Origin of the sequence: Nocardia veterana NBRC 100344 (assembly GCF_000308855.1) — a bacterium.
Taxonomy (GTDB): Bacteria; Actinomycetota; Actinomycetes; order Mycobacteriales; family Mycobacteriaceae; genus Nocardia; species Nocardia veterana.
Genome location: NZ_BAGM01000116.1, coordinates 1 through 49,847, shown reverse-complemented (window position 1 = coordinate 49,847; position 49,847 = coordinate 1). Strand labels below are relative to the sequence as shown.

The window sequence follows — 49,847 nt, the reverse complement described above, 5'->3', positions numbered from 1 at the left end:
GCCGGTCCGTCGCCGAGGGCGTGGGTGAACACCAGCCGGCAGCCGTCACCGTCGGCGATCAGCTCGAAGCGCAGCACATCGCGGTTCCAGCGGAACATGAACACCCGCGGCGGGTCGACCTCGAGGACTTCGCCGTCCCAGCCGTCGTCGGCCGGGGCCTCGTCGTCGAAGACGAACCGCATGGGCGCTCCCGGGCGCGGTTCGGCCTGGACGGCGGCGGGGAACCAGGCCGTCATCTGCGCGGGGTCGCTGATCGCGCGCCAGACCCGTTCGCGCGGGTGCGGGAAGCGGCGTTCGAAGCGCAGCGTCGGCACACCGTCGATGTCGGTCAGTTCGGCGGATCGGTCAGTCATCGTCGCTCCTGTCGGGGGTCGGGGCAGCGGGGGCCGGGGCGGTGTCGGCGGCGGCCATGGCGTCGAGATGCTCGGCCAGGGCGTCCAGACTCGATGCCCACAGTCGCCGGTACGGCGCCAGCCAGGCGTCGATCTCCGACAGCGGTTGCGGCCGCAGCCGGTACCAGCGGCGTTGCGCGTCCTGGCGGACGTCGACCAGGCCCGCGCCGCGCAGCACCTTCAGGTGTTTCGACACCGTCGGCTGCGCCAGTCGCAGTTCGGTGACCAGTTCGCCGACCAGCCGCTCGCGCCCGCGCAGCAGGTCGAGAATTTCGCGACGCCGTGGTTCGGCCAGCGCCTCGAACGTAGATGCCATATGGGCAATATAGCCGAGACGGAATATAATCGGCAGGGTGTTTGCTGCGAGCGAGCGGGCGGATGTGCCCTCACATGCGCAGCGGCAGGCCCGCACGGAGACGCTGCATCCGGTCCTCGTGCACCAGATGCGCGCGGTCGAGCAGGTCGCCGAGATCGTCGGCGCGGAACCGCTCGACATATTTGTCCGGCAGCGCCCGCATCGACGACTCGGCGGCGAGCATCCGGGCGTAGGTCTTCTCCCGGACCGCTTGGTCGGCTTCGTAGCCCAGATCCAGGTAGCGCGTCGCATACCGGCGCGCCCCCGCCACCGCCGTCTGCGCCCGGCCGGCGGGGCTCCACAGCGAAACGGCCACGGTGACGACGACAATGGCGACGATCGCGACCAGCGACCACACCGTCGGGATCTCGGCCACCGGAACCGGATCGCCGTCGTTGACGAACGGCAGATTGTTGTGGTGCAGCGCGTGCAGGATCAGTTTCACGCCGATGAACCCCAGCACCACGGCCAGTCCGAAACTCAGATAGATCAGCCGGTCCAGCAGTCCCTCCAGCAGGAAGAACAGTTGCCGCAGGCCCAGCAGGGAGAACGCGGTAGCGGTGAAGACCAGGAAGACGTTCTGGGTGAGGCCGAAGATCGCCGGGATCGAATCCAGCGCGAACAGCACGTCGGTGCCGCCGATGGCGATCATCGCCGACACCATCGGGGTGAGCCGGCGCCGCCCGTCGACCACGGTCGTCATCGCATCGCCGTCGTAGGAGTCGCTGGTGCGCAACAGTTTCCGGGTCGCGCGCACCACGACACCGTCACCGGAGTGGCTGTCCTCGCCCTCCGGGCGCAGCATATTGCCCGCCGTGACCAGCAGCAGCCCGCCGAACAGGTAGAACACCCAGGCGAAGCGGTCGATCAGCGTCGCGCCCAGGAAGATGAACCCGGTCCGCACCAGCAGCGAGATCACGATCCCGACCAGCAGGACCTTCTGCTGCGCGGCCGCCGGCACCCGGAACGCGGTGAAGATCACCAGGAAGACGAACAGGTTGTCCACCGACAGCGCCTTCTCGGTGATGTAGCCGGCGAAGTACTCCACCCCCATCTCCGATCCGCCGAACCCCCACACCGCGAACCCGAACGCGACCGCGACCCCGATGTAGGCCGCCGACCACACCGCCGATTCGGGCAGGGTCGGCGAATGCGCGCCCCGCACATGGAAGACGAAGTCGACCGTCAGGAGTACGGCAATCAATGCCAGCGCACCCGCCCATGCCCACAGTGGAACGGTCACGGCGGCCTCCTGTGCGGCGATGGGCGACGGCGCCACGTGCGGCGCCGGGTCTCGCGGTGACTGTAGCGCCCGGCGCGGGCACCGGTCGGGCATCGACATGCGCCGATACCGACGGCGATGCCCCGCCGGCACGGACCGGCGGGGCATCGGTGACGGGACGATGATCAGGCGAGGTCGAACCGGTCGGCGTTCATCACCTTGGTCCACGCGGCGATGAAATCGTCGACGAACTTGCGTGCGGCGCCGTCGGCGGCATACACCTCCGACAGCGCCCGCAACTGCGAATTCGAACCGAACACCAGGTCCACCCGGCTGCCGGTCCAGCGCTGGGCGCCGGTGGCGCGGTCGGTGCCCACATAGGTGCCGTCGTCGGCGGGGGAGGGCCGCCACTCGGTGCTCATGTCGAGCAGGTTGACGAAGAAGTCGTTGCTGAGCACCCCGGGGTTGGCGGTGAGCACACCCAGCGGCGACTGTTTGTAGTTGGCGCCCAGCACGCGGAGCCCGCCGACCAGCACGGTCATCTCCGGCGCGGTCAGGGTCAGCAGGTTCGCCTTGTCGACCAGCAGGTACTCCGCGGGCAGCCGGGTGCCCTTGCCGAGGTAGTTGCGGAAACCGTCGGCCTTGGGTTCCAGAGCCGCGAACGACTCCACGTCGGTCTGCTCCTGGGTGGCGTCGGTGCGTCCGGGAGTGAACGGCACCGTGACGTCGAAGCCGCCGTCGCGGGCGGCCTTCTCGATCGCCGCGGCGCCGCCGAGGACGACCAGATCGGCGAACGACACCCGCACGGCCCCGGTCTGTTCGGCGTTGAACGCCGACTGGATGCCCTCCAGGGTGCGAATCACCTGGGCCAGCTCGTCGGGATCGTTGACCTCCCAGCCGCTTTGCGGTTGCAGCCGCAACCGGCCGCCGTTGGCGCCGCCGCGTTTGTCGCTGCCGCGGAACGACGAGGCCGCCGCCCACGCCGTCGACACCAGCTGCGGCACGGTCAGGCCGGAACCGAGAATCCGCGCCTTGAGGTCCGCGATCTCGGCGTCACCGATGAGCTCGTGGTCGACCGCGGGAATCGGGTCCTGCCACAGCAGCGTCTCCTCCGGCACCAGCGGGCCCAGATACCGCGCCTTCGGACCCATGTCGCGGTGGATCAGCTTGTACCAGGCCTTGGCGAATTCCTCGGCCAGCTCCTCCGGGTGATCGAGCCAACGCCGGGTGATCGGCCCGTAGATGGGGTCCAGCCGCAGCGCCAGGTCGGTGGTCAGCATCGCCGGGGCGTGCTTCTTCGACGGGTCGTGGGCGTCGGGGACGGTGCCCGCGCCGGCGCCGTCCTTGGGGATCCACTGCCAGGCGCCGGCGGGGCTCTTGGTCTGCTCCCATTCGTAGCCGTAGAGGGTTTCCAGGAAGCTGTTGTCCCAGGTGGTCGGGGTGGGCGTCCACGTCACCTCGATACCGCTGGTGATGGCGTCCTTGCCGACGCCGGTGCCGAACGAGCTCTTCCAACCCAGCCCCATCTGTTCCAGCGGTGCGCCCTCCGGTTCCGGGCCGACGTGGTCGGCCGGGCCGGCGCCGTGGGTTTTGCCGAAGGTGTGCCCGCCGACGATCAGCGCCGCGGTTTCCACATCGTTCATCGCCATCCGGTGGAACGTTTCGCGGATGTCGATCGCGGCGGCCAGCGGGTCCGGATTGCCGTTGGGCCCTTCGGGATTGACGTAGATCAGGCCCATCTGCACCGCGGCCAGCGGGTTCTCCAGGTCGCGCTGCCCGGAGTAGCGTTGGTCGCCGAGCCATTCCAGCTCCGGGCCCCAGTACACCTCCTCGGGTTCCCACTCGTCGACGCGGCCGCCGCCGAAGCCGAAGGTGCGAAAGCCCATCGACTCGAGTGCCACGTTGCCGGCGTAGACGATCAGGTCGGCCCACGACAGTTTGCGGCCGTACTTCTGTTTCACCGGCCACAGCAGCCGGCGCGCCTTGTCGAGGCTGGCGTTGTCGGGCCAGCTGTTGAGCGGGGCGAAGCGCTGCATGCCGGATCCGGCGCCGCCGCGGCCGTCCTCGATGCGGTAGGTGCCGGCGGCGTGCCAGGCCATCCGGATGAACAGCGGCCCGTAGTGGCCGAAGTCGGCCGGCCACCAGTCCTGGGAGGTGGTCATCACCGAGATGATGTCGGCCTTGACCGCGTCGAGGTCGAGGGTGGCGAATTCGGCGGCATAGTCGAAGTCGTCGCCGTAGGGATTGATCTCGGCCGGATTGTGCTGCAGGACTTTCAGATTCAGTTGTTCCGGCCACCAGTCGCGGTTACCGCCGCCCTCGACCGGGTGCTTCATGCGGCCGACGACCGGGCATCCGCTCTCGGGGGGTTCGGTATTGGCTTCGGCGATCGGGGGGTGTTCCTGAGGCACGGCAGTTCCTTTCCGGGTGCGTGAATCGGGCTGTGATCACGGACGTGATCGAGATGTCGGTGGGGAACAGGAGGGGCACAGGCCCCAGTAGATGACCTCGGCTTCGTCGAGCAGGAAGCCGTTGTCGTCGGCGGCGGTCAGGCACGGCGCCGCGCCGACGGCGCAGTCGACGTCGGCGATGTGCCCGCAGGACCGGCACACCAGGTGGTGGTGGTTGTCGCCGACGCGGGTCTCGTAGCGCGCCACCGATCCCATCGGCTGGATGCGGCGCAGCAGCCCGGCGTCGGTGAGGGCGCGCAGCACGTCGTAGACGGCTTGGTGCGACACCGTGCCGAGGGTGTCGCGGACCAGGCCGAGGATGGTGTCGGTATCGGAATGGGGGTGCTCGTGCACAACGGTCAGCACCGCGATCCGCGGGGCGGTGACCCGCAGCGCGGCCCGGCGCAACATGCGCTGGAAATCCGCCGTGGTGGACACGATCCGAAGTATGACTCATTCAAGTAACCCGCAGGGGCGGATTGACGAATCCCGATTTCCCCAGCTGCGGGCGGGATCCCGCGGCGGGGCGCCGCACGCGCGGAGGTCGGCGCCGGGGGTGAATTCCGGTGGGCACGGCCGACCCGGGCGATGCCGCCCGATTTGCCGGGACACGCCGGTGTGTGGTCACTGTGATTATTGATGTGCGTAACCGATTCGATACGAATTCACCCGGGAGAGCGCGATTTCGTAACGGCCTTCGGAAATCCCGCCGTCATGGCCTTGTTCGACCCGTTCGAAACCGAGATGGTCGGCTGATCGACCGTTCTTCGCGCCGAAACCGGCGCCGACACCGGAAAAATACTTTTATCCATGACCGGACGGCAGCCGAATCTACCTACGACACACTGCCGTGAGGTACATCACGTGCCAGAAGGTTGAACGCGATGAATTCCAACGATGTGGGTAATCCGGTCGCCGAATCCGGCCCGCATACGGGCCCGGGCGCTCCCACGCGCCCGGTGCGCGGTGCCGCCGCCGACCCGCTCGACCCCCGGGGTGGCATCGACGCCGCGGTGCGGCGACTGCGTGATCACCGGATACACCGCAAACGCCACGGCTGAACCCGGAGTTTCCTGTTCCTGAATATCCGCCCCGGCGACGGGGCGCAATTCGACGTGCCCGCACGCGATCGTTCACGACAATTCTCGGCATTTTCCACCGCGGTATCCGGCTCGCCATTCCGGCCGAACGGCCGACCCGAATCCCGCGTCGCGGCAATCACCTACCGATGGAGGTCCGGTGACGCAATTCAAGAGCAACTTCGGCAGCCATCAGCAGGAGCCGAGGTCACCGCACATCGGGCCCTCTCGACACACCGGTCATCCGCTCTTCACCGGTGATACCCGCCCGGCCGGGCCGGGAAACCTCACCCCGCCGAGCCCGGAACGGATATTCAAACTCACCGCGGCGCAGCGCGGCATCTGGTTCGCCCAGCACCTCGCGGGTTCCTCACCGATATCGGTCGCCCAATATGTCGACATCGTCGGCGAATTGGATACCGAATTGCTGGTCGAGGCCTGCCGGACCGCCAGCATCGAATTCGGGTCCGGACACCTGCATCTGATCGAGGTCGACGGGGAACCCTGCCAATTCGTCGACGACCTGCGCGGCGCCCCCATCCGGGTGCTCGACCTGCGCCGCCACAGCGACCCGGTCGCCACCGCGCACCGGATGATGACCGAGGACTACTCCGCCCCACTGGATCTGCGCAGCGACCACCTGATGGTCAGCATCATCTTCCAGGTCGGCGCCGACCACTACCTGTGGTATCAGCGCGCCCACCACATCGCCCTCGACGGATTCGCCGCGGTGACGATGCTGCAACGCATCACCGAGCTCTACAACGCCTGGATCCGCGGCGAACAGCCCGCACCGGCCGCGGCGAAGGACCTGCGCGAGATCACCGAGCAGGACCTGGCCTACCGCGGCTCGACCCGGTTCGACAACGACCGCGCCTACTGGACCGAGCATCTGGCCGGCGCCCCGCCCGTGGTCAGCCTCGCCGGACGGGTGAGCAAACCGACCATCCATCCCGCGCTGGTCAGCGCACCGTTGGATCCCGACACCGCGCGCCTGCTCGACGACACCGTCGCCGAACGCCACACCAGCGTCACCCCGATCGTCGTCGCGGCCTTCGCCGCCTACCTGGCCCGGATGACCGACAGCACCGAAGTGCTGCTGAGCCTGCCGGTCTCCGGACGCCACTCGGCGATGCTGCGCCGCTCCGGCGGCATGGTCGCCAACGTGGTCCCGCTGCGCATCCGCGTCGACAACCGCGACACCGGCGCCCTCGTCGACGCCGTGCAGAGCGAGCTGACCAGCGCGCTGCGCCGCCAGCGCTACCGGCAGGAAGACATCTTCGGCGATATGGGCATCGCCCGCGACGAGGCGGCGTCGTTCGGACCCGCGGTGAACCTGATGATGATCGACAACGACGTCGTCTTCGGTGACACCGTCGGCCGCCTACACGTGCTGACCTCCGGGCCGACCGCGGACCTGTTCGTCAACATCTACCCGGGCGCGGGCCGCGACAGCACCCACATCGACTTCCAGGGCAACCCGAACAGCTACAGCCCGGACGAACTCGCCACCCACCACGCCCGGTTCCTGCGGTTCCTGCACGAATTCCTCGCCCGCGGACCACAATTCCGGGTCGACCGGCTGCCCCTGCTGCAGCCGCGGGAACAGGCCGACCTGGTGCCCGTGCGCGGCGCCGAGACCGCCGGTACCCGGCTGCTGGCCGACATTCTCGCCGACACCGCCCGCCGGCACCGCGACGCCGACGCGATCGCCGCCCCCGGTGTGCGGCTCACCTACGGCGAACTCGACACCCGCTCCAACCGGCTCGCGCGGCATCTGATCGCGCTCGGGTGCGGACCGGACCACACCGTCGCGATCGTGCTGCGCCGCTCGGTCGAATCGATCGTCGCCGCCTGGGCGGTCGCCAAGACCGGCGCCGCGATCGTGCAGGTCGACCCCGACTATCCGGCCAAACGCATCGAACACATGCTCGGTGACAGCGGCGCCCACGTCGGCATCACCATCGGCGCCTACCGCGGTCGGCTCCCGCGGGCACTGCGGCAGGTGGTCGTCGACGACCCCGCCACCGCCGCCGCCTGCGCGGCGACCGCGACCACCCCGATCACCGCCGCCGACCGCATCCGCCCGCTGCGCCCCGCCGACCTCGCCTACATCACCTACACCTCCGGCTCCACCGGCGCCCCCAAAGGCGTTCAGGTCACCCACACCGGGCTGGCGAACCTGATCGCCGACCGCAGCCGGGCCTGCGATATCGACGCCACCGCCCGGGTGTCGTATGCGCTGTCGCCCAGTTTCGACGCCGCGCTCGAACAGTTCCTGCTCTGCTTCGCCCGCGGCGCGACCCTGCTGCTCGTGCCGCCCGACGTGATCGGCGGCGAACCGCTGACCCGGCTGCTGGCCGACGAACACGTCACCCACCTGACCCTGACCCCGGCGATGCTGGCGACCGTCGACCCCGAACACCTGCCCGACCTGCGGGTCGTGGTCGTCGGCGGCGACGTGTGCCCGCCGCACGTCATCGAGCGGTGGGCACCGCACGCGGTCATGGTCAACGAGTACGGGCCCACCGAAACCACCATCACCGCCGCGAGCGCGGCCATCACCGCCGACGGTGAGCTCACCGTCGGCGGACCCGTGCGCGGCATCTCGGCGCTGATCCTCGACCACGGGCTGCAACCCGTGCCGCCCGGCACCACGGGGGAGCTGTACCTGTCCGGGCCCGGACTGGCCCGCGGCTACAGTCATCGGTTCGGCGAAACCGCGGCCCGGTTCGTCGCCGACCCCTACGGTGAACCCGGTGCACGCATGTACCGGACGGGGGACCGGGCGCGTTGGATCGGCGACACCACGGCACCGCAGCTGCAGCTGGCGGGGCGCAGCGATTTCCAGGTCAAGATCCGCGGCTACCGCATCGAGCCCGGCGAGATCGACGCCGCCCTGACCGCCCATCCCGACGTCGACATCTCCGTCACGATCCCGGTGCGCAACAACGCCGACACCACGGTGCTGGCGTCGTACGTGGTGCCGGTGCACGGGCGCCGCCTCGACCCGCTGGAACTGCAGTCCTTCGCCCGCGACGCCCTGCCCCCGCACATGGTGCCGGCGGTCATCATGGCGTTGGACGCGTTGCCGGTCAACGCGTTCGGCAAACTCGACCGCGCCGCCCTGCCCGCGCCCGCGTTCGGGACGGCACCGGCCGGGCGGGCGCCGTCGACCCCGCGCGAGATCACGCTGGCGCAGCTGTTCACCGACATCCTCGACGTGCCCGACGTCGGCGCCGACGACAGCTTCTTCGCCCTCGGCGGCGACAGCATCCTGTCGATCCAGTTGGTGGCCCGCGCCAAGGCCGCCGGCTTGACCTTCTCCACACAGGACGTGTTCGAACACAAAACCGTCGCCGCGCTGGCCGCCGTCGCCACCGACGCCGGCGGCGGACCCCAGCTGACCGAGCTGCCCGGCGGCGCGGTCGGGCCGCTGCCGTCGACCCCGATCGTGTACGCGATGCTGGCCCGCGGCCACGTCGACCGGTTCGCGCAGGCCACCCTCGTGCAACTACCCGACGGTCTCGACGCCGACGACCTGGTCGCCGCGCTGGGCGCGGTCCTCGACCGGCACGACATGCTGCGGGCCGTGCTGCGCGGCGCGGGCTCGGCCGAGCCGCACATCGAGGTGGCCGCCCCGGGCGCGGTCGATCCCACGACGGTGCTGCGGCGGGTCCGGCTGCACCGCCGTGACGCCGCCGAGATCGACGCCCACCTGCAGGCGGCCGCCGACCGGCTGGACCCGGCCGCCGGTGTGCTGGTGCAGGCGGTGTGGATGACCGACGCGGCGGCCGGGGACCTGATGTGGGTGGTGATCCACCACCTCGCCGTGGACGCCGTGTCGTGGCGGATCGTGCTGGCCGACCTGGCCGCGGCCTGGCAGCAGATCGTGGCCGGCGCCGAACCGCATTTCGGTCCCGCCACCACATCGGTGCGGCGGTGGAGCCACGGCCTGGTCGAGCAGGCGCCCGGGCGCGCCGCGGCCGAACTCGCGCTGTGGACATCGATCCTCACACCGGGGGAGCAGCTGCTCGGCGCCCGGCCGCTGGATCCCGCCCGCGATACCGCCGCCACCGCCGACCGTGTCCGAGTCCGCGTCCCCGCCGATATCGCCGACACGGTCCTGACCACCGTCCCGGCCCGCTTCCACGGCACCCCCAACGATCCGCTGCTGGCGGCGCTGGCGCTGGCGCTGGGGCAGTGGCGGCAGCGGCGGGGCCGTGCCGCGGCGACCGAACTGATCGCGCTGGAAGGACACGGCCGCGAGGAACTCGCCGTGCCGGGCGCCGACCTCAGCGCCACCGTCGGCTGGTTCACCACCCGCTTCCCGGTCCGGCTCGACCTGACCGGTATCGACGCCGACGACGCCTTCGCCGGCGGCCCCGCCGCGGGCCGTGCCGTCGAACGGGTCAAAGAACAACTGCGCGCCGTCCCCGGCAACGGCATCGGCTACGGCATGCTGCGCCACCTCGACCCCGACGCGGCCGCCGCGCTCACACCGTGGCGCGAACCGCAGCTCGCGTTCAACTATCTCGGGCGGGTCGCCGCCCACGAGCACACCGGCCCGTGGACACCCACCACCGAATTCACCTCGCTGACCGCCACCGTCGACCCGCGCATGGCGCTGCCGGCCGTGCTCGATGTCAACGCGATCGCCGAACCGGGCCCCGACGGGCTCGAACTCGACGCCACCTGGGAATTCGCCACCGACGTGCTGACCGCCGACGAGGTCGAGGAACTGGCCGGACTGTGGGTGCACGCCCTGCGCGGGCTGGCCGGCCACGCCCGCACCGACACCGCCGGCGGCTACACGCCCTCGGATTTCCCGCTGGCCGCACCGACCCAGGACGAGATCGACCGGTGGCTGCTGCAATATCCGACCCTGACCGACGTGTGGCCGCTGACCGCCCTGCAATCCGGGCTGCTGTTCCACGCGATCTACGACCGTGACGGCGCCGACGGCTACACCGTGCAGGCGACGCTCGCCCTGGCCGGGCACCTCGACCCGGACCGGATGCACCGCGCCGCGCAGGCCCTGCTCGACCGGCACGACAGCCTGCGCACCGCATTCGTCGACAGCGCCGACGGGCCACGCCAGATCGTGGTCGGCGGGGTCCGCGCCGACTGGCGGCACGCCGACCTGACCGATATCGCCGACCCCGGCGAACGCGACCGGGAACGCCGCCGCCTCACCGCCGCGGCCGCGGCCCCGTTCGACACCGCCCACCCGCCGCTGCTGCGGTTCCATCTGATCCGCACCGGCCGCACCGAATTCGACCTGCTGCTCACCAACCACCACATCGTGCTCGACGGCTGGTCCATGCCGCTGCTGATCCACGAACTGCTCACCCTCTACACCGCCGACGCCGACCCCGCCGCCCTGCCCGCCGCCGGCTCGTATCGCGACTATCTGCAGTGGCTGCACGCCCAGGATCGCGACGCCGCCGTCGCCGCCTGGCAGCATCAGCTGGCCGGTCTGGAAACTCCCACGCTGGTCACCGGGCGGCCCGACCGGACCGCGCCCGCCGACAACGACGCGGTCGAGCGCAGCCTGTCCGCCGACACGACCGCCGCGATCGCCGAGTTGTCGCGCCGCTACGGCGTCACCGCCAACACCACCGTGCAGGCGGCGTGGGCGCTGCTGCTGACCGTGTTGACCGGCCGCGCCGACATCGTTTTCGGCAACACCGTCTCCGACCGGCCGCCGCAGCTGCCCGGCGTGGAACGCATGATCGGGTTGTTCATCAACACGCTGCCCGTGCGGATCACGCTCGACCCCGGCGAAACCGTCGCCGACCTGCTGACCAGGGTGCAGTCCGAACAGGCCGCCACCCTCGACCACCGCCACCTCGGACTGGCGGATCTGCAGCGCGCCACCGGCTTCGGTGACATGTTCGACACGGTCACCGTCCTCGAGTCCTACCCGCTGGACCGCGACCAGCTGGCCCGCAACCTCACCGACGCCGGGTTGCGGCTGGTCGACGTCGACGCCCACGACGCCACCCCGTATCCGCTGAGCCTGCAGGTCACCCCACCACGCCCGCACCGCGACACCGCGACCACCGCCGCGCCCACTCACACGGTGATGCTGCGCTACGCCTGCGACCGCTTCGATGCCGCCGCCGCGCACACCCTGCTGGACCGGTTCGATCTGATCCTGACCCGCCTGGCCACCGACCCCACCGCCACGGTCGCCGCCGTCACCGCCACCGCCGACACCGAACGCGCCGAACTGCGCTCGATCCGCCGCGCCGCCACCGCACCCGGTCGCACCCTGCGCGACATCCTCGCCGCCACCGCCCGCACCCACCCCGACGCGCCCGCGGTGCGCGCCGACGGACACACCCTCACCTACCGGGAACTCGCGCGGCGCGCCGACCGGGTGGCCGGGCAGCTGGCCGAGCGCGGCGCCCGCCCGGAAACGGTCGTCGCCGTGGTCGTGCCCCGATCGGCCGAACTGGTGATCGCGCTGTGGGCCGTCGCCCGGACCGGGGCGGCGTTCCTGCCGCTGGACCCGGCCAACCCCGCCGAACGCCTCGCCGACCTGCTCGCCGACTCCCACACCACCCTCGGCGTCACCACCGCCGCCGCGGCACACCAGCTTCCGGACACCATCGCCTGGGTGCGCGCCGACACCGACAACGCCGCCGCCGGGCCGGCCGCACACCCGGCGGCGCTGCGCCTGGACCACGCCGCCTACCTGATCTACACCTCCGGCTCCACCGGCACCCCCAAAGCCGTGCACCTGACCCACCGCGGCCTGGCCGCCCTCGCCGCCGAACAGGGCGACGCCTTCGCCGTCGACCCGGCCGCGACCGTGCTGCAGGTCGCGTCCCCCGGCTTCGACGCCTGCGTATCGGAGCTGCTGTTGGCCCACGCTCACGGCGCCTGCCTGGTCGTCGCGCCGCCACAGATCTACGGCGGACCCGCGCTGGAACAGCTGGTCCGCGATCACCGGGTCACCCATGCGATCATCACGCCGTCGGTGCTCAACACCATGGATCCCGGGCAGGTGCCGACCCTCACCACGGTCGCGGTCGTCGGGGAAGCCACCGGAGCCGACACCGTCACCCGGTGGGCGCCCGGCCGCCGCCTGCTGAACCACTACGGGCCCACCGAAACCACCATCTGGGCCACCGGATCACCCGCGCTGACCCCCGGCGAACCTGTCACCATCGGCACCCCGATCGGCGGCATGTCCGCCTCCGTGCTCGACATGTGGTTGCGGCCGGTGCCGATCGGGGTGGCCGGTGAACTGTATCTGCGCGGGCCCGCCCTCGCCCGCGGCTACGCCGGCCGTCCCGCCGTCACCGCGAGCCGTTTCGTCGCCGACCCGGAATCCGCACGCGGCGAACGGATCTACCGCACCGGCGACAGCGTGCGCTGGATCCGCACCGCCACCGGACCGGCACTGGAATATCTGGGCCGCAGCGACCAGCAGGTCAAAATCCACGGTCTGCGCATCGAACCGGGCGAAATCGACGCCCGCCTCGTCCGCCACCCCACGGTGGCCGCCGCCGCGACCGTCGCCCGCCCCGGGCCCGCCGGGGAACCGGTGCTCATCTCCTATGTCGTCGCCGCACCCGCAACCACGATCGACCCGGCCGCGCTGCACGCCGACCTCGACACCGCGCTGGCGCACTACATGAACCCGACCGCCATCGTCGAACTCGACGAGTTGCCGCGCACCGCCGTCGGCAAGATCGATCGAAAAGCGTTGCAGCAGCTGGAATTCCGGCCCGAGGACCAGACCGGCCGGGCGCCCGCCACACCCGCCGAAGAACTGATGGCGAAACTGTTCGCCGAAGTGCTGCACCTCGACACCGTCTCCGCCGACGGCAACTTCTTCGCCCTCGGCGGCGACAGCATCGTGTCCATGCGGCTGGTCGCCCTGGCCCGGGCCGCCGGGCTCACCCTCACCCCCCGCGACGTCTTCGAAGGCAAAACCGTCGCCGCGCTCGCCGCCCTCGTCCACGACACCGTCGACACCACCGTCGACACCCGCCTGCACCTCCCCGCCCACCACGCCGAACAGCGCCCCGCCCGGCCCGGCGACTTCCCGCTGGTCACCCTCACCCGACCCGATATCGAACGGCTCGAACGCCGATACCCCGGCCTGGCCGACATCTGGCCGCTGTCACCGCTGCAAGCGGGCATCCGCTTCCACGCCGGCTACGACCCCGACACCGCCGGCACCTACACCGTGCAGACCACCGTCGCCTTCACCGGCCCCGTCGACGGGCTGCGGCTGCGCTGCGCCGCCCAAGCCGTCATCGACCGCCACGACATCCTGCGCGCCGCCTTCGCCGACACCAGCGCCGGACCCTGCCAGATCGTGCTCGGCCACGCCGAGGTCCGGTTCCGGCAGATCGACCTCACCGACGAACCGCCCACGACCGCCGACCTCGACCGCATCGCCGCCGACGACGCCGCCGCCGGATTCGACCTCACCGCCCCGCCCCTGATCCGGTTCACCCTCGCCCGGATCCGCCCGGACAGCTACCGGCTGCTGGTCACCAACCATCACGTCATCCTCGACGGCTGGTCCATGCCGCTGCTGATGGCCGAACTGCTCGAGTACTACGCCACCCCCTCCCACATCGACGCCGCCGGACCCGCCCCCTCCTACCGCGACTACCTGGCCTGGCTGCACCGGCAAGACCTCGCCGCCGCGAAAACCGCCTGGGTGCGCGAACTCTCCGACGTCGACGCACCCACCCGCGTCGCCCGCGCCGACACCACCACCGTCGCCGCCACCGCCGGCGAAATCGGCGCCGTCCTCACCCCGCAGCGGGTCGAACGGCTGCGCCGCGTCGCCGCCGACACCGCCGTCACCGTCAACACCGCCATCGCCGCCGCCTGGGCGCTCACCCTGCACACCCTCACCGGCGACACCGACGTGCTCTTCGGATCCGCCGTCTCCGGCCGCCCACCCGAACTCGCCGACGTCGACAAAACCCTCGGCATGTTCCTCAACACCATCCCGGTGCGGGTCCCGCTCGACCCCGCGATCACCGTCACGGATCTGCTGGCCCGCATCCAGGACCAGCACGCCCGCATGCTCGACCACCACCACCTCGGCCTGCCCGACATCCACCGCAGCCTCGGCGTCACCGCCCTGTTCGACACCGCGATCGCATTCCAATCGTTCCCCGTCGACCGCCCCGCCCTGCAACGCCTCGTCGCCGCCGCCGGACTGCGCATCGACGACCTCACCGGCGTCGACGCCACCCCGTACCCGCTCAGCCTCGTCATCGCTCCCGAACACACCGAACCCGACGCGCCACACGGGCTGCGCATCACACTGCGCTACCTCGACCACGCCGTCGACCCCGCGCACGCGCGGCGCATCCTCGACCGCTTCACCGACCACCTCGACCACATCGCCGACCAGCCCGCCACACCGCTGTCGCGCCTGCACACCCCCGACACACCCGCCCCGGCCCGGCCGCCGCACCGACACACCACCCCCGTCACCCTCACCGCGCTGCTCACCGCCACCGCGGCCGAGTACCCCGACGCCGTCGCCGCCACCGACGACACCACCAGCCTCACCTACCGCGAACTCGACGCACAGGCCAACCGGCTGGCCCGGCTGCTGCTGCGCCGCGGCGTCACCCGCGACAGCATCCTGGCCGCGGTCCTGCCACGCTCCCTCGACGCCGTCGTCACCGTCTGGGCCGCCGCCGCCCTCGGCACCCCGTTCGTGCCGATCGACCCCAAACTCCCCGGCGACCGCATCACCCACCTGATCGACGACTCCGGCGCGACCCTCGCCGTCACCGCCGACGACACCCCACTGCCCGCCGTCGACCGGCTCGCCCTCGACGACCCCGCCACCCGGCTCGCCCTCGCCACCGAATCCGCCGCACCGATCAGCGACAGCGACCGCGGCGGACCCCTCACCACCGACCACACCGCCTACCTCGTCTACACCTCCGGCTCCACCGGCACCCCCAAAGGTGTCCGCGTCACCCACCGCGGCCTCGCCGACCTCGTCGCCGCCCAACGCCGCCTCCTCGACCTCGACCACACCGCCACCGTGCTGCAGGTCGCCTCACCCAGCTTCGACGCCTCCCTGTTCGAACTCCTCATGGCACACGGGTGCGGCGCCCGCCTCGTCATCGCCCCACCCGACGTGTACGGGGGACCGGAACTGGCGAAACTGCTTCGCCGCGAACACATCTCGCACACCGTGATCACCCCCTCGGCGTTGGCGACCATCCCCACCGGCGGACTCGACGCACTGCGCGTACTGGCCACCGCCGGCGAACCCGTCGGACCCGAACTGGTCGACCGATGGGCGGACAACCGCACCATGATCAACCTCTACGGACCCACCGAAGCCACCATCTGGGCCACCGCCAGCCGGCCCCTGACCCGCACCACCCCCATCACCATCGGCACCCCCGCCGGACCCGTCGCCACCACCGTCCTCGACACCTGGCTACGACCGGTCCCCGACGGAGTAGCAGGGGAGCTGTACCTGCTCGGCCCCGCCCTCGCCGACGGATACCACCGCCGAACCGCCCTCACCGCCACCCGCTTCCTCGCCTGCCCCTTCGCCGCACCCGGAACCCGCATGTACCGCACCGGCGACATCGTGCGCCGCACCGCCCGCGGCGACCTGGAATTCGTGGGCCGCAACGACTTCCAGGTCAAAATCCGCGGCAACCGCGTCGAACTCCACGAAATCGACGCGGTCCTCGCCGAACACCCCGACATCACCTACGCCGTCACCGTGCCCCGCACCACCGGCGGCCGACCCGCCGTCCTCGTCTCCTACATCACCACCGCACCCGGCGCCGACCTCGACGGCAACGACATCAAAAACCGGCTCGCCGACACCCTCCCGGCCTACATGGTGCCCGCCGCCGTCACCGTGCTCGACGAGATCCCGCTCACCCCGACCGGGAAACTCGACCGCGACCGGCTCCCGGACCCCGACCTGCCCGCCCGCGACTTCCGCGCACCCACCACCTGGCTCGAAGAGGTCATCGCCCGCGCCTACGAACAGATCCTCGACGTCGACCCCGTCGGCGCCGACGACGACTTCTTCGCCCTCGGCGGCGACTCCCTCAGCGCCGCACTGGTCGTCGCCCGCATCGGCGCCGACCTCGACCGCCGCATCCCGGTGCGCTCGGTCTTCGAAGAACCCACCGTCGCCGGACTCGCCCGCCTCGCCCGCACCCTCGGCACCACCGGCCGCCTCCCGCTCACCGCCGGCCCCCGACCCGACCCCGTCCCACTGTCGCTGGCCCAGCAACGCATGTGGTTCCTCAACCGCTTCGAACCCGACACCGCCGCCTACAACATCCCCGTCCTGCTCCACCTGACCGGACACCTCGACACCACCGCCCTGCGCGCCGCCCTCGACGACGTCGTCACCCGCCACGAAGTGCTGCGCACCATCTACCCCGAAACCGGGGGACAACCACACCAAACCATCCTCGACCGCGCGGCCGTACCACTGGAAACCGCGCACCTCAGCCCCGACACCCGCGCCACGACACTCACCGAATTCGTCCGCCGCGGCTTCGACGTCACCACCCGGCCACCGCTGCGCGTCGGCCTGTTCGACGTCACCGACGACCCCGCCGCCCACCCCGACGAACGCCACCACCTGCTCGTCCTGGTCGTCCACCACATCGCCGCCGACGGCCAATCCATGGGACCACTGGCCCGCGACGTCATGACCGCCTACGCCGCCCGCCGCGCCGGACAACCACCCCGGCAACAACCACTGCCACTGCAATACGCCGACTTCGCCGTCTGGCAACGCCGCATGCTCGGCGCACCCGACGACCCCACCTCCGCGCTGGCGACCCAACTCGACTTCTGGCGCACCACACTCGACCGCAGCCCCGACCGACTCGACCTACCCGCCGACCGGCCCCGCCCCGCCGTCGCCTCCCTCGCCGGCGGCCGCGTCCCCGTCCACATCGACCACCCCCTGCACACCCGACTGCAGGAACTGGCCCGCGCCCACGGCAGCTCCCTGTTCATGGTCGTCCACGCCGCCCTCGCCGTGCTGCTCGCCCGCCTCGCCGACACCGACGACATCGTCATCGGCACCCCCGTGGCCGGCCGCAGCGAACCCGGCCTCGACGACCTCGTCGGCATGTTCGTCAACACCCTCGCCCTGCGCACCCCCGTCGACACCGGCCAACCGTTCACCGACCTGCTCGCCCGCACCCGCGAAACCGACCTGCAAGCACTCGACCACGCCGACGTCCCCTTCGAACGCATCGTCGAAGAACTCAACCCGCACCGATCCACCGCCCACCACCCCCTGTTCCAGGTTGCCCTAGCCTTCCAGAACACCGCGAACATCGACCTCACCCTGCCCGACGTCACCATCACCCGCGGCGACGTCGACACCGGGATGTGCCAATTCGACCTGCAACTGGTCATCGCCGACACCTACACCGAAACCGGTGCCGCCCAAGGACTCTCGGGCATGATGATGTACGCGCGCGACCTGTTCGACGACACCACCGTCACCACCTTCGTCGACCGCCTGCACCGCATCCTGCGCGCCGTCGCCGACGACCCCACCACCCCCGTCGGCGACATCGACTGGCTGGCCCCACACGAACACCACACCCTCACCACCATCGTCGGACCCCACCCCACCGGCACCCCCGACACCCCACTGCTGCCCGACGCCCTCACCACCGCCGTCGACCACAACCCACACGGCATCGCCGTCGTCGCCGACGACACCCACCTCACCTACACCGACCTCGACCAGCGCTCCAACCAACTCGCCCGGCTGCTCATCGCCCACGGCGCCGGACCCGAAACACCCGTCCTCGTCGCCGCCGCCCGCTCCCTCGAATCCGTCCTCTGCTGGTGGGCCGTCACCAAAACCGGCGCCGCCTACGTGCCCGTCGACCCCGCCTACCCGGCCCGACGCATCCAGAACATGATCACCGACTCCGGCGCCACCCTGGGCCTCACCGTCACCGCCGCCCGCACCGCCCTACCCGACGGCATCGACTGGATCACCATCGACGACCCCGACACCCGCACCCGCATCGACACCCGACCCGTCACCGCCGTCCACGACCGGCACCGCACCCGCCCCCTGCACGCCACCGACACCGCCTACATCGTCTTCACCTCCGGCTCCACCGGCCGGCCCAAAGGCGTGGCCGTCACCCACACCGGCATCGCCGGCCTGCTCGCCGCCCAACGCACCCACTACGGCATCGACACCGGCTCGCGCATCCTGCACTTCGCCTCACCGTCGTTCGACGCCACCCTCATGGAAATCCTGTTCGCCGTCGCCAACGCCGCCACCCTCGTCATCGCACCCACCGGCACCTACGGCGGCGACGACCTCGCCCACCTGCTGCGCACCCGCCGCGTCACCCACGCCTTCATCACCCCCGCCGCCCTCGCCTCCGTCGACCCCACCGGACTCGACGACCTGCACTCGGTGTTCTCCGGCGGGGAAGAAGTACCCGCCGAACTCGTCACCCGCTGGGCCGGCACCGACACCCGCCACACCCGCCGATTCCGAATCTTCTACGGCCCCACCGAAACCACCGTCTACGCCACCGCCACCCGGCCCCTGCGCCCCGGCGACCGCACCAGCATCGGCACCCCACTGCCCGGCATCCGAGCACTCGTCCTCGACCCCCGCCTGCACCCCGTCCCCACCGGCGTGACCGGCGAACTCTACCTGGCCGGACCCGCCCTCGCCCGCGGCTACCTCAACCGCAGCGCCACCAACGCCGCCCGCTTCGTCGCCTGCCCGTACGCCACACCCGGCACCCGCATGTACCGCACCGGCGACCTCGTGCGCTGGAACCGCGACGGCGACATCGAATTCGTCGGACGCAACGACTTCCAAGTCAAAATCCGCGGCTACCGCATCGAACTCGGCGAAATCGACGCCGTCCTCAACGCCCGCACCGACATCGCCTTCGCCGCCACCATCGCCCGCCGCGACCCCGACACCCCCACCATGCTCGTCTCCTACGTCGTCCCCGTCCCCGGCGCCACCGTCACCAGCGCCGAACTCACCGACGCCCTCACCGCGGCCCTGCCCACCTACATGGTCCCCACCGCCGTGATGATCCTCGACAGCATCCCCCTGTCACCCAACGGAAAACTCGACCGCACCGCACTACCCGCACCCGTCCTGCAAGCCAAACACTTCCGCGCACCCGCCTCACCCGTCGAGGAAATCGTCGCCGGCGCCTTCGCCGACACCCTCGGCCTGCACACCCCCGTCGGCGCCGACGACAACTTCTTCGACCTCGGCGGCAACAGCCTCGTCGCCACCCGCGTCGCCGCCCGCATCGGCGCCGCCCTCGACACCCGCGTCCCCGTCGCCATGATCTTCGACGCGCCCACCGTCACCGCCCTCGCCGCCCGCGCCGAATCACACGCCGACACCCACCGCATCGCCCTCACCGCCCAACCCCGCCCCGACCACATCCCGCTGTCCTACGCCCAGCAACGCATGTGGTTCCTCAACCGCTTCGAACCCGACACCGCCGCCTACAGCATCCCCATCGTCATCCGCCTCACCGGACACCTCGACCTCGACGCCCTGCGCGCCGCCCTCACCGACGTCATCACCCGCCACGAAGTGCTGCGCACCATCTACCCGGCCGTCGCCGGCGAACCCACCCAACAGGTACTGCCACCCGCACACGCCGTCGAACCCCTCACCATCACCCCACTCGCCGAAACCGACCTCGCCGACGCCCTCACCGGCCTCGTCGCCACCGTCTTCGACGTCACCACCACCGTGCCGCTGCGCATCCGCCTGTTCGAACTCGCCCCCGACCAGTGGGTGCTGGCCCTCGTCGTCCACCACATCGCCGGCGACGGCTCCTCACTCACCCCGCTCGCCACCGACATGGCCACCGCCTACTCCGCCCGCCTCGCCGGCCGCGCACCCACCTGGGCGCCGCTGCCCGTCCAATACGCCGACTACGCCCTGTGGCAGCGTCGGATGCTCGGCAGCGACGACGACCCCCACTCGCTGCTGCGCTCCCAAATCGACTACTGGACAACCCAACTCGCCGACACCCCGACCCTGCTGTCGCTACCCACCGACCGGCCCCGCCCACCCGTGCAGAGCTACGCCGGCGCCACCGTCCCCCTCACCGTCGACCCCGACCTGCACGCCGCCCTGCAACACCTCGCCCGCAGCCACAACACCACCCTGTTCATGGTGTTCCACGCCGCCCTCGCCGCCGTCCTGGCCCGCCTCGCCGCCACCGACGACATCACCATCGGCACCCCCTACGCCGGCCGCGGCGAACCCGAACTCGACCACCTCGTCGGCATGTTCGTCAACACCCTCGTGCTGCGCACCCACCTCACCCCCGACATGACCTTCACCGACCTGCTCGACCAGGTCCGCACCACCGACCTGGCCGCCTTCGGCCACGCCGACGTCCCCTTCGAACGACTCGTCGAAGAACTCAACCCACCCCGCTCCCACGCCCACCACCCGCTGTTCCAGGTGATGCTCGCCTTCCAGAACCTCACCGACACCGAAATCGAACTACCCGAACTCACCCTCACCGCCGTCGACGCCGCCGTCGACACCTCCCTGTTCGACCTGCAGATCACCGTCGCAGACAACTACGACGACGATGGCGCCCCCGCCGGCCTCACCGGCGGCATCACCTACGCGCGGGACCTGTTCGACCCCGACACCGTCACCGCGATCGCCGCCCGCCTGCACCGGCTGCTGCGCGCCCTCGTCACCGACCCCACCCAGGTCGTCCACGAAGTCGACCTGCTCAGTACCGCCGAACACGACAACATCCGCACCCGCTGGAACAACACCGACCACCCCCTCGACCCGGCCGAAACCCTCGCCTCCCTGTTCGCCACCGCCGTCCCCGAACACCGCGACCGCACCGCCATCACCGCCGGCGACCGCACCCTCACCTACGGCGAGTTCGCCGCCCGCGTCAACCGCCTCGCCCGCTGGCTCATCGCCCGCGGCGTCGGCCCCGAAACACTGGTCGCCGTCCACATGCGCCGCTCCCTCGACCAGGTCACCGCCCTCTACGCCGTCCACGCCGCCGGCGGGGGATACGTCCCCGTCGACCCCGACCTACCCGCCGACCGCATCGACTACATGCTGGCCACCGCCGCACCCGTCGTCGTCCTCACCACCCTCGACGGCATCGACCTCACCCCCTACGCCGACACCCCCGTCACCGACGCCGAACGCCACGCCCCGCTGCGACCGCACAACATCGCCTACGTCCTGTTCACCTCCGGCTCCACCGGCCGGCCCAAAGGCGTCGCCGTCCCGCACGGCGCGGCGGTCAACCAGATCCGCTGGCTCAGCGACGAATACGCCCTCACCCGCGACGACGTGGTCCTGCAGAAAACCGCCGCCACCTTCGACGTCTCGGTCTGGGAACTGTTCGCCACCCTCGCCGCCGGCGCCCGCCTGGTCATCGCCCGCGCCGACGGCCACACCGACCCCGCCTACCTCGCCGAAACCATTGCCGCACAACAGGTTACGATCACCTCGTTCGTGCCGTCGATGCTCGCCGTCTTCGCCGAGGCCGCACCCGCGAACACACTCACCACCGTGCGCGCCCTGCTCGTCGGGGGAGAGGCCTTCGGCGCCGACGCCGTCGCCGCCGTCCGCCGCGTCCTGCCCGACGTCGAACTGCACAACCTCTACGGCCCCACCGAATTCACCGTCCACGTCACCGCCCACCACGTCACCGCCACAGACCAGGGCAGCGTGCCGATGGGCCGCCCGGTGTGGAACGCCCGCGCCCACATCCTCGACGCCCGGCTGCGCCCGGTGCCACCCGGGGTGGCGGGGGAGCTGTACCTGGCCGGCACCCAGATCGCCCGCGGCTACCACGCCCGCCCGGTCCTCACCGCCGAACGCTTCGTGGCCGACCCGTACACCGCCGGTATGCGCATGTACCGCACCGGCGATCTGGTGCGGTGGCGCCGCGACGGCGAGCTGGAATACCTGGGCCGCACCGACTTCCAGGTCAAACTGCGCGGCCTGCGCATCGAGCTCGGCGAAATCGAGACCGTCCTCGCCGAACACCCGAGCGTCGCCCGCGCCATCGCCGTCGTGCACTCCAGCGCCGCCGCCGCCCAACTGGTCGCCTACCTCGTACCCGCCGCCGGCGCCACCGTCGACACCGACGCGGTGCTCGCGCACGCCGCCGCCGAATTGCCCACCTACATGGTGCCCGGCACCGTCATGGTGCTCGACTCGGTGCCGCTCACCGCCTCCGGCAAACTCGACCGGGCCCGGCTGCCGCAACCGGCGGCGGCGACAGGGGAGTACCGCGCACCGACGTCGTGGCTCGAAACAGAGGTCGCCCGCGCCTTCGAACACGTCCTCGGCGTCCCACGCGTCGGCGCCGACGACGACTTCTACGCCCTGGGCGGCAATTCGTTGCGGTCGGTGCAGGTCGTCACCGAACTGAAGAAGGAACTCCACGTCGAGGTGCCGATCGCCTGGATGCTGTCCGACCCGTGCCCGGCGGACCTGGCCAAACGCATCGAATCCGGGATGCGCTCCGGCGATGGGCAGCCCGCGGCCGCCGCCTTCGGGTTCGACGTGCTGCTGCCGATCCGTATCGGCGGCGACCGGGCTCCACTGTTCTGCATCCATCCCGCCTCCGGACTGGCGTGGTGCTATCGCGCCTTCGGCGAGCATCTCGCCGCCGGCCGCCCGATCTACGGGCTGCAGGCCCCTCAGATCGGCGGCGACGTACCCGGGCCGCGCACGTTCGAGGAGATCGCGCACCGCTACGTCGAACAGATCCGCGCCGTCCAGCCGCAGGGCCCGTACTATCTGCTCGGCTGGTCGCTGGGCGGGCAACTGGCCCACGCCGTCGCGGCCGAACTCCGGTCCGCCGGAGCGGATGTCGCGTTGCTCGCGGTGCTGGACGCCGAGGCCGACGGCATCGACGCCGCCGAAGTCCCCGAGGCCACCGCGGGGGAGTTGATCAGCAATCTCGGACCCGTGATGGGTATCGAGGGCGTCGGCGAGGACGCCACGGCGGAGGAAGCCGCCGAACTCATCACCCGCCGGCTCGGCGACGGCTTCGCGGTCGACGCCGCCACCATCGAGCGCATGACCGACGCCTACAACCTGTCCATCCGGGCCGCGAGCGAGTGGCGGCCGCCAGTGCTGGATGCCGACATGCTGTACTTCACGGCCACCAGAGACCGGCGCTCCGACGCCGCCGGGCATCGCGGCTGGGCCGGCCTGGTCCGCGGCCGTATCGAGAACATCGATATCGACGCGGCCCACCTGGAGATGACGGAACCGGCGGTGGTCGCGCAGATCGCGCGCATCATCGACGAACGGCTCGATGGGTGAGGGGTGCGGGCATCACAGGTCAGGTTCGGAGGAGCCCGGGAAAGCCGTTACTTGACATAATGTAGATTATCGGCGAAATGAAACGGCTGTCGAAGTGGCGGTTTCGCCTTGTGCGGCAGCATGTTTCGTCAGGTCCCGCCCAGGGTCGGTCGGCCCTGAATCGGCTGGGTTCATCGGTATTCGCCGATGGACACCGTGGCTCACCCGAAGCCGGCGTACACACCCGAACACCCTCGGTTACCTTTCCGGCGAAATGCTGACTCCGCAGGAAAAATTACGAATCGATGCCGTGTGCGCCTTCTCGCCACCCCACCGGCCGTTTCCGCCCCAAGGCACCGAAACGTCACAGTGACGTAAATATGGGTAGGAATCCGGTCGCAGCTGTAGCACGATCCGTCGAACAATGTTCGCGAACCGAATCGCACCTGCCTGGCGTGGCTTTATCTCCGCTGCTGCAATAACTTTCGACCACTCATTGCGCAGCACGGTCAAGGCAATGGCTCGGAGTCGCTCTCGGCGCAGCTCGCTTATCTCCCGGTATCCGACCCCTCGCCCCTGCTTTCCAAGCTCCCGGTCCGGAGGCGCAAAATGTCACGTGACGTTTTGCTGGCTGTCGCACCGTTCCCTCATTCACCGAACTTCTTCCGGCCCACCCGCCCCCGTCGCGATGCCCTGCCGTTGTGAAACTGCCGTAGCGCCCGCCGCCGGAATTGGTAGTCGCCACGACATCGTCGCGTCCGCAGCGGCGGTGTTGTTAGCGTCCACAGCCAGGAGGTGTCATGGAGGCAGGGTGGCCGGATGACGTCGATGTCGTGATCGTGGGATCCGGCTTCGGTGGAAGTGTGACGGCGTTGCGGTTGGTGGAGAAGGGGTATTCGGTGGCGGTCCTCGAGGCCGGTCGGCGTTTCGCCGACGCGGACTTCGCGGCCACCAGCTGGGATCTGCGCCGCTATCTGTGGGCACCGGCGCTGGGCTGCTACGGCATTCAACGCATCCACCGGTTGCGCGACTGCTTCATCCTGGCCGGCGCGGGCGTCGGCGGGGGCTCCTTGAACTACGCGAACACGCTGTACAAGCCGGGCAGCGCGTTCTTCGGTGACCGGCAGTGGGCCGACATCACCGACTGGGACGCCGAATTGAGTCCGCACTACGAGCAGGCGCGGCGCATGCTCGGTGTCGTGGAGAATCCGCACACCACCCTGGCCGACGAGATCATCCGGTCGGTCGCCGAGGATATGGGCGTCGGCGACACCTACGTGCCGACGCCGGTGGGTGTGTACTTCGGTGAACCCGGTGTGGTGAGCGCGGACCCGTACTTCGGTGGTGTCGGCCCGGACCGCACCGGATGTATCGAGTGCGGCGAATGTATGACCGGGTGCCGGCACGGCGCCAAGAACACTCTGGTGAAGAACTACCTGGGGCTGGCCGAACGGGCGGGCGCGCAGGTGTTTCCGATGACGACGGTGACTGCTGTGCGGCCACAGTCCGACGGCAGCTGGCTGGTCGATACGCGGCGTACCGGTGCGCGGATCCGGCGGCGGCGCCGGACGATCGCGGCGCGGCACGTGGTGCTGGCCGCGGGCACATGGGGAACCCAGCGGTTGCTGTTCCGGATGCGGGACTCGGGTGTGTTGCCGAATCTGTCGCCGCGACTGGGGGTGCTGACCCGCACCAATTCCGAGGCGATCCTCGGGGCGGGACGCACTCGGGTGGATGCCGATCTCGATCTGACGGCGGGAGTGGCGATCACCTCGTCGTTTCATCCGACCCCCGACACCCATATCGAGCCGGTGCGCTACGGCAAGGGGTCGAACACGATGGGTTTGTTGCAGACCTATCTGGTCGATGGTGGTCATGCGGTGCCGCGATGGGTGCGGGTGCTGGTGACGGCGTTCGGTCACCCCGTGCGGACGGTGCGGTTGTTGCGGACTCGGCGCTGGAGTGAGCGCACGCTGATCCTGCTGGTCATGCAGAGTCTGGACAATTCGATCACGACGTTCACCCGGCGGGGGCTGTTCGGTCGCCGATACACCAGCCGGCAGGGCTACGGGGAGCCGAATCCGTCGTGGATTCCGGCCGGTCATGAGGTGACGCGCCGGGTGGCCGACAAGCTCGGGGCCACGGCGGGCAGTACCTGGCCGGATATTTTCGGGATTCCGATGACGGCGCATTTCATCGGCGGTTGCGTGATCGGCGCGGATCGGGAGCGTGGGGTGATCGACCCGTATCACCGTGTGCACGGGTATCCGACGTTGAGCATTGTGGACGGGTCGGCGATTTCGGCGAATCTGGGTGTCAATCCGTCGCTGACCATCGCCGCGCAGGCCGAGCGGGCGGCGTCGATGTGGCCGAACAAGGGTGAGCGCGACCCGCGGCCGCCGATGGATCTGCCCTACCGTCGCCTCGATCCGGTGGCGCCGGTCGCGCCGGTGGTTCCGGTCTCCTCCCCCGCTGCTCTGCGGTTGCCGATCGCGGAGATCCGGCATGTGGCCGCCGACGGTCGCTCGGCCTGATAGGTTGATCGGCATCACGCGGCCGGCGGTGTTTCCCGGATCGGACGACGGTGATCTCGGGTGGTGCCGACTACCGCACGGCTGTCGAGCCTTTCGCCCCGTATGTGGTGACCGACGGGCGGCTGATCACGGAGCAGAACCCGGCCGGTGCCCGTGGTGTGGTCGAGGCTGTGGTCGCGACGTCGAAGGGAGAGCAGCGGTGAGCGTATCGGGTGGCGATATCGATGTGACCGTGCCGGCCGGTGGGACCGGTTGCGCCGAATGTCTGGCTGCCGGCGGGTGGTGGGTTCATCTGCGGCGGTGCGCCCGCTGTGGGCATGTGGGGTGTTGTGACAGCTCCCCTGCTCAGCATGCGACCGCCCATTTCCGCAGTACCGGGCATCCGGTTATCCAGAGTTTCGAGCCCGGAGAGGACTGGTTCTACGACTACCGCACCGGCGAGGTCGGTGACGGTCCGGAGCTGGCGCCGCCGACGAGTCATCCCGAGACCCAGCCGGTGCCCGGTCCGGCGGGCAGTGTGCCGCCCGACTGGCAGCAGCTGGTGCATTGAAGTGGCCGGCCGTGGGGTCGCAGCGCACCCGGCTAGGTCGAGTACAGTGCCTCGACCTCATCGGCGAAATCGCGCAGCACGAGATTGCGTTTGAGTTTCAGCGACGGCGTGATATAGCCGTTGGCCTCGGTGAACTCGGTGTGTAGAAGCCGGAACTTGCGTACCGCTTCGGCCTGGGACACTGCTCGGTTTCCGTCGTCGACGGCGGCTTGGATCGCTTCGAGTAGCTCGGGATCGGAGTCGAGGTCGGCCGGTGTCGCCTCGGCCGATTTGCCGTGCAGGTGCTTCCAGGTGGTGAACTGTTCACGGTCGATGGTGACGAGGCACCCGACGAACGGTTTTCCATCGCCGACGACCATGACTTCACCGATGATGGCGTGGGACCTGATGCGGTCCTCGATGACGGCGGGAGCGACATTCTTGCCACCCGCGGTCACGATGATCTCCTTCTTGCGGCCGCTGATGGTGAGGTAGCCGTCCCGGTCGAGGGAGCCGACGTCGCCGGTGACGAACCAGGTGTCGCGGAATGCCTCCTTGGTGGCCGATGGGTTGTGCCAATAGCCGGTGAACACGGTGGGACCCCGGAGCAGGATCTCGCCGTCCTCGTCGATGCGGACCGCGCAGCCCGGCACCGGTTGGCCGACGGTTCCGATCTTCGGCCGGTCGTCGGGGTTGAATGTTGCTGCTCCGCAGGTTTCGGTCAGGCCGTAGCCTTCGAGCACCGTGAAGCCGGCTCCGCGAAAGAAGTGTCCGAGTCGTTCGCCGAGCGGAGCTCCGCCGGACAGCGCGTGCGTGGCTCGGCCGCCGAGTGCGGCGCGGAGCTTCCGGTATACCAAGCGGTCGAACACCGTGTGGCGCAGGCGAAGATGCCAGGGAATACGGCCGGAATCGAGGGCGCGGCTGTAGGAGGCAGCGGTCGTGGCGGCCGCGTCGAAGATCAACCCTCGGTGGGTCGATTGCGCTCGCGCGCGAGCGGCATCGAACACTTTCTCGAAGACCCGGGGGACGCCGAGGATCAGTGTTGGGCGGAACGTTTCGAGTTCGGTGGTGACATCTTTGACGTTGCTGACATGGCCGATCTTGATGGGGGCGAGTGCGAACGGCCACCTCTGCGATGCGGCCGAGGACGTGTGCCAGTGGTAGGAACAGCAGGACCGACGATTCCCCGGTTCGGAACAACTCGGGCAGGCGGGCGGTGGTGTTGCCCAGCTCAGCGAGGAAGTTGCGGTTGGTCAGCGGGCAGCCCTTGGGGCGGCCGGTAGTGCCTGAGGTGTAGACGATCGTGGCGAGCGAGTCCGCGTCGACGGTGGCGCGACGTTCGTCGAGCCGGGCGTCGGTGATCCCGGCCCCCGTTCGCGCGAGCGTGGGCAGTGCGTCGGCGTCGATCTGCCAGAGCTGGCGGAGATCGGGTAGCCGATCGCGGACTGCGTTCACGACGGTGGTGTGGGCCCTTGTTTCGGTGACCGCCGCGACAGCGCCTGAATCGGAGAGAATCCAGTGCACCTGTTCGGGTGAGGATGTCTCGTACACGGGCACGCTGACCGCTCCGGCGCAGGAGATCGCGAAGTCGAGCAGTGTCCACTCGTATCTGGTACTGGACATGATGGCTACTCGGTCGCCGGATTCGATACCGCTGGCGATCAGGCCCTTGCTGGTCGCGCGGACTTCGGCGAGGAATTCGACGGCGCTCACGTCGTGCCATCGGCCGTCGCGTTTGCGGGCGATCACTGCGACATCGGGGTGTTTTTCGGCGTTGCGGTGAACGAGGTCGCCCAGGCATGCCTCGGGCGTGACATCGTAAATGGCGGGCAGGCTGAATTCGTGCATGATTGCTCCTGGAGCCGAGCTGCGGGCCTCCGGACGCCGCTCACGTGGCTGGTGAGACGGATTCGGCTCGTTCGGACGGACGTCGTGTGTCGAGGTCGTCGGGAACGATGAGGGTCGGGCAGCGGGCGGTGTGCTTCGCGATGCGTGCGATATCGGTTTCTATCTGCTCGAATTCCCACCAGCCGTGTCTGCCCAGGACGAGTAGCCCGCCGACGGCGGCGTGGCGGGCCAACGCGGGAGCTGGGGCATCGGAGGCGACGACCGTCTCCAGTGCGACTTCCGGATAGCGATGCTGCCATCGGGACAGGGCGCGCTCGAAGGTCTCACGGGTTGCGACCTGTCCGCCGGTGGCGGCTGTGTCATGGCGCAGGGCGTGCACTGCTACTACGCCCGATTCTCGCAGGCGTGCTTCCGTGAAGGCGTAGTCGAGGGCGGTGGCGTCGTCGGGCATGTCACGGATACCGACGACCGGGTCCGGCCCGGTTCCGGCTCGGCGCGGGGGGCGGGAGTAGACGATGGCGACCGGGCAGAACGCTTCCCGAGCGACGGCGGTACTGACCGAGCCCAGCACGGCCCGGCGGATCGGACCACGTCCGTGGCTGCCGACAACGATCATCGATGCGCGCTTCGACCATGCCGTGAGGGTTGGGAGGACCGGTGCCGGTGTGAGCTCGGTGAGCACTTCTGTGCCGGGTGCGGTGTGACGCACGATGGCGGCGGCTCGGGCCAGGGCGTGCTCTTCGCGCCAGTAGCCTCGCTCCTGTCGGTGTCGGGTGTGAGAGCTGTCGAGAACGGCGGAGCCGCAGGCCAGTACGATCCGGACGTCGAGGTGGCGCAGTGCGGCTTCGCCGGCTGCCCAGGCGGCGGCTTGTTCGGCCGCTTCGGATTCGTCGATTCCGACGACGATCGGTTCGGTCACCGTCGCGCTCGTCCCCATGGCTGCCTCCTGCGTGCCTGCTTCTTCGATCGTTGCTCCTGTTCCGGGTTTCCCCTAGGGCCCAAAGTCCTGGTGAGAAGTGGGGTTCGTTGTGCTGGGAGTCTGGGCGAAGTGTGTCTCGTCGGGGCCGTTCGGTCTCGCATCGTGTTCGGTGCGACGGTCAGCCGGTGTGGAGCGGGAGGGCGATGAGCAGGGCGGTGCGTTTGGTGGGGTCGTCGAGGTCGAGGTAGTCGAATTCGCGCATGCGGCGCATCCGGTGCCGCACGGTGTTGGGGTGTACGCCGAGGGTGCGGGCGGCGGCGTTCGGGTCGCCGTGTGCTTCGAGCCAGGCCTGCAGGGTGGGGACATAGTGGGTGCCGCCGCGGCGGTCGGCGTCGGCCAGTTGGGCGACGGGGTCTCGGGACGGGAGGCGGCCGGTCGAGGCCACCGAGCGCAGTCGCTGGATGAGGATGCGGTCCCAGGCGGTGTCGTAGCAGTGTGGTGTTCGGGTGGGGGTCGGGGGCAGCGCCATGCATTCGTCGGCTTCCTGCCGGCTCGCGGGTAGGTCGCGGGCGTCGGCGGTGCCGCCGATTCCGGCGACGATGTCGATGTGCGCGGGCAGGCTCGCGGCGATGTCGGCGATCCATCGGTAGGCGGGTGCGGGATCGTCGCCGGCGGGTAGCAGGGTGTAGACGGTGTTGCCGAACAGGGTGCTGCGGCCGCGGCGGGACCAGCCGAAGCCGGTGGTGGCGCGTTCGAAGGCGAGCAGGATGCCGGCGTTGCGTTCTTGTTCGGCGTGGGCTTGCAGGGCGATGACGCGCAGGTCGTGGGCGGGGATGCCGAGTTTGCCGATGGCGGCGTCGGCGTCGGGGCTGCCCTCGATCAGTTCGATGACGAGTTCGGATTCGACTTGTCGTTCCAGGTCGGCGCTGACCCGGGAGCGCAGCAGGTGCAGGGCCACGGTGTGGGCGCCTTCCTGCAGGGCTCGGGCGCGGTGTGGTGGGAGCGGTTCGCGGCCGGAGACCCAGACCGAGCCGAGGAGTTCGCGGCCGGCGCGGACGGCGGCCACGGTGCGGCCGTGCAGGCCGTGTTCGGGTGCCGGTGGGATGTAGAGCGGGGCGTCGGAGGTGGCGAGGTGGGCGAAGATTCCCTGCTGGTCGAGGAATCGGCGGACGCGTTCGGGCATGCGCCGGCCGAGGATGGTGTCCGAGCGTACGGGGTCGGTTTCGTGTTGGGCGGTGGAGTAGGCCATGACGCGCGACAGTTGGTCTTCGATGGTGACGGGTCCGTCGACGGAGGCGGAGATGGTGTCGGCGAGGGCGAACAGGTCGCTGGGGCCGCGGCCGGATTCGGTTTCGCGGCCTTCGAGCACGAGTCCGTAGACGACGGAGGCGATCTGGCTCCAGGACACGCTCGGGTCGACGGTCAGCAGCGCGGTGCCGGCGTCGTCGAGTGTGTGCCGGTGGTGGGGGTCGGGGCTGTCGGTGGTGCGGGCGATGGCGACGGTGGCGCGGGCGTCGGCGGCGAGGGCGAGTGCTTCGGTGAGGTCGGCGGCGCCGACGGCGAGGAAGACGTCACCGGTGGCGGCGTGTGGGCGGATGGGGTCGTGGACGGCGACGCTGTGCAGTTCGACGCTGCGGTTGGCGATGCTGCCGTGCAGTCGGGCGCCGTAGCGGCTCAGGATGTTGATCAGGCGATCGAGTTTGACCATCGGGGCAGGTCACGGGTCCTTTCCGGCGCGGCGGTCCCGACCGTGGTGTTCGGTGACAACAATGACCGTGGCACAGATTGTCGCAGACGGACAACGTATCGGGTGGGGTGGCGGGTCACTCTGGAGATGGATATCGGCATCGGCGGTGCGGCGCGCGGGTGTGGGGTGCGCCGGCACGTGGAACGAAGAGATGAGATGACGGGAACCGAGAATGTGTGGCTGACGCAGGACGCCTACGAGCGGCTGCGGCAGGAGCTGGTGGAGTTGCGTGCCGCGCATCGCGGCGGCGGGGACGAGGATGTCGAATCCGCGGCCGGTCGGCGGGCGCGTCGGCTGGAGTTGGAGGAATTGCTGGGCCGGGCGGTGGTCGGGCAGATGCCGGCCGACGACGGTGTCGCGGAACCGGGCATGGTGCTGACGGTCCGGTTCGACGACGGCGAGGCCGAGACGTTTCTGCTGGGGTGGCGTGACGGCGCCGACACCGAGGAGTTGGAGGTCTACTCCCCCGAGTCGCCGCTGGGTCGGGCGCTGACCGGCGCGCGGCGGGGCCAGGTCTGCTCGTATCGGGTTCCCAGCGGGGCGTCGGTGCAGGTCACCCTGTTGGAGGCGGTTCCCTACGGTATGCATTCGCGACGGTGTTGAGCCGGGTCCGCTGCGCCGGGCTCGGCGGGAAGGTGAGGTGGTGACACGTGGATTGGCCCCATCTGCTGCGGTTTCTCGGCATCACGGTGGCGTTCACGGCGTTGCTGTTGCTGATCCTGGTGCCCCGCAAGGTGACTCGCCGGTTGTGCGCGCACTGCGGGCATTCGAATATCGTGCACGACCCGGTATCGGGCCGTTGCCGCAGTGCCGTGGTCGCGGGGGTGCTGGTATCGAGTGACGGTGGCGCGCCGTCGGCGGCGATGCGCTGCCGCTGTCAGGACTTTCTCGGCGAAGGCCGCAGCGGTCACATGTCGGGTAGGTCCACGATCGGCGGCGGATAGGTGGCGGGATCGACGTTCGCACGCCAGGGGCGGTGGATGGGAAACCCGGTCAGCTGCGCCAATTCCGGTAACCAGCGGCGGACATAGGTGCCGTCGGGATCGAACCGCTGTGCCTGCCGGAGTGGATTGAGCCGGCGGTTCGGGCGGGTATCGGTTCCGGTGCCGGCGACCCACTGCCAGTTCATCTGGTTGTTCGCCACATCGCCGTCGACCAGCCAGTACCGGAAGTGGTCGGCGCCGAGCCGCCAATCCGCGCGCAAGGTCTTGACGAGGAACGAGGCCGTGATCAGCCGGGCGCGGCCGGGCATCCAGCCTTGGTGGCGAAGCTGTCGCATCGGGGCGTCGACGATCGGGAACCCGGTGCGGCCGTGCGCCCACGCGTCGAACGCCTGCGGATCATCGTGTGGCACAACAGTCCCGGCCGGTAGTCGGCCCAGGCGGCGTCGGGGCGAGCCGCGAGCACCTGATGGTGGAAGTCGCGCCAGGCCAGCTGTCTGGCGAAACTGTGGCCGCCCGGATCGGCCGTGTCCAGCCGCGCGACGACCTCGGCGGCGGAGACGCAGCCGAAGTGCAGATACGGCGACAGGTGGGAGGTGGCGTCGGCGGCGAGATCGTCACCGGTGTCGGCATATCGGGTTACCGGTCCGGCCAGCCATCGGCGGAGCAGTTGCCGGCCCGTGCGTTCGCCGCCGACTCGCAGCTGGGGTGAGGCCGGTGCCCGGTGCAGCGCGTCGAGTTCGGAGCGGGGCCCTGGTGGCTGCGGCACCGTGAGTGTGCGCGGGGCGGGGAGGGGGCGGCGGTGGTGAGCGGTCTCCCAGCGCCGGAAGTAGGGGGTGAACACCGCGAAATGGTCGCGGCCGGTGGACGGTTGGATCGCGGCGAGGTCCACACCGGTGACGGTGGCCGCGTGGCTGTGCAGGCGGCAGCCGTGGGCGGCGAGCCGCTCCCGCAGCGCCGATTCGCGTCGGCGGCCGTAGTGGCTGACCTCGGCAGCGATATGCACCGCGCCGGCCCGGGCCTCGGTGACGATCCGTTCGACCTCGTCGACGACCGCGCCGCGTCGCAGCACCAGATGTCCGCCTCGTTCCCGCAGTTCGGTGTCGAGCTCAGTGAGGGCCGCGGCGAGAAAGTGCGATCGGTTGGGGGCGGCGGACGGCTTGTCGAGCAGTGCGTCGTCGAGGACGAACAGCGGAATCACCGCGGCCGCGGTGCGGTGTGCCGCGGTGAGGACCGGGTTGTCGTGTACCCGCAGGTCACGAGTGAACAATGCGACGGCTACCGCCACCGGTCCCGCACCTCCTGCCGATCGCTGTGTCCGCGTGGGCTTTTCCGACTGGCGGTCAGGCGAGGCACAGTGGTGTGATGTCGTCGCGGCCGCCGGTCACCGGTGTCGTCAGGTACAGGCACGGGTTCTCACCGGCGCGGTCGATGGCCGTTCGGACCCGACCCCACTGTTCGGCCGCCAGGACGGGCTCGCGGGACAGGACGAATCCGGAGATCCGGTCGGGGTCGGTGACCAGGGCCCAGGTGTAGTCGGGCCCAAGGGCCGTCACGAGGTAGTTGGGTGGGCCGTCCAGGCTTTCCTGGGTCGGAACGCCCGGGAACGCCACCCGCAGCTGTGCTCCGGTGCGCGGGTCCCGGATCCGCGCGGCGCCGCGGATCTCGTCGGTCGTGCCCGCCCAGGTCGTACACGAATTGCGGACCGCCACATCGCCGTTCGGCAGGGCGGTGTACTCGGCGCGCGTGTCTCGTGCGCAGCCGAGGTTGAAAAACTGTGGCACGGCGGCGAGTTGGTACCAGGATCCGAGGTAGCGGGCGAGATCCAGCGCCGCCACCGGCTCCGGTCCCGACGTCGGCCGCGCGGGGGTCGCGCCGACCTGGACCGCTCCGGCGAGGAGCGCGGTGACTGTCACCGCGACCGTCGCGAGCGCCCGTCCGGGATGCATCGATACCGCAGCGAAATGCCGCTGCCTGGCTCGGCGGCCGGTGACACTTACGGCGGTCTCCGCACCCTGCCGGCGGAGATCTTCTACCTGCGAGGGGTGTTCGGTCACGGCGATCTCCTCCGGACGGCGAGCGTGATGTGCTGGTGTCGGCAATCCTACCGCAATCGATGCATAAACGATGCGCCTTGTTGGATCGGTAGGACGGCCCGGAGTACCGCCGCGGATCCGCCGTCCGACGGCACGGCGAGCGTGCCGGGAAAGGCACAATGATTCCCATGTCCGCCGACCCGACCTCCGACACCGACGCGACCGGATATTCGGTGCGTGCCGTCGCGGAGCGCATCGGCATCCCCACCGCGACGCTGCGCAGCTGGAATCAGCGGTACGGCATCGGCCCGTCCCGGCATCGCCCCGGCCGGCACCGCCTCTACACCGAAGCCGATATCGTCCGCCTCGAGCGCATGGTCCTGCTCGTCCGCGGCGGATCGAGCCCGGCGCGGGCGGCGGCCGCGGTGCGCGGCCCGCGTCCGGTGGCCGGTGACCACGCCGGGCTGCTCGAGGCCGCGTTCGCTCCGGACCCGGCCCTGCTGGTGTCGTTGCTGCGCGCCCATCTGCACGCCTTCGGTGTCGTGACCACCTGGAACCTGCTGTGCCGCCCCGCATTCACCGAGATCGTGCGCCGACAGGGCGCGGGCGAAGGCTGTATCGACGTCGAGCATCTGCTGTCGTGGTCGATCACCGCCGCGCTGCACCGTGCCGTCCCGCCGCCGGAGGCGGCCGCCACCGCGCCTGTCGTCCTCGCGTGCACCAGCGGCGAGGCGCATGCCCTGCCGTTGGAGGTGCTGCGCGCCGCCTTGGCCGAGCGCGATCTCCAGGCGACCATGCTCGGCCCGGACGTGCCCACCGCCGCCCTCGCCGACGCGCTCGAGCGCTGCGGACCCGGTGCGGCCGTGGCGCTGTGGTCACAGCAGGAAACGACCGCACTACTGTCGGCTGTGCGCGCGGGCACCGAACGCGGGATCCCGGTCCTGGCGGCCGGGCCCGGTTGGGTGGACGTCCCGCTTCCGGCGGGCGCCGAGCTCGTCGCCGACCTGGCGTCCGCGTTCGACCGGCTCCTCGCGATCCACGCCGCCGAGGTGTCGTGAACGTGGGTGCCGGCGGGGAGCTTCAGGTCGGCTGCGGAACCGCTTCCTCCTCGGCCGCATCGGGGACCTCGGTGCCCGCCAGCGACACGCCCGCGGTCTCGCGCAGGAAGAACCAGGCCACCAATCCGATCAGGCACGCGCCGACCATGTAGTAGGCGGGGAACAGATGCCAGCCGGTGGCGTCGATGATCGACTCGTTGATCAACGGTGCGGTGCCACCGAAGGCGGCGGTGGAGATGTTGTAGCCCAACGCGAATCCCGCGTACCGCACCTGGGTGGGGAAGATCGCCGGGAACGTCGCCGAGATGGTGGACAGCTGCGGGACGTAGAGCAGGCCGAGCACGACGAAGCCGACGATCGCCCAGCCCGCGCCCTGGCCCATCAGCCAGTACATCGGGATGGCCAGCAGCGCCAGCCCGACCAGCGACACCAGCCACATCGGCCGCCGCCCCACCCGGTCGGAGATCGCACCCGACACCGGCAGCACCAGCGCCATCACGATCTGCCCGATCAGCACCATCGCGGTGGTCTGCGAGTCACCCATTCCCAGCGTGTTGTGCAGGTAGGTGGGCTGATACGCCAGCAGCGTGTAGTTGACGACGTTGAGCGCCACCACCAGCCCGGCGATGGTCAGTAGTTCGCGGCGATAGTCGCGCAGCAGAATCCGCAGCCCGCCCTGCGCCTGTTCGTGCTCGGCCACCTCGGTGAACACCGGGGATTCGTCGAGGCGGCTGCGCAGATACCAGCCGATCAGGCCCAGCGGCACCGCCAGCAGGAACGGCACCCGCCAGCCCCACGAGTTCATCGCGTCGTCGGACAGCAGCACCTGCAGGATCAGCACCACCGTGGAGCCGCCGACGAATCCGCACAGGGTGCCGAATTCGAGGAAGCTGCCGAGGAATCCGCGGCGGCGCTCATCGGTGGACTCGGCGATGTAGGTGGCCGCGCCACCGTATTCACCGCCGGTGGAGAAGCCCTGCACGACGCGCAGCAGGATCAGCAGGATCGGTGCGGTGATGCCGACCGCGGCGTGGGTGGGCAGCAGACCGATGCAGCCGGTGGCGGCGGCCATCAGCAGAATTGTGGTGGCCAGCACTACTTTCCGGCCGACCCGGTCGCCCAGCGGCCCCCACACCATGCCGCCGATCGGGCGCAGCACGAAGGAGATGGCGAAACCGAGCAGGGTGCCGAGGGTGCCGAGTGAGCCCGGGAAGAATGCGTCGGTGAGGTAGCCGGCCGTGGCCGCGTAGACGCCGTAGTCGTACCACTCGGTGGCGTTGCCCATGGCCGCTGCGGCCACCGAGCGTCGTTGCTGGGCGTGCGGCAGGCTGGTGCTCACAGCGCGCTCCTCCCTCACCTGTTTTTCGGTTGCTGCGTGCCCGCCGCGATGCTGCGGCGAGAACACGAAGTCCTCGGGTACCCGATGAGCGCGCCGGCAAACCGGGCGGGCTCGGTGCGGGCTGGTCGAACGGTGTGGATCAGCTGCGATGATAGCGATATGGGTGACTCCGCTCACAGCAGCGACGCGGCTGCTTCGAGGGGAGGAGGGGCCGGTCCGGCGCCGGATTTGCCGGGCTTTGTGCCCGATTTGCCGGTTACCCTGGGCGCGGGAACATTCTATGCACGAGACAGCGGGCCCGGCCCGCGTACATTGTCCCGGATGTTGCAGGACTCCGGGCCATCCGGACAGATCCTCCCGAGGGGGACGACGTGACCACCACCGCCACCGGGCGATCGCGCTCGGCACTGACGGACTGGTTGCTGCAGGGCGCCGACGAGGACCGGTACTCCCGGCACCCGGGCCCGATGGTCAAACAGGCCGAGGAACAGCACCAGCGGTCGTGGTGGCAGGTGATGTGCCTGACCGGTGTCGACTACTTCTCGACCCTCGGCTACCAGCCCGGCATCGCCGCGCTGGCCGCCGGCGTGCTGTCGCCCCTGGCAACCCTGGTGCTGGTGGCGTTGACGCTGCTGGGCGCGCTACCGGTGTATCGGCGGGTGGCGCGGGAGTCGCCGCACGGTGGCGGGTCGCTGGCCATGTTCGCCGAGATCCTGCCGCGCTGGACCGGGAAGTTGTTCATCCTCGTCCTGCTCGGTTTCGCGGCCACCGATTTCGTGATCACCATGACGCTGTCGGCGGCCGACGGCGCCGCCCACATCGTCGAGAACCCGTTCGTCCCGCAGGCGCTGCACGGTCACGCACTGGCGATCACCCTCGCGCTGCTGGCGCTGCTGGCGGCGATCTTCCTGAAGGGATTCGCCGAGGCCATCCGGATCGCGATCGGGCTCGTCGGGGTGTATCTGGCCCTGAACCTGGTGGTTGCGGTCGTCGGCGTGTGGAAGGTCGCGACCGCCTCACATCTGGTCGTCGACTGGGGGCATGCCATGACCGCCCAGCACGGCAGTGTCTTCGCGATGATCGGCATCTCGCTGCTGGTGTTCCCGAAACTGGCGCTGGGGGTTGTCGGGATTCGAGACCGGTGTCGCGGTCATGCCGCAGATCAAGGGCGGGCCCGGTGACACGGAGGAGAATCCGGTCCGCCGCATCGTGGGCGCCCGCAAACTGCTCACCACCGCCGCGCTGATCATGAGCAGCTTCCTCATCGTGACCAGCTTCATCACCGTCGTGCTGATCCCGGAATCGGAATTCGAATCCGGCGGCTCGGCCAACGGGCGAGCCCTGGCGTATCTGGCCCCCCGCTATCTGCCGCGCTACGGCATGGCGCCGGAATGGGCGCGGGCCACCCGGCCGCTGGTGCTGGTGTTCGCGGTGATCGCCTTCGGCATCACCTGGTATTTCGATGCCGACGTCGATGCCCAGGGCGGCGCCTACGCGACCGGTGTGCTGGTGTTGATCACCTCGGCCGCGGTGGCGGTCACCCTGTCGGCGGCACGTAAACGGCAGCGCGGCAAGATGATCGGTTTCGGGACGGTGGCGGCGGTCTTCGTCTACACCACCATCGCCAATATCGTCGAGCGTCCCGAGGGCGTGCAGCTGGCGTCGTTGTTCATCGTCGCGATCATCGTGGTGTCGTTCGTCTCGCGGGCGCGGCGCGCGTTCGAACTGCGGGCCATCGAGGTCGATTTCGACGACAAGGCGGCCTGGCTGATCGACAAGATCGCGGCCTCGGGCACCATCCGCATCGTCACCCACGACGTCGACGACGCCGAGGCCCGCCACCCCGACGAGTACCGGCAGAAGGAGGCCGAGCAGCGGGTCGAAAGCCACATCCCCGCCAAGGCTCCCATCCTGTTCCTCGAGGTGATCGTCAAGGACGCCTCCGAATTCTCCACCGATCTGCACGTCAGGGCCGTCGAGGTCGGCTGCCACAAGATTCTTTCCGTCGAAGCCGCGGCGGTGCCGAACTCGATCGCCGCGATCCTGCTGGCCATCCGTGACCGCACCGGCATGAATCCGCACGTGTATTTCGAATGGACCGAAGGCAATCCGCTGCTGAACCTGCTGAAATTCCTGTTCGTCGGCGAGGGCGAGGTGGCGCCGGTGACCCGGGAGATCCTGCGCCGCGCCGTCGCCGATCCGCACCAGCGCCCGCACGTGCACGTCGACAGCTGAGGGTCCGCAGCGCGGCGGCCCGGACCGCTTCCATCGGCGGCCCAGCGGGCATCGCCGTCTTCCCTGTCGGTCGGGGCCCGGCATATCACTGGCGAACCGACCGCGCCGCCCCGCGACACCGATCGGAACACCGGATTGGGACAATGATGCGGGCCGACGGCGCGATCGTCGCAGCTGTGGTCGACCCGGACGCGCGAGAAACCGGACAGCCGGCGTTTGCGTTCCGGTAACCCGAATGTGAGACAACCGGACGTCCGATAAGCGGAAACGGGAGAGGCAGGCAGAACGTGGTCGTCGGTTCGCAATCGGGCGCGGGCCCGACCAGCCCCTCGCCCACCGCTCCCCCCGACGGCGCGAACGACCCCCACATCCCGGATCACGGTGGTGCGGGGCCGACTCTCGCTTCCGGCCCGCTGGCACCGTTGCTGCGCGGCGATGCCGCGCCACCGCCTCGGACACTGGTCGACATCCTCGCCGCCACGGCCCGGGCCCATCCCGACGCCGACGCCGTCGACGACGGCACCGAGGTGCTGACCTATCGCGAGTTGCGGGCCGCCGTCGACGAAACGGTGGCCCGGCTGCGTGCCGCGGGGATTCGGCGTGGCGACCGGGTGGGGGTGCGGATTCCGTCGGGGACCGCGCGACTGTATGTGACGATCCTGGCGGTCCTGCACGCCGGCGCGGCGTATGTGCCGGTGGACGCCGACGATCCGCAAGAACGCGCGGACCTGGTCTTCGGTGAGGCGGGAGTCGCGGCGATCGTCACCGGGGACGGGATCACGTCCCTCGCGCGCACCTGCCATCCGACCTCCGCCGGTGACGCCGGTGAGCCCGGCGACAGCGACGAGTCGGCCGCGCCGGCCGTGGGCGACGACGCCTGGATCATCTTCACCTCCGGCTCCACCGGCACCCCGAAAGGTGTCGCGGTCACCCACCGCAACGCCGCCGCCTTCGTCGACGCCGAAGCGCGAATCTTCCTGCAGGACAACCCGATCGGGCCGGGTGATCGGGTGCTGGCCGGACTGTCGGTCGCGTTCGACGCCTCCTGCGAGGAGATGTGGCTGGCCTGGCGGCACGGCGCCTGCCTGGTGCCGGCGCCGCGCGCGCTGGTGCGCAGCGGCATGGACCTCGGGCCGTGGCTGGTGCGTCGCGAGATCAGTATCGTGTCCACCGTGCCGACGCTGGCCGCGATGTGGCCGCCGGAGGCGCTGGACACCGTGCGGCTGCTCATCTTCGGCGGCGAAGCGGTGCCTCCGGAACTGGCCGAACGGCTCGCCGGCCCCGGCGACCGCGAAGTGTGGAACACCTACGGTCCCACCGAGGCCACCGTGGTCGCTTGCGCCGCGCGGTTGACCGGCACCGGAGCCGTGCGCATCGGATTACCGTTGGACGGTTGGGATCTCGCCGTCGTGGACGCCGAGGGCAACCCGGTGGCCGACGGCGAATCCGGTGAGCTCGTGATCGGTGGCGTGGGCCTGGCCCGCTACCTCGATCCGGCCAAGGACGCCGAGAAATACGCCCCGATGCCGACCCTCGACTGGCAGCGCGCCTACCGTTCCGGTGATCTGGTGCGCAACGACCCCGCCGGGCTGATCTTCCTCGGCCGCGCCGACGACCAGGTGAAGGTCGGCGGTCGCCGCATCGAACTCGGCGAACTCGACGCCGCGCTGCAACAGCTGCCCGGTGTCACCGCCGCCGCGGCCGCCGTGCGCACCACCGCCACCGGCACCCCGATCCTCGTGGGCTACCTGTCCACCGGCGACGACGGTTTCGACCTGACTCGCGCGCGGGCACAACTGGCCGAACGACTGCCCGCCGCCCTCGTGCCCCGGCTGGCCGTCCTGGACGAACTGCCCACGCGCACCTCCGGAAAGGTCGACCGGGACGCGCTGCCGTGGCCGCTGCCCGGCGCCGACGGCGAACCCGGCGCGGGACTGGACGGCACCGCGTATTGGCTTGCGGGACTGTGGCATTCGGTGCTCGGCGCCGATGTCGACGGACCGGATTCGGACTTCTTCGACCTCGGTGGCGGTTCGCTGTCGGCCGCGCAGCTGGTCACCGCGCTGCGCGAACGGCTGCCGCAGATCACCGTCGCCGACCTCTACGATCATCCGCGACTGGGCGCACTGGCCGAATTCATCGACGCCGCCGCCCCCACCGAACAGGCGCCCACCCGCCACGTCACCCCGACACCGCGGCGCGCGCAATGGATCCAGGTGCTGGCCTCGGTGCCGCTGACCACCCTCACCGGCCTGCAGTGGTTGACCTGGCTCGGCGTGGTCACCAACATCGCCTCCCGCTTCGGTGCGCTGCCGTGGATGCCGGGACTGTCGTGGTGGTGGGCGCTGGCCGGATTCGTGCTGTTCATCTCCCCGCCCGGCCGGATGGCGATCTGCGTGGCGGGCGCGCGCCTGCTGTTGCGCGGTGTGCGGCCCGGCAGCTATCCGCGCGGCGGCTCGGTTCATCTGCGGCTGTGGACGGCGGTGCGGTTGGCCGAGGCGGCGGGTGCGGAAAACCTGTCCGGCGCACCGTGGATGGTGCCGTTCGCCCGCGCGCTGGGGGCACGCATCGGGCACGGGGTCGATCTGCACACGCTGCCGCCGGTCACCGGCATGCTCGAACTCGGCGACGGCTGCAGCGTCGAACCGGAAGTGGATCTGGCCGGATACTGGATCGACGGCGACCTCGTGCACATCGGGGAAATCCGCATCGGACCCGGCGCGGTCGTCGGTTCCCGGTCCACGGTGATGCCCGGCGCGGTGATCGGCAAGAACGCCGTCGTCGAACCCGGCTCAGCGGTATTCGGGAAGGTGAAAGCCGGGCAGAGCTGGGCCGGGTCGCCCGCGGTGAAAGTCGGTCCCGCCGACCATCGCTGGCCCGCCACCACACCGCCGCGCGCGCTGCACTGGGTGCTGGTCTTCGGGGTGACCTCGATGCTGCTGTCGGCGCTGCCGGTGATCGCGCTCGCCGCGGGTGGCCTGCTGCTGGCCTGGTGGATCCGCGACGAAACCACCCTGCCCGGGGCGCTGGCGCACGCGATGCTGATGCTGCCGGTGGCCGCGCTGATCGTGCTCGCCGTCTTCGCCGCGGTGACCGTGATCGCGATCCGGGTGCTCGCGATCGGATTGACCGCGGGCTATCACCCGGTGCGCAGCCGCGTCGGCTGGCAGGCCTGGGCCACCGAACGGCTCACCGACTCCGCGCGCACCTTCCTGTTCCCGCTGTATGCGGGCCTGCTCACCCCGCTGTGGCTGCGGCTGCTGGGCGCCGACGTCGGCAAGAACGTCGAGGCGTCGACGGTGCTGCTGCTGCCCAAATTCACCAAGGTGGCCGACGGGGCGTTCCTCGCCGACGACACCATGATCGCCGGCTACGAACTCGGCGGCGGCTGGATGCACATCGGCGGCGCCAAGGTGGGAAAGCGGGCCTTTCTGGGTAACTCCGGGATGACCGCGCCCGGACGGCGGGTGCCCAAGAACGGTTTGGTGGCGGTGTTGTCGGCGGCTCCGGAGAAGGCGAAGGCGGGTTCGTCGTGGCTGGGCAGCCCGCCGGTGCGGTTGCGCCGCACCGCCGGTGATGCCGACACCGCCCGCACCTTCGACCCGCCGCTGAAATTGAAACTGGCCCGCGCGCTGGTGGAAACCTGCCGGCTGGTGCCGGTGATCCTCAGCTTCGGCATCGGGCTCGGTGTGCTGTTCGCGCTGGCGTGGCTGGCGTCGGGGCCCGGATACTGGCTGGCCGCGCTCTGTTCCGGGGTGGTGCTGCTGATCGCCGGCGCCGTCGCGGGCGCGTGCGCGGTGGCGGCGAAATGGTTGATCGTCGGACGTATCCGGAAGGTGGAACATCCGCTGTGGAGTTCGTTCGTGTGGCGTAACGAGGTGTGCGACGCGTTCGTGGAAACCGTTGCCGCGCCGTGGTTCGCGCGCGCGGCCACCGGCACCGCGGTGATGAACATCTGGCTGCGCGGGCTCGGCGCGCGCATCGGGCGCGGCGTGTGGTGCGAATCGTATTGGCTGCCCGAGGCCGATCTGGTGAGCCTCGGCGACGGAGCGACCGTGGAACGCGGCTGTGTCGTGCAAACTCATCTGTTCCATGATCGGATCATGTCCATGGACAGCGTGACCCTCGAAGCCGGTGCCACCCTCGGCCCGCACTGCGTGGCGTTGCCGGCGGCCCGCATCGGCGCCGGTGCGACCGTGGGCCCGGCCTCGCTGGTGATGCGCGGGGACACCGTCCCGCCGTCGACCCGGTGGCAGGGCAATCCGATTGCGCCGTGGCCGGACACCCGGCGCGGCAAGTGAAGGCAGGTCGTCGGTGAAGGTGGGTAAGGGTGGCGCCGAGGCGCCGATCGACGACTATCTGCCGCAGAACGGCAACCGCGGCTACCGGGTCTCGCGCTACGAACTGGACCTGGTGTACAAGGTCGCCGCCAACCGGCTGACCGGCCGGGCCACCATCACGGCGGTGACCACCGCGGTGCAGCCGCGGTTCGCGCTGGATCTGTCGCAAACACTGAGTGTGGCAAAGGTTTTCGTCAACGGCGCCAAGCCGGCGAAATACACCCACACCCGTGGCAAGCTGACGATCACTCCCGCCCGCCACGTGCCGCCCGGCGCGGCCCTGTCGATCGTGGTGCACTACGGCGGCACCCCGAAACCGGTGCGCGGCCCGTGGGGTGAGGTCGGCTGGGAGGAACTGACCGACGGTGTGCTGGTGGCGAGCCAGCCCAACGGCGCGGCGTCCTGGTTCCCGTGCGACGATCACCCCAGTTCCAAGGCCAGCTACCGGATCTCGATCACCACCGACTCCCCGTACCACGCGCTCGCCAACGGTGTGCTGACCGCCCGCACCACCAAATCCAGTCAGACCACCTGGGTGTACGAGCAGTCCGAGCCGATGGCCTCCTATCTGGCCACCATCCAGATCGGCCCCTACCGGTCCCACCGCATCGACACCGGACGCGCCACGAAGGTGCCGATGACCGCGGTGCTGCCGCCGCGGCTGCGCCCCGCCTTCGACCATGATTTCGCCCGGCAACCACAGATGATGGCCGAATTCGAGCGCCGGTTCGGGCCCTACCCGTTCCCCGGCTACAGCGTCGTCGTCACCGACGACGAGCTCGAAATCCCCATCGAGGCACAGGGTGTGTCGATCTTCGGCGCCAACCATTGCGACGGGCACCGCGGCGCGGAACGGCTCATCGCGCACGAACTGGCCCACCAGTGGTTCGGCAACAGCCTCACCGTGCGGCAGTGGCGCGACATCTGGCTGCACGAGGGTTTCGCCTGCTACGCCGAATGGATCTGGTCGCAGGCCGGGGGCGGGCCCGGCGCCGACCAGCTGGCCCGCGCCGCCCGCCAGAACCTCGCCCGGGCCCCGCAGGATCTCGTGATCGGCGACCCGGGACCGGCGTCGATGTTCGACGACCGGGTCTACAAACGCGGCGCCCTCACCCTGCACGCGCTGCGCCTGCGCCTCGGCGACGACGCCTTCTTCACCCTGCTGCGCGACTGGACCGCCCGGCACCGCTACGGCAGCGTCAGCGCCGAGGATTTTACCGACCTCGCCGGCCACTACAGCCCGGCCCCACTGCGCGATCTGTGGGACGGGTGGCTGTATCGCACCGCACTGCCCGAGCTGCCGCAGCCCGGTCTCGGTGCGGTCGGCAGCTGACCCGGTAGGCGAGGCGACGGCGTGGCAGCGAGCGGGATCCGCGACGTGCTGGAGCGGGTGCTGACGATCGTGCGGCGCGAACCGCAGGATTTGAGCTGGCAGTCGCGCTTCCGCACGGAGGACGAACTGATCGCCGAGCTCACCGCGCATAGCGAACGCATCGCCCGCGGTGATCGCGGTGGCGTGGCGGAGCTGCGTCGGTTGTTCGCGCCGACCGGGCCGCTGTGCGAGATCGCGGCGGCCGGCGGCTGGCTCGCGGAATACACGGTGCTGGGCAACCGCCTCGACGAACTTCTCGCCGGCGACGGCTGAGCGGTCGGATTCGCGCGTCGTGGGCCCGGTGACGCACACCACCGAATAACAGAGCACATGCTCTGTTATGGTGAGGTCGTGCCCCGCCCCCGCATCCACGATCTCGATGTCGTTCTCGACCACGCCGAAGCGCTCGCCGTGGCCGCGGGCCTGCCGGCCGTGACCATTCGCGCGGTCGCCACTGCCAGCGGAATGTCGAACGGAGCGATCTACCACAGTTTCGGCTCGCGCTCGGAACTGGTGGCGCGCATGTGGATTCGCGCCGCACGCCGGTTCCTCGACGTGCAGAACGAACTCGTCGACGCGGCGCTGGCGGACGGCACCGGCAGCGCCGCCGCCGTGGCGGCCGTCGTGCGCGCTGCCGAGGCGCCCGTGGAGTTCGCCGACCGGTATCCGGCCTCGTCGCGCCTGGTCACGATGTTGCGCCACGACGAGGTCCTGGCCGCGGAACTGCCCGACGATGTGGCCGCCGAGGTGCGCGCGCAGCACCGCGGACTCATCGCGGTGATGCGGAGGTTGTCGGCGCACCTGTGGCAGCGTGAGGACCGGCGCGCGGTCGAGGTGATCACCGCTTGCATCGTCGATCTGCCCACCGCGCTGCTGCTGTCACGCGAGCGCCTCGCCGACCCCGACACCCGGATGCGGTTGCGGGCGGCCGTACGCGCCGCCGTCACCGCCGGGCCACCACCGACCCGCTGACCAACCGAACACCGACGACCGAAACCCAGGAGATCCGATGTCCCCCACCCTCGCCTACCGCGGCACCGTCGCCGTGCTCGACCTCGGCGCCGGCGAGAACCGCTTCTCACCCGAGTTCCTCGCCGCCGTGGACGCCCACCTCGACACCGTAATCGCCGACGGCGCCACGGGATTGATCACCACCGCGAGCGGCAAGTTCTACTCCAACGGACTCGACCTGGAGTGGTTGAGCGCCAACGGCGATCGCGCCTCGTGGTATGTCGAACGGGTGCAGGGGCTGCTGGCGCGGGTGCTCACCCTGCCGGTGCCGAGCGTGGCGGCCCTGCCCGGCCACGCCTTCGGCGCCGGCGCGATGCTGGCGCTCGCGCACGACCAGCGCGTCATGCGCGCCGATCGCGGCTACTTCTGCTTCCCCGAGGTCGACATCCGGGTGCCGTTCACCCCGGCGCTGGCCGCGCTCGTGCAGGCCAAACTCTCGGCCGAGGCCGTCACCGCCGCCGTCCTCACCGGCCGTCGCTTCGGCGGAACCGAAGCACACGAATACGGCCTGGTCGACGCCACCGCCGCCGCGGGCGCGGAGGTCGAGTCCGCCCTCGCCCTGCTGGCCCCGCTGGGCGCCAAGGATCAAGGCACCCTGGGATCGATCAAATCGGTGTTCTACGCCGACGCCTACACCGCCCTGACCGCTTGACCGCCACGGGCGGGGGCGCTGCTCAGCGCCCCTTCCACTCCGGCGTGCGCTTCTGCGCGAACGCCAGCACCCCCTCGGCCGCATCCTCCGACGCCAGCGCACTGCCCGACACCTCGAGCTGCCGGGTGAACGCGACATCGGTGGACCAGTCCGGTGATTCGTCGATGATGCGTTTGCTCGCCGCCAGACTCAACGGCGCGTTCACCGCGATCCGCTGCGCCAGCTCCACCGCGGCCTCGAGCGCCTTCCCCGATTCGGTCACCCGATTCACCAGGCCCAGCGCCGCCGCGCGCTCGGCGGGAATGGGATCACCGGTCAGCGCCAGCTCCATCGCCACCGCCCGCGGCAACCGCTGCGCCAGCCGCAGCACGCCACCGCCGACGGCCACCAGCCCGCGCTTGACCTCCGGGATCCCGAACGTCGAATCCTGCGCTGCCACTACCAGATCCGCGGCCAGCGCCAGTTCGCAACCCCCGGCCAACGCGGGTCCCTCGACCGCCGCGATCAACGGTTTCACCGGCGGTTTCGCGGTGATACCGAGCGGGCCGCGCCGCTCGGTCATCGGCGTCTCGCCGCGGGCGGCGGCCTTGAGATCCATTCCGGCACAGAAATATCCACCCGCACCGGTGATGATCGCGACCTGCGCCGACGGATCGGCCTCGTAGGCGTCCACGGCCCGTTCCAATGCCAGGGCGGTGGCCAGATTCACGGCATTGCGCACCTGCGGCCGGTTGAGGGTGATGATCGTGATCGGCCCGCGGCGCTCCACCAGCACCGGCGGTGCGGGCGGCGCCGGCAACTCGACCCGTTCGCGGCCCTCGACGCGGATGTCGTTCCCCGACACCGTCACCGGCAGACCCAGCAGATCACCGTCGACCAATTCCGCGATCAGCTCGGAATCGGTGTTCCGCAGCAGGATCCGGCCGCCCGCGGGTTCGATCAGGCTCAGAATCGCCGCCTCCGGCTGTCCGTCGCGGGTATAGGCGACGGTGTAGGCCTCCACCACCGCCGGACCCTCGTGGCCGCTGCGGGCCGGGCGCGCCGGCGGATTCTCGACGATCGGGCGCAGATGCCGGTACGGCTGCGCGGGCGGCAGCGACGAATACACGCCCAGCGCATGTTTGGTGACGTACCAGCCCAGTGAACTCGCCAGGCCGAAGGTGCCCGGTTCGGCCCGCAACCGCTGCACCATCGTCGCCACCGCGTGCCCGCCGTAATTGTTGCCCGGACCGCCGCCGAAGGTCAGACCGCCGGTCACCGACAGCGGACGGGCCGGATCGTCGATCGCCAGCCCCAATTCGCGCGCGGCGATCTGCACCGCTACCGGGAAGCAGGCGTAGAGGTCCACATGGGTCAGGGCGTCGACACCGATACCGCTGTGCTCGAGCACCGCCCGGCCCAGCGTCGCGATCGCCGGCGAGGCGGCCAGATCGGCGCGTTCACTGGTGAACCACTCGTCGTGACCGGAGGCGCCGGCGTGGATGAAGATCCACTTGTCCTGCGCGATTCCGGCCTCCTGCGCGGCCGCGGCGCTGCACATCACGATGCCGCTGGCCATGTCGACGGTCAGATTCGCGCATTCGAGCTTCGGGTAGGGCGTGGAGACCATGCGATTGTCCGGACCGGGTGTGGCGATCGCGTCGGCATCGAATTCCTCGGGCTGCCAAGCATATTCGTTGCGGGCCGCCACCATCGACAGCCGCGACCAGAGCTCGGCCACGGCCCGGGCGTGATCGCCGGGGCTGCGGCCCAGCCGATGCCGGTTCGCCGACTCCAGCAGGGCGTACATGTTGATCGGCGCGATCAGGCCCGCGGCCGTCTCGGCCGGATTGTTGGCCGGTTTGTCGATGCCGATCGTGCGGGTCGGCGCGACTTCGGGCCCCTGCTGCGGCCACGACAGCTCGACCCCCGCCCGCTGCGCGGCGGCCTGGGTGGCTCCGGCCTCCGCGCCGGTGACCAGCACCACGTCGTAGTCGCCGGCCGCGATCGCTGCGGCGGCCTCGTTGATCATCAGCTGTCCGCCGTCGCCGCCGAAGCGGCTCGACTGCGCGGTGTCGACACCGGCCAGTCCCAGGCGCTGCGCGATCACCGCGCCCATATCGCGGTACTGCCACGACGTGCACGCCACCGCGAACACCGCGTCCGCGCGGCGCAGCAGGTCTTCCCCGGCGCCGGTATCGGCGGCGGCGCGTCGCAACGCGGTCACCGCGAGCGCGGCCGGATCGGCGTAACCGGAATCCGGTGTGCGCTGGGTGAGCTGCCCGACGCCCACCAGCACGGGGGTGCGGGGATCGATCTCGGTGCCCGAGGCGCGGTGCCGAATGGGCTGTGCCGCATGCTTTTTCACCGGTCCGGCCGCGGCGATCGCTGCCGGTAGCCGGGCCAGGGACTGCTCCATCGCCTCGCCGAGGCTGCGGGCCACCGACGCGCCCAGCGGCCCCTCCACCGGCGGGCCGCCCAACCCGGCATCGAAGTACACCGTCGCCTCGTCGCCGGAACCGGCGACGGTCAGCCAATATCCCAGCCGCACACCCTGCGGGCCCTCCCCACGCAGCGCGAACCCCCGCTCACCGGCCTCGACGACCGTCCAGCGCAACTCGGCGGGAATCCCCATCACCACCGCCTGCTGCGTGAACGTCAGGCCCTCGCGCACCGCACCGGGCTCCTGGCCCCGCCAGCCGGCGTGCAGGGTGAACCAGTCGCCCAGCCGGTTCAGATCCGACAGATACGCGGCCACCGTCTCGGGTGCCACGGGAAGGCTGCGGCGGGCGTGGGCGGATTTGGCGTAGTCGCTCACCCCGGCGGGGGTGAGGTAACCGTCGGCCTCTTCGGCCGGTGCGGCCGCCGGGGCCGAGCGCGATCGAGCGGCGCCGACCAGACCGGTGATCAGGTCGCGAGCGATGCGCGGATCCTTACGCACCGCCGCGAACAGGGCGTTTCCCGCCTCGAGCTTGGTGCGTGCGGTGCGGATCCGATCCGATCCCGGCAATGGCGACACCGACAACCTCCTTGTTGCGTCTCGAGACAATTAATCACCCGCTCTTTCGGGGCGTCAAAGACTTGTGACCTGCATTACGTAAGTCTACACTTACGGTTCGTGGGGACTTACCAAGACGATGCGCTCGACGCGCTCGGGGACCCGACCCGGCGAGCGATCTTCGAACGACTCGGCCGCGGACCCTGCGCGGTCGGTGAGCTGGCCGCCGAACTCCCGGTCAGCCGCCCGGCGGTCTCCCAGCATCTGAAGGTGCTCAAACAGGCGGGGCTGGTCCGCGACGAGGCGGTCGGCACCCGCCGGATCTACCGGCTCGACCCGCACGGCATCGACGCGCTGCGCGGCTACTTCACCCGGTTCTGGACGACGGCGATGTCGTCGTTTCGCGACCGGGCCGAGGCCGCGGCCCGGGCCGGACAGGCTCTGTCCATCGAAACAAGCAGCGGCACAACCACATCC

Annotated in this window: 26 protein-coding genes and 2 pseudogenes; 15 read left to right on the top strand and 13 right to left on the bottom strand. The window is 70.3% G+C overall.

The features are described 5' to 3' along the window. From ON37_RS22030 to ON37_RS22010, 5 genes are all read right to left on the bottom strand, one after another. On the bottom strand, positions 1 to 353 hold a 353-nt coding region (locus ON37_RS22030), incomplete at its 3' end, for an SRPBCC domain-containing protein (protein WP_040721906.1). After that, entirely contained in the window at positions 346 to 708 is a 363-nt protein-coding gene (locus tag ON37_RS22025) for an ArsR/SmtB family transcription factor (protein ID WP_040721904.1), read from the bottom strand. The genes ON37_RS22025 and ON37_RS22030, both read right to left, overlap by 8 nt. Positions 709 to 778: 70 nt before the next feature. Continuing rightward, positions 779 to 1,990 carry a TerC family protein gene (locus ON37_RS22020; protein ID WP_040721918.1) on the bottom strand — a complete coding sequence of 404 codons (1,212 nt, stop codon included), beginning with the start codon at positions 1,988 to 1,990 and terminating at the stop codon, positions 779 to 781. Between the two features lie 164 nt (positions 1,991 to 2,154). Continuing rightward, positions 2,155 to 4,380 carry a catalase/peroxidase HPI gene (katG, locus tag ON37_RS22015; RefSeq protein WP_040721903.1) on the bottom strand — a complete coding sequence of 742 codons (2,226 nt, stop codon included), beginning with the start codon at positions 4,378 to 4,380 and terminating at the stop codon, positions 2,155 to 2,157. Between the two features lie 36 nt (positions 4,381 to 4,416). Continuing rightward, positions 4,417 to 4,830, bottom strand: a complete 414-nt coding sequence (locus ON37_RS22010; protein ID WP_210742093.1) for a Fur family transcriptional regulator — start codon at positions 4,828 to 4,830, stop codon at positions 4,417 to 4,419. 473 nt (positions 4,831 to 5,303) lie between these two features. Here ON37_RS22010 and ON37_RS22005 point away from each other — a divergent pair, with 473 nt between their 5' ends. The 5 genes from ON37_RS22005 (at position 5,304) to ON37_RS21990 (ending at position 26,916) form a co-directional block, all read left to right on the top strand. After that, on the top strand, positions 5,304 to 5,480 hold the full coding sequence (locus ON37_RS22005) for a hypothetical protein (RefSeq protein WP_157171543.1): 177 nt from the start codon (positions 5,304 to 5,306) through the stop codon (positions 5,478 to 5,480). Between the two features lie 178 nt (positions 5,481 to 5,658). Then, positions 5,659 to 23,853: a non-ribosomal peptide synthetase gene (locus ON37_RS22000; RefSeq protein ID WP_051031906.1), complete on the top strand. Its 18,195-nt coding sequence runs from the start codon at positions 5,659 to 5,661 to the stop codon at positions 23,851 to 23,853. Positions 23,854 to 24,632: 779 nt separating this feature from the next. Further along, positions 24,633 to 26,366 (top strand): FAD-dependent oxidoreductase, encoded by a 1,734-nt coding sequence (locus tag ON37_RS21995; RefSeq protein WP_040721900.1) that lies wholly within the window; start codon positions 24,633 to 24,635, stop codon positions 26,364 to 26,366. Positions 26,367 to 26,416: 50 nt separating this feature from the next. Continuing rightward, entirely contained in the window at positions 26,417 to 26,569 is a 153-nt protein-coding gene (locus ON37_RS32575; RefSeq protein WP_245553346.1) for a hypothetical protein, read from the top strand. Continuing rightward, positions 26,566 to 26,916, top strand: a complete 351-nt coding sequence (locus tag ON37_RS21990) for a UBP-type zinc finger domain-containing protein (RefSeq protein ID WP_040721898.1) — start codon at positions 26,566 to 26,568, stop codon at positions 26,914 to 26,916. Before ON37_RS32575 ends, ON37_RS21990 begins: the two co-directional genes overlap by 4 nt. 32 nt (positions 26,917 to 26,948) lie before the next feature. Here ON37_RS21990 and ON37_RS21985 read toward each other — a convergent pair. The 3 genes and pseudogenes from ON37_RS21985 to ON37_RS21975 form a co-directional block, all read right to left on the bottom strand. Beyond that, a pseudogene (locus ON37_RS21985) lies at positions 26,949 to 28,743 on the bottom strand (AMP-dependent synthetase/ligase). A 40-nt stretch (positions 28,744 to 28,783) separates the two neighbouring features. Next, positions 28,784 to 29,680, bottom strand: a complete 897-nt coding sequence (locus ON37_RS21980; protein WP_040721896.1) for a universal stress protein — start codon at positions 29,678 to 29,680, stop codon at positions 28,784 to 28,786. A 160-nt stretch (positions 29,681 to 29,840) separates the two neighbouring features. Beyond that, complete coding sequence (locus ON37_RS21975; protein WP_040721894.1) at positions 29,841 to 31,370, bottom strand: PucR family transcriptional regulator; 1,530 nt, start codon at positions 31,368 to 31,370, stop codon at positions 29,841 to 29,843. Positions 31,371 to 31,565: 195 nt separating this feature from the next. On the opposite strand from ON37_RS21975, the gene ON37_RS21970 reads away from it, so the two are divergent. Further along, entirely contained in the window at positions 31,566 to 32,012 is a 447-nt protein-coding gene (locus ON37_RS21970) for a GreA/GreB family elongation factor (RefSeq protein WP_040721915.1), read from the top strand. Positions 32,013 to 32,059: 47 nt separating this feature from the next. Beyond that, complete coding sequence (locus ON37_RS21965) at positions 32,060 to 32,353, top strand: hypothetical protein (RefSeq protein WP_040721893.1); 294 nt, start codon at positions 32,060 to 32,062, stop codon at positions 32,351 to 32,353. Here ON37_RS21965 and ON37_RS34290 read toward each other — a convergent pair. The 3 genes from ON37_RS34290 to ON37_RS21955 are packed head-to-tail and all read right to left on the bottom strand — an operon-like array spanning position 32,317 to position 34,407. Next, positions 32,317 to 32,703, bottom strand: a complete 387-nt coding sequence (locus ON37_RS34290; RefSeq protein WP_245553350.1) for an FAD-binding domain-containing protein — start codon at positions 32,701 to 32,703, stop codon at positions 32,317 to 32,319. The two genes, ON37_RS21965 and ON37_RS34290, sit on opposite strands and share 37 nt — an antisense overlap. Continuing rightward, positions 32,640 to 33,638: a deoxyribodipyrimidine photo-lyase gene (locus ON37_RS21960; protein ID WP_245553338.1), complete on the bottom strand. Its 999-nt coding sequence runs from the start codon at positions 33,636 to 33,638 to the stop codon at positions 32,640 to 32,642. Before ON37_RS21960 ends, ON37_RS34290 begins: the two co-directional genes overlap by 64 nt. Positions 33,639 to 33,693: 55 nt before the next feature. Then, positions 33,694 to 34,407 (bottom strand): lipocalin family protein, encoded by a 714-nt coding sequence (locus ON37_RS21955; protein ID WP_306306503.1) that lies wholly within the window; start codon positions 34,405 to 34,407, stop codon positions 33,694 to 33,696. A 167-nt stretch (positions 34,408 to 34,574) separates the two neighbouring features. Between ON37_RS21955 and ON37_RS21950 the strand changes: the two genes are divergently transcribed. Next, on the top strand, positions 34,575 to 35,444 hold the full coding sequence (locus ON37_RS21950) for a MerR family transcriptional regulator (protein ID WP_040721913.1): 870 nt from the start codon (positions 34,575 to 34,577) through the stop codon (positions 35,442 to 35,444). Positions 35,445 to 35,466: 22 nt separating this feature from the next. Here ON37_RS21950 and ON37_RS21945 read toward each other — a convergent pair whose 3' ends face one another. Then, positions 35,467 to 36,729, bottom strand: coding sequence for an MFS transporter (locus tag ON37_RS21945; RefSeq protein WP_040721911.1), 1,263 nt, complete (start codon positions 36,727 to 36,729; stop codon positions 35,467 to 35,469). A 521-nt stretch (positions 36,730 to 37,250) separates the two neighbouring features. On the opposite strand from ON37_RS21945, the pseudogene ON37_RS21940 reads away from it, so the two are divergent. From ON37_RS21940 to ON37_RS21915, 6 genes and pseudogenes are all read left to right on the top strand, one after another. After that, a pseudogene (locus ON37_RS21940) lies at positions 37,251 to 39,018 on the top strand (amino acid transporter). A gap of 368 nt (positions 39,019 to 39,386) precedes the next feature. Further along, positions 39,387 to 43,319 carry a Pls/PosA family non-ribosomal peptide synthetase gene (locus ON37_RS21935; RefSeq protein WP_051031907.1) on the top strand — a complete coding sequence of 1,311 codons (3,933 nt, stop codon included), beginning with the start codon at positions 39,387 to 39,389 and terminating at the stop codon, positions 43,317 to 43,319. A gap of 13 nt (positions 43,320 to 43,332) precedes the next feature. Beyond that, the gene (locus ON37_RS21930; RefSeq protein WP_040721892.1) at positions 43,333 to 44,691 is read left to right on the top strand and encodes a M1 family metallopeptidase; all 1,359 of its coding nucleotides are present in this window, start codon (positions 43,333 to 43,335) and stop codon (positions 44,689 to 44,691) included. Between the two features lie 21 nt (positions 44,692 to 44,712). Next, positions 44,713 to 45,003: a hypothetical protein gene (locus ON37_RS21925; RefSeq protein WP_040721891.1), complete on the top strand. Its 291-nt coding sequence runs from the start codon at positions 44,713 to 44,715 to the stop codon at positions 45,001 to 45,003. A gap of 78 nt (positions 45,004 to 45,081) precedes the next feature. Beyond that, positions 45,082 to 45,702: a TetR/AcrR family transcriptional regulator gene (locus ON37_RS21920; RefSeq protein WP_040721909.1), complete on the top strand. Its 621-nt coding sequence runs from the start codon at positions 45,082 to 45,084 to the stop codon at positions 45,700 to 45,702. Positions 45,703 to 45,739: 37 nt separating this feature from the next. Beyond that, entirely contained in the window at positions 45,740 to 46,393 is a 654-nt protein-coding gene (locus tag ON37_RS21915; protein WP_040721888.1) for an enoyl-CoA hydratase-related protein, read from the top strand. A 22-nt stretch (positions 46,394 to 46,415) separates the two neighbouring features. On the opposite strand, the gene ON37_RS21910 is transcribed toward ON37_RS21915, so the two are convergent. Next, the gene (locus ON37_RS21910) at positions 46,416 to 49,391 is read right to left on the bottom strand and encodes a type II toxin-antitoxin system Rv0910 family toxin (RefSeq protein ID WP_040721886.1); all 2,976 of its coding nucleotides are present in this window, start codon (positions 49,389 to 49,391) and stop codon (positions 46,416 to 46,418) included. A gap of 99 nt (positions 49,392 to 49,490) precedes the next feature. On the opposite strand from ON37_RS21910, the gene ON37_RS21905 reads away from it, so the two are divergent. Continuing rightward, the coding region (locus ON37_RS21905; protein ID WP_157171542.1) for an ArsR/SmtB family transcription factor at positions 49,491 to 49,847 on the top strand (357 nt) is incomplete at its 3' end.

Bases quoted from the DNA above. Each gene is read 5' to 3' on its own strand.
- ON37_RS22025 (WP_040721904.1), bottom strand. From the start codon at position 708: ATGGCATCTACGTTCGAGGCGCTGGCCGAACCACGGCGTCGCGAAATT.
- ON37_RS22010 (WP_210742093.1), bottom strand. From the start codon at position 4,830: ATGTTGCGCCGGGCCGCGCTGCGGGTCACCGCCCCGCGGATCGCGGTG.
- ON37_RS22005 (WP_157171543.1), top strand. From the start codon at position 5,304: ATGAATTCCAACGATGTGGGTAATCCGGTCGCCGAATCCGGCCCGCAT.
- ON37_RS21995 (WP_040721900.1), top strand. From the start codon at position 24,633: ATGGAGGCAGGGTGGCCGGATGACGTCGATGTCGTGATCGTGGGATCC.
- ON37_RS21980 (WP_040721896.1), bottom strand. From the start codon at position 29,680: ATGGGGACGAGCGCGACGGTGACCGAACCGATCGTCGTCGGAATCGAC.
- ON37_RS21975 (WP_040721894.1), bottom strand. From the start codon at position 31,370: ATGGTCAAACTCGATCGCCTGATCAACATCCTGAGCCGCTACGGCGCC.
- ON37_RS21970 (WP_040721915.1), top strand. From the start codon at position 31,566: ATGACGGGAACCGAGAATGTGTGGCTGACGCAGGACGCCTACGAGCGG.
- ON37_RS21950 (WP_040721913.1), top strand. From the start codon at position 34,575: ATGTCCGCCGACCCGACCTCCGACACCGACGCGACCGGATATTCGGTG.
- ON37_RS21945 (WP_040721911.1), bottom strand. From the start codon at position 36,729: ATGGGCAACGCCACCGAGTGGTACGACTACGGCGTCTACGCGGCCACG.
- ON37_RS21915 (WP_040721888.1), top strand. From the start codon at position 45,740: ATGTCCCCCACCCTCGCCTACCGCGGCACCGTCGCCGTGCTCGACCTC.